41 protein-coding genes, 7 tRNA genes and 2 rRNA genes are annotated in these 53,351 nt (G+C 40.7%); 20 read left to right on the forward strand and 30 right to left on the reverse strand.

The window, feature by feature from the left end; all coding sequences use genetic code 11:
• On the forward strand, nt 1–1,025 hold a 1,025-nt coding region (locus CZ809_RS19895; protein WP_503121335.1), incomplete at its 5' end, for an Orn/Lys/Arg family decarboxylase.
• Between the two features lie 17 nt (nt 1,026–1,042).
• Nucleotides 1,043–1,219: a hypothetical protein gene (locus CZ809_RS21215; protein WP_210434305.1), complete on the forward strand. Its 177-nt coding sequence runs from the start codon at nt 1,043–1,045 to the stop codon at nt 1,217–1,219.
• Nucleotides 1,220–1,300: 81 nt separating this feature from the next.
• Here the strand turns inward: CZ809_RS21215 and cspE (CZ809_RS19900) are convergent, their stop codons facing one another.
• The 7 genes from cspE (CZ809_RS19900) to ftnA form a co-directional block, all read right to left on the reverse strand.
• Entirely contained in the window at nt 1,301–1,516 is a 216-nt protein-coding gene (gene cspE / locus CZ809_RS19900; RefSeq protein ID WP_080159262.1) for a transcription antiterminator/RNA stability regulator CspE, read from the reverse strand.
• Between the two features lie 212 nt (nt 1,517–1,728).
• Nucleotides 1,729–1,938: a hypothetical protein gene (locus tag CZ809_RS19905; protein WP_080159263.1), complete on the reverse strand. Its 210-nt coding sequence runs from the start codon at nt 1,936–1,938 to the stop codon at nt 1,729–1,731.
• A 349-nt stretch (nt 1,939–2,287) separates the two neighbouring features.
• Complete coding sequence (gene cspE / locus CZ809_RS19910) at nt 2,288–2,491, reverse strand: transcription antiterminator/RNA stability regulator CspE (protein WP_005372118.1); 204 nt, start codon at nt 2,489–2,491, stop codon at nt 2,288–2,290.
• Between the two features lie 382 nt (nt 2,492–2,873).
• Nucleotides 2,874–4,061, reverse strand: coding sequence for a BaiN/RdsA family NAD(P)/FAD-dependent oxidoreductase (locus tag CZ809_RS19915; RefSeq protein WP_080159264.1), 1,188 nt, complete (start codon nt 4,059–4,061; stop codon nt 2,874–2,876).
• Nucleotides 4,062–4,207: 146 nt separating this feature from the next.
• Nucleotides 4,208–5,317: a mechanosensitive ion channel family protein gene (locus CZ809_RS19920; RefSeq protein ID WP_080159265.1), complete on the reverse strand. Its 1,110-nt coding sequence runs from the start codon at nt 5,315–5,317 to the stop codon at nt 4,208–4,210.
• Between the two features lie 145 nt (nt 5,318–5,462).
• Nucleotides 5,463–5,801 (reverse strand): universal stress protein UspB, encoded by a 339-nt coding sequence (uspB, locus tag CZ809_RS19925; RefSeq protein ID WP_210434306.1) that lies wholly within the window; start codon nt 5,799–5,801, stop codon nt 5,463–5,465.
• A 71-nt stretch (nt 5,802–5,872) separates the two neighbouring features.
• Nucleotides 5,873–6,403, reverse strand: a complete 531-nt coding sequence (gene ftnA, locus CZ809_RS19930; RefSeq protein ID WP_080159266.1) for a non-heme ferritin — start codon at nt 6,401–6,403, stop codon at nt 5,873–5,875.
• A 254-nt stretch (nt 6,404–6,657) separates the two neighbouring features.
• Here ftnA and CZ809_RS19935 point away from each other — a divergent pair, with 254 nt between their 5' ends.
• Together CZ809_RS19935 and CZ809_RS19940 are read left to right on the forward strand one after the other, a co-directional pair.
• Nucleotides 6,658–7,080 (forward strand): universal stress protein, encoded by a 423-nt coding sequence (locus CZ809_RS19935; RefSeq protein ID WP_080159267.1) that lies wholly within the window; start codon nt 6,658–6,660, stop codon nt 7,078–7,080.
• 136 nt (nt 7,081–7,216) lie between these two features.
• Nucleotides 7,217–8,104, forward strand: coding sequence for a carboxylate/amino acid/amine transporter (locus CZ809_RS19940; protein ID WP_080159268.1), 888 nt, complete (start codon nt 7,217–7,219; stop codon nt 8,102–8,104).
• Nucleotides 8,105–8,151: 47 nt separating this feature from the next.
• On the opposite strand, the gene fre is transcribed toward CZ809_RS19940, so the two are convergent.
• From fre to trxA, 5 genes are all read right to left on the reverse strand, one after another.
• A complete protein-coding gene (fre, locus tag CZ809_RS19945) occupies nt 8,152–8,862 on the reverse strand; it encodes an NAD(P)H-flavin reductase (RefSeq protein ID WP_080159269.1) in 711 nt (236 codons plus the stop codon).
• A 9-nt stretch (nt 8,863–8,871) separates the two neighbouring features.
• Complete coding sequence (locus CZ809_RS19950) at nt 8,872–9,135, reverse strand: 2Fe-2S iron-sulfur cluster-binding protein (RefSeq protein ID WP_080159270.1); 264 nt, start codon at nt 9,133–9,135, stop codon at nt 8,872–8,874.
• Between the two features lie 87 nt (nt 9,136–9,222).
• Entirely contained in the window at nt 9,223–11,088 is a 1,866-nt protein-coding gene (gene ubiD, locus CZ809_RS19955) for a 4-hydroxy-3-polyprenylbenzoate decarboxylase (RefSeq protein WP_080159271.1), read from the reverse strand.
• A gap of 237 nt (nt 11,089–11,325) precedes the next feature.
• A complete protein-coding gene (gene rho, locus CZ809_RS19960) occupies nt 11,326–12,591 on the reverse strand; it encodes a transcription termination factor Rho (protein ID WP_080159272.1) in 1,266 nt (421 codons plus the stop codon).
• Nucleotides 12,592–12,789: 198 nt separating this feature from the next.
• Entirely contained in the window at nt 12,790–13,116 is a 327-nt protein-coding gene (gene trxA, locus CZ809_RS19965) for a thioredoxin TrxA (RefSeq protein ID WP_036789189.1), read from the reverse strand.
• 112 nt (nt 13,117–13,228) lie between these two features.
• Here trxA and rhlB point away from each other — a divergent pair, with 112 nt between their 5' ends.
• Complete coding sequence (gene rhlB, locus CZ809_RS19970) at nt 13,229–14,533, forward strand: ATP-dependent RNA helicase RhlB (RefSeq protein WP_080159273.1); 1,305 nt, start codon at nt 13,229–13,231, stop codon at nt 14,531–14,533.
• A 19-nt stretch (nt 14,534–14,552) separates the two neighbouring features.
• On the forward strand, nt 14,553–16,043 hold the full coding sequence (gene gppA / locus CZ809_RS19975; protein ID WP_080159274.1) for a guanosine-5'-triphosphate,3'-diphosphate diphosphatase: 1,491 nt from the start codon (nt 14,553–14,555) through the stop codon (nt 16,041–16,043).
• 106 nt (nt 16,044–16,149) lie between these two features.
• On the opposite strand, the gene prlC is transcribed toward gppA, so the two are convergent.
• Entirely contained in the window at nt 16,150–18,192 is a 2,043-nt protein-coding gene (gene prlC, locus CZ809_RS19980; protein ID WP_080159275.1) for an oligopeptidase A, read from the reverse strand.
• Between the two features lie 213 nt (nt 18,193–18,405).
• On the opposite strand from prlC, the gene CZ809_RS19985 reads away from it, so the two are divergent.
• The 3 genes from CZ809_RS19985 to CZ809_RS19995 all read left to right on the forward strand — a co-directional run bounded on the left by CZ809_RS19985 (nt 18,406) and on the right by CZ809_RS19995 (nt 22,516).
• Nucleotides 18,406–19,245 carry a 23S rRNA (adenine(2030)-N(6))-methyltransferase RlmJ gene (locus CZ809_RS19985; RefSeq protein ID WP_080159276.1) on the forward strand — a complete coding sequence of 280 codons (840 nt, stop codon included), beginning with the start codon at nt 18,406–18,408 and terminating at the stop codon, nt 19,243–19,245.
• 196 nt (nt 19,246–19,441) lie between these two features.
• Nucleotides 19,442–20,797: a glutathione-disulfide reductase gene (gorA, locus tag CZ809_RS19990; protein WP_080159277.1), complete on the forward strand. Its 1,356-nt coding sequence runs from the start codon at nt 19,442–19,444 to the stop codon at nt 20,795–20,797.
• A 273-nt stretch (nt 20,798–21,070) separates the two neighbouring features.
• Nucleotides 21,071–22,516, forward strand: a complete 1,446-nt coding sequence (locus tag CZ809_RS19995) for an EAL domain-containing protein (protein ID WP_080159278.1) — start codon at nt 21,071–21,073, stop codon at nt 22,514–22,516.
• 93 nt (nt 22,517–22,609) lie between these two features.
• On the opposite strand, the gene CZ809_RS20000 is transcribed toward CZ809_RS19995, so the two are convergent.
• Entirely contained in the window at nt 22,610–23,200 is a 591-nt protein-coding gene (locus CZ809_RS20000; RefSeq protein WP_080159279.1) for a hypothetical protein, read from the reverse strand.
• Between the two features lie 206 nt (nt 23,201–23,406).
• Complete coding sequence (locus tag CZ809_RS20005; protein ID WP_080159280.1) at nt 23,407–23,799, reverse strand: hypothetical protein; 393 nt, start codon at nt 23,797–23,799, stop codon at nt 23,407–23,409.
• A 531-nt stretch (nt 23,800–24,330) separates the two neighbouring features.
• Between CZ809_RS20005 and CZ809_RS20010 the strand changes: the two genes are divergently transcribed.
• Both CZ809_RS20010 and CZ809_RS20015 read left to right on the forward strand, forming a co-directional pair.
• A complete protein-coding gene (locus CZ809_RS20010) occupies nt 24,331–25,695 on the forward strand; it encodes a YjiH family protein (protein WP_080159281.1) in 1,365 nt (454 codons plus the stop codon).
• 246 nt (nt 25,696–25,941) lie between these two features.
• A complete protein-coding gene (locus tag CZ809_RS20015) occupies nt 25,942–27,348 on the forward strand; it encodes a hypothetical protein (RefSeq protein WP_080159282.1) in 1,407 nt (468 codons plus the stop codon).
• A gap of 66 nt (nt 27,349–27,414) precedes the next feature.
• On the opposite strand, the gene CZ809_RS20020 is transcribed toward CZ809_RS20015, so the two are convergent.
• The 9 genes from CZ809_RS20020 to CZ809_RS20060 form a co-directional block, all read right to left on the reverse strand.
• Nucleotides 27,415–28,356: an ABC transporter permease gene (locus CZ809_RS20020; RefSeq protein WP_080159283.1), complete on the reverse strand. Its 942-nt coding sequence runs from the start codon at nt 28,354–28,356 to the stop codon at nt 27,415–27,417.
• A 3-nt stretch (nt 28,357–28,359) separates the two neighbouring features.
• Nucleotides 28,360–29,337, reverse strand: a complete 978-nt coding sequence (locus CZ809_RS20025; RefSeq protein WP_080159284.1) for an ABC transporter permease — start codon at nt 29,335–29,337, stop codon at nt 28,360–28,362.
• Between the two features lie 91 nt (nt 29,338–29,428).
• Nucleotides 29,429–30,988 (reverse strand): ABC transporter substrate-binding protein, encoded by a 1,560-nt coding sequence (locus CZ809_RS20030; protein ID WP_080159285.1) that lies wholly within the window; start codon nt 30,986–30,988, stop codon nt 29,429–29,431.
• 68 nt (nt 30,989–31,056) lie between these two features.
• Nucleotides 31,057–32,775, reverse strand: a complete 1,719-nt coding sequence (locus tag CZ809_RS20035) for a dipeptide ABC transporter ATP-binding protein (RefSeq protein WP_080159286.1) — start codon at nt 32,773–32,775, stop codon at nt 31,057–31,059.
• Nucleotides 32,776–34,155: 1,380 nt separating this feature from the next.
• Nucleotides 34,156–34,232: transfer RNA gene (locus tag CZ809_RS20040), tRNA-Pro, on the reverse strand.
• A 52-nt stretch (nt 34,233–34,284) separates the two neighbouring features.
• Nucleotides 34,285–34,360 (reverse strand) — tRNA-His (locus CZ809_RS20045).
• 9 nt (nt 34,361–34,369) lie between these two features.
• Nucleotides 34,370–34,446 (reverse strand) — tRNA-Pro (locus CZ809_RS20050).
• Nucleotides 34,447–34,607: 161 nt separating this feature from the next.
• A tRNA-His gene (locus CZ809_RS20055) sits at nt 34,608–34,683 on the reverse strand.
• A 36-nt stretch (nt 34,684–34,719) separates the two neighbouring features.
• A tRNA-Arg gene (locus CZ809_RS20060) sits at nt 34,720–34,796 on the reverse strand.
• A gap of 270 nt (nt 34,797–35,066) precedes the next feature.
• On the opposite strand from CZ809_RS20060, the gene CZ809_RS20065 reads away from it, so the two are divergent.
• A complete protein-coding gene (locus CZ809_RS20065; protein WP_080159287.1) occupies nt 35,067–35,477 on the forward strand; it encodes a c-type cytochrome in 411 nt (136 codons plus the stop codon).
• Nucleotides 35,478–35,601: 124 nt separating this feature from the next.
• Here CZ809_RS20065 and rep read toward each other — a convergent pair whose 3' ends face one another.
• Nucleotides 35,602–37,617 carry a DNA helicase Rep gene (gene rep, locus CZ809_RS20070; RefSeq protein ID WP_080159288.1) on the reverse strand — a complete coding sequence of 672 codons (2,016 nt, stop codon included), beginning with the start codon at nt 37,615–37,617 and terminating at the stop codon, nt 35,602–35,604.
• 309 nt (nt 37,618–37,926) lie between these two features.
• Between rep and CZ809_RS20075 the strand changes: the two genes are divergently transcribed.
• From CZ809_RS20075 to ubiK, 6 genes are all read left to right on the forward strand, one after another.
• On the forward strand, nt 37,927–39,072 hold the full coding sequence (locus CZ809_RS20075; RefSeq protein ID WP_080159289.1) for an efflux RND transporter periplasmic adaptor subunit: 1,146 nt from the start codon (nt 37,927–37,929) through the stop codon (nt 39,070–39,072).
• A gap of 14 nt (nt 39,073–39,086) precedes the next feature.
• Nucleotides 39,087–42,227 carry an efflux RND transporter permease subunit gene (locus tag CZ809_RS20080; protein ID WP_080159290.1) on the forward strand — a complete coding sequence of 1,047 codons (3,141 nt, stop codon included), beginning with the start codon at nt 39,087–39,089 and terminating at the stop codon, nt 42,225–42,227.
• Between the two features lie 232 nt (nt 42,228–42,459).
• The gene (locus CZ809_RS20085) at nt 42,460–43,026 is read left to right on the forward strand and encodes a TetR/AcrR family transcriptional regulator (RefSeq protein WP_107277225.1); all 567 of its coding nucleotides are present in this window, start codon (nt 42,460–42,462) and stop codon (nt 43,024–43,026) included.
• A gap of 28 nt (nt 43,027–43,054) precedes the next feature.
• Nucleotides 43,055–44,158, forward strand: coding sequence for an efflux RND transporter periplasmic adaptor subunit (locus tag CZ809_RS20090; protein WP_080159291.1), 1,104 nt, complete (start codon nt 43,055–43,057; stop codon nt 44,156–44,158).
• A 16-nt stretch (nt 44,159–44,174) separates the two neighbouring features.
• Complete coding sequence (locus tag CZ809_RS20095) at nt 44,175–47,252, forward strand: multidrug efflux RND transporter permease subunit (protein WP_080159292.1); 3,078 nt, start codon at nt 44,175–44,177, stop codon at nt 47,250–47,252.
• Nucleotides 47,253–47,357: 105 nt separating this feature from the next.
• The gene (ubiK, locus tag CZ809_RS20100; protein WP_080159293.1) at nt 47,358–47,627 is read left to right on the forward strand and encodes a ubiquinone biosynthesis accessory factor UbiK; all 270 of its coding nucleotides are present in this window, start codon (nt 47,358–47,360) and stop codon (nt 47,625–47,627) included.
• A 76-nt stretch (nt 47,628–47,703) separates the two neighbouring features.
• Here ubiK and ilvC read toward each other — a convergent pair whose 3' ends face one another.
• On the reverse strand, nt 47,704–49,188 hold the full coding sequence (gene ilvC, locus CZ809_RS20105) for a ketol-acid reductoisomerase (RefSeq protein WP_080159294.1): 1,485 nt from the start codon (nt 49,186–49,188) through the stop codon (nt 47,704–47,706).
• Between the two features lie 136 nt (nt 49,189–49,324).
• Here ilvC and ilvY point away from each other — a divergent pair, with 136 nt between their 5' ends.
• Both ilvY and CZ809_RS20115 read left to right on the forward strand, forming a co-directional pair.
• Nucleotides 49,325–50,194, forward strand: a complete 870-nt coding sequence (gene ilvY, locus CZ809_RS20110; RefSeq protein WP_080159297.1) for an HTH-type transcriptional activator IlvY — start codon at nt 49,325–49,327, stop codon at nt 50,192–50,194.
• Between the two features lie 56 nt (nt 50,195–50,250).
• Nucleotides 50,251–51,456 carry an NAD(P)-binding domain-containing protein gene (locus tag CZ809_RS20115; protein ID WP_080159295.1) on the forward strand — a complete coding sequence of 402 codons (1,206 nt, stop codon included), beginning with the start codon at nt 50,251–50,253 and terminating at the stop codon, nt 51,454–51,456.
• A 681-nt stretch (nt 51,457–52,137) separates the two neighbouring features.
• On the opposite strand, the gene CZ809_RS20120 is transcribed toward CZ809_RS20115, so the two are convergent.
• The 4 genes from CZ809_RS20120 to CZ809_RS20135 all read right to left on the reverse strand — a co-directional run.
• Nucleotides 52,138–52,214, reverse strand: a tRNA-Trp gene (locus CZ809_RS20120).
• A 37-nt stretch (nt 52,215–52,251) separates the two neighbouring features.
• Nucleotides 52,252–52,328 (reverse strand) — tRNA-Asp (locus tag CZ809_RS20125).
• Between the two features lie 69 nt (nt 52,329–52,397).
• A 5S ribosomal RNA gene (gene rrf / locus CZ809_RS20130) occupies nt 52,398–52,513 on the reverse strand.
• A gap of 137 nt (nt 52,514–52,650) precedes the next feature.
• Nucleotides 52,651–53,351, reverse strand: a 23S ribosomal RNA gene (locus CZ809_RS20135); the annotation flags it as partial.

A 53,351-nucleotide genomic window follows, 5' to 3' on the forward strand; every position in this document is an offset into this window, starting at 1 on the left:
TGCACACATCAACATCGCCACTATACGCAATCTGTGCGTCTAACGATGTTGCTGCAAACATGATGAAAGGCGAAAGTGGTCTATCGCTAACTAACGAAGTTAACCGCGAAGCGATCATCTTCCGTCAAAACATGCGTCAACTATTCAACGATTACACCGCTGAAAACGATTGGTTCTTCAAGCCTTGGAACGCTGAAACTGTTACTGAAATGAATGGTGACAAGGTTAATTTCGAGAATGCTTCTGTTGAGTCTCTAATGACTATCCAACAGAACTGGAAATTGACTCCTGGCGACAAGTGGCACGGCTTTGACGAAATCGACAATGACTGGTGTATGCTTGATCCAATCAAAGTTAGCTTGCTAACTCCGGGTCTTGATGACAACGGTAACTTCCTAGAAACAGGTGTTCCAGCAGCACTTGTAACTGCATACCTAGGTCGTTTCGGTATCGTACCAACACGTACTACTGACTTCCAAGTAATGTTCCTATTCTCAATGGGTATTACTAAAGGTAAGCGTGACACCTTGATCAACACATTGTTGTCATTCAAGCGTCACTACGATGCCAACGCAGATATCGAAACATTACTGCCTGAGCTAGTTGCTTCTGCTCCTGAAGTTTACCGCGGTCTAGGTCTTAAAGATCTTGGTAACAGAATGTTTGAATACCTAGTACGTCACAACCCAAGCCAAGTACTGAACCACGCGTACTCAAGCCTTCCAGAAATGGAAGTGAAACCACGTACTGCTTACCAGTTCGTAGTGTCTGATGACGTTGAGTTAGTAGCTTCGGATAAACTTGTTGGCCGCGTTGCAGCGAACTCTGTTATTCCTTACCCACCAGGCATTCCAATGCTTATGGGTGGCGAAAACTTCGGTGACGATACAAGTCCTCAAATCCAGTACTTGAAAGCACTAGAAGCATGGGACGCTGAGTTCCCTGGTTTCGAACACGAAACTGAAGGCGCAGAAATCGAAGACGGTAAATACCACGTTCTTTGTATCAAAAAAGAAGCACTATAATCGCCTAATACGATAATGTGACTACCCTATCAAATCCCTCACTGGCAACAGCGGGGGATTTTTTTACGACTATCAAATGCGCAGGAAGTGCAGGAAGTGCAGGAAGTGCAGGAAGTGCAGGAAGTGCAGGAAGTGCAGGAAGTGCAGGAAGTGCAGGAAGTGCAGGAAGTGCAGGAAGTGCAGGATATTATTAGAAAAAACTTGAGTACTAGCAATGTATAGATATAAAAAATGCCGGCCTTAGCCAGCATTTTATTAGCGAGTAGCGTATCGAATTATAACGCGATAACGTTCGCTGCTTGTAGACCTTTTTGGCCTTGCTCAACGTCAAATGATACTTTCTGACCTTCAGCTAATGTTTTAAAGCCTTCAGAAACGATAGCACGAAAGTGAACGAATACGTCAGCGCCGCCATTGTCTTGAGTAATGAAACCAAAACCTTTCTCTTCGTTAAACCACTTAACAGTACCGATTGTTTTTGATAATGACATTGAATGTCCCTTAATTTGAATCTGAGTAAATTATCGCACACTGCAATAATCTGAAATGATAATATTCATATAAATCACTGTACTACCCTTATACTCATAACCATACCGAATTGTTATGAAGGTGTACCATACTTATATTGTTATTAAATAATGTCATTTGGCGAGATAAGACATTTAATTAAAATCATTTCTTAATTAAATCCCCTGGGGTATTAATAAGAAATGTAGAAATTACCAATTACTTTATTGCTACTATTTGTAATGTTACCTGCCGCTGTTTTTTCACAGTAACTAAATGATATATCAAGATTATCAACATTACCGTTAATAAGAACATGACGCTTTAATACATCACTGTTTAACTGATGGATATTGGCACTCCAAGTGCGTTGGTTTTTTACTAAATTAAAGTTTACTATCATTATTAACCTCTTGATTTTCATTTGTATTTACAGGGTTTTCTTGACGATTCTGTTGGAACCAAAATCGCTTACGGCCTAATGAACGAGACATAAGTATCCTTAGTTTTTTTACTAGCAGAAAAATATTCAGATGATAAAAGGCATCTAACATTATTCATGCTAATTAAGTATTTAAATTTTTATTTATAATAAAGTAACGAAGTAAATATGAACGTAACGACAAATACAGAAGCAGATGTTGGAAGTGTTTTATATTTCGATGATATTGTATAAATAATTTTTAAGTTAAAATGGGTGTTATTAAAAGTGACGCAAACGGTACTGCGACCATTTGCGTCGACTTAAAATATTATAAAGCTACAACGTTTGCAGCTTGAAGACCTTTTTGGCCTTGCTCTACTTCAAAAGACACTTTTTGGCCTTCAGCAAGAGTTTTGAAACCTTCAGATGCGATTGCACGGAAGTGAACGAATACGTCAGCGCCGCCATTATCTTGAGTAATGAAGCCGAAACCTTTCTCTTCGTTGAACCACTTAACGATACCAGTAGACATAATGTGTCCCTTAATTTTGATTAAAATTCATAAAAAATTAAACGCGAATAAATCACGATGCGCTGAAAGCTTGAATTATTGAATGTGACGATGAAGCTAAGGGAAACACTAAGGAATGCAACAATAACGAAGATATTCTGAGGGTTTTTCTTTTACTTGATGTTTTCATTAATAACTCTGAACAACAGAGCACCGACATTATTATGTGGTTAGCAATTATTGTAAAGATTTATTTTTTGATAATTATTGAAATAACAATTAACCACATGATATTACTTGGTAAATATTTAATCACTACCAAGCAATATCAATAAAAAAACACCACTTTGGATAAAATTTGAATCTTTTTCAGAACTCAACAGATAACATTGTCGCTTAAAAATTATGCATTTTGACCAGCAACATAACCTGAACTCCATGCCCATTGGAAGTTGTAACCACCCAACCAACCACTAACATCCATCACTTCACCAGCAAAAAACAGCCCTTTAATCCGCTTCGATTCCATGGTTTTTGATGATAATTCATCTGTATCAACGCCACCAAGGGTCACTTCAGCAGTGCGATAGCCTTCGGTGCCATTAGGTGCAATATTCCAGTGATGGAAATAGGTGGCTAACTGCTCAAACTCTTTATGATCAAGCTGCTTTAGCGGTTTATCTATAATGTCGCCACGAGTGATCAATACTTCAATTAAACGCTTAGGCAACAGACGAGATAACGTATTTTTTATACTTTGATTTGGATGCTGATCTCGTAATTGAAGTAACGTTTCAGCCAGATTAAGCGTTGGTAATAAATCAATACTTACCTTTTGTCCTGGCAACCAATACGAAGATATTTGTAGGACCACAGGGCCAGATAAGCCACGGTGAGTAAACAGTAAATTCTCTTTAAAGCTAGTTCCGTCTTCGGTCGTAATCACTGCAGGCACTGCGATACCCGATAGCTCTTCAAAAGCGTCTTTATCTTGCTTATGCAGTGTAAATGGCACTAATCCTGCTGTGGTTGGCACCATTTTTAAACCAAACTGTGCTGCAATTTGATAGCCAAATGGGGTCGCACCTAATTTAGGCATCGACAAGCCCCCTGTCGCCACCACCAGCGATTCACAGCTGATCGTTTCACCGTTAACATTCAAACTAAACCCAGTCTCTAATTGGGTAATCGCACTGATGTCAGTTTGGTAACGTAAACTGATATTAGGCATATCACATTCAGCCACCAACATTTTGACAATGTCTTTTGCGGAATCTAAGCAAAATAATTGCCCATGATCACGCTCTTCATAATCAATTTCATGCTGACAAACTAACCCAATAAAGTCCCATTGGCTGTATTGTGACAATGCTGATTTAACAAAATGGGGATTACGGCAAACATAATTATTAGCAGCAACATCATTATTGGTAAAATTACAGCGACCACCACCTGAAATTAAAATTTTACGACCAGGTTTTTTACCGTGATCTAGCACAAGCACTGAGCGTCCGCGCTTGCCTGCTGTAGCTGCGCACATTAAGCCGGCAGCACCTGCACCAATAATTACTACATCATATTTGTTCGCCATGGATTTCAATCAGCCTTTAATGTCACTAAATAAACGCAAAAAGGATGCTAACAGTTAGCATCCTTTTTCTATTGTTACGGCTATTTTACCTGCCTCTTAGCCCAATACCAACAGCTATCCCACCACAACGATTTATTCGATTAAAATCAAGCTTGTTGATGACAATCTATCGACGTTAATGCCGTCACCGCAGCGGTTGGCATATCTAAGGTCGTGGTTGGGAACGCAAAATCAGCCCCATGAGCATGAACAATCTCAACAATTTTAAGCATCACATCTTGCTGAACCGCTTTGTATTTGACCCAATCAACGGTTTTAGTAAAGGTGTACACCAAAATATTCAGTGACGATGGTCCGTAAGTGTCAAAACTCACAATCAAGGTTTGGCGTGTTTCAATATCGGCATGGTTTTGGAGCATTTTTTTTATATCATCAACCACCAGCCCCACAACCGCCGCATCGCAATAACGTAAACCAACACTTTGTTTAATACGACGGTTCTGCATTCGTGAGGCGTTTTCTACCACTACCGAGCTAAAAACTGAATTAGGGACGTACAACGGCCGTTTATCAAAAGTGCGAATCACCGTCATACGAAACCCTATTCGCTCAATCGTTCCTTCAATTTGGCGATCAGGACTGCGAATCCAATCGCCCACTTTAAAGGGACGATCAAAATAAATCATCATGCCACCAAAGAAATTCGCCAATAAATCTTTGGCTGCCATACCGACCACTAAACCACCGACACCACCAAAGGTCAGCAAACCCGACAAACTTAAACCGAAGTTTTGCATCACAATTAAGCTACTCAATACCATTACAATTAAGCGTAATATTTTTGAAATAGCGGTGACGGTAGTAGCATCTCGATGTGGGCGATTATCTAAAATGGTTTGTTCAATATTGGTGATCAATCGCATCAGAATCCAAATAAAGACCCCGACCAATAGTAAGTGGCGTAATAAAGCCAAGAAGCCACTTGAATAAGAAGTGATGTTATCAACCATAATGCCTAATGACATTAACCCAGGCCACACCCAAATACACAATGAAACAGGGGCTCGAACGGCATCAATTAACGCATCATCCCAAATAAAATGGGTTTTACTCGCTATGGTTGCTAATCGACGTGAAAGTAATAACCACCCGCACCATAATAATGTGCTTAACAGCAGCAACAAGCCGATGTTATACATCCAATTAACAGAGGCACCTTTTTCAAGTGATGACCACCAAACGACAAATTGATCCATAGCGACATTGTTCCGATACTAAATAGTAATAAGTGAAGTGACATTGATAAGCTATAACTATATCAAATGAATGATATAACACTGAATAAGGGTATCGCAAAGAAAGTGTCACTAGGAAAGTGACACCTAGGCAGAGAGCGCTCTTTTAAAGCCCGAGAAAGGCCACGGCAAAAATAGCCACAAAAAAGGTAATCATAAAGGTACTCGCCAAGATAAATAATTTACGAACTTTCATGCACTTAGCCATAAATAGCGGATCGTGATGTTTTTTATACTGTTGGCTACGAATGTAATGAAATAAGCGAATTTGTTTACTGACATTACCTTGTGACGAAAAAAAACCACGCCCGTCAACTTGCTGATATAACAACGGATCGCAGTCTCGCATCACGACTAACAAAGAACGTAATGTACTGATATATCGACAAGTGTTAACGGTTGCTACCAAAAAAATCGCAACCAAAAGTGCATCACCACTGATCATAGTTATCCCCTCTTAATGTCACGCACTTATAGGGATAAAAGGGGCGGTATTATCACGCCCCCTGAACCACTTTAAGCTTGTGAGTCCATGACTGATGTTGGTGCTGACTCGCCTTTAGCCATTGCAGCTAAATCTTTATCAATAAAGAATAGCGCTTTACCATCTTCACCAACTAATTCAATTTTATCTAAAATGCCTTTGAATAATTTCTCTTCTTCGTGCTGCTCTGACACATACCACTGTAAGAAATTAAACGTTGAATAATCTTGAGTAGAAAATGCAACGTGAGCTAATTCATTAATTTTTTTTGTGATAAGTTGTTCATGCTCATAAGTTTCACGAAATACATTACCAAGAGAAGCAAACTCATGCTTTGGTGCTTCAATGGTACCTAGAATCGGTAACGCACCGGTTTCACTCACATAAGTAAACAAACGTTGCATATGCTCCATCTCTTCAGCAGCATGTACACGTAAGAACGCAGCGGCACCTTCAAAACCTTTATCTTCACACCACGCACTCATTTGTAGGTATAAATTTGAAGAAAAGAACTCTAAATTAATTTGCTCGTTAAGATTTTCAACCATTGCCTTGGCTAACATTGCACTACTCCTGTTTGTTTAAGTGTAATCAAGACATTGTCACTGTGCATTGTTAAGAATGCAACAAATGAACAAAACGTCCTTAATAAAGGAACGACTATTAGTATAAACCACTAAAATAACAATAAAAACGGCTCAACGTTTACGAAAAATAATTAACCATTTCGTAATCTATAGATGCGATCTAATCGATATTTTTAAGTGTAGACCAGTGCTAACATAGACCATTATTATATGGTTATGGAAGATAAGTGATGGTTTATAAACATATTATCGCTGCTATCGATCTTTCTGAAGATAGCGTCTATCTCGTCAATAAAGCAGCTAAATTAGCGCAATCATTGAATGCTAAACTATCACTGGTTCACATCGATGTTGATTATGCTGATCTCTACACTGGCTTGATTGATATTAACTTAGCAGAAATGCACGAACGTGCTGAAAGCGATGCTCAAACTCGATTACATGAGCTTGCAAATAATGCGGGTTACCCTGTTGCTCACACCTTAGTGGGTAGCGGTGATTTAAGTGAAGAAATTTGTAGCACTATCAAAGATCTTAACGTTGATTTAGTCATTTGTGGTCATCATCAAGATTTCTGGAGTAAAATTTTATCATCGACTCGTCAACTTATTAGCCGCACTCCGGTTGATTTATTGATCGTACCGCTAAAATAACTCATCATAAATATAGCAGTCGTTGTTATAACGACTGCTACTCGTCGTCACGATAGCATACTGTCATTATCATATTCTTCATCGCACAATTTAGTTACACTGCTGTTATCCCCTCTCAATACACCCAGTTGCAACAATGAAATACTTATCATTAATAACCCTATTATGGGCATTTTCGTTTAGCTTAATTGGCGTTTATCTTGCTGGTCAAGTTGATGCTTGGTTCTCAGTTTTAACCCGCGTTTGTCTCGCTACACTCGTTTTTATACCGTTTTTACGTACTAAACATCTACACTCGAAGCTTGCCATCAAATTAATGGTCGTCGGCGCGTTTCAACTTGGGCTAATGTATTGCTTTTATTACCAATCGTTCTTGTATTTAACCGTCCCAGAAGTGCTACTGTTTACAATTTTCACCCCCATTTATGTCACTCTGATTTATGACGCATTACATAAACAATTTTCACCATGGTATTTACTGAGTGCGGTGATCGCAGTGATTGGGGCGGCGGTGATTAAATTTGAAGGGATTAACCAACACTTCATTATTGGTTTTTTCATTGTTCAAGGCGCAAACCTGTGCTTTGCGATTGGCCAAGTTGGCTATAAACGCATAATTGAACAAGAACAAACGGATATACCACAACATACCGTGTTTGGCTGGTTTTATTTAGGCGCGGTATGTGTCGCTGTGCCAATGTATTTATTGTTTGGTAATAGTGCCAAATTACCCACAACATCATTACAGTGGGGAATTTTAACCTACCTCGGTGTGATTGCTTCTGGACTGGGATATTTCATTTGGAACAAAGGCGCGACAATGGTCAATGCTGGCGCATTAGCGATCATGAATAATGCTTTAGTGCCTGCCGGTTTAATCGTTAACTTGGTGATTTGGAACCATGATGTCGACTATCCACGACTCATTATTGGTGGCGGGATTATTCTATTATCACTGTGGTTTAATGAAACATGGGTTAAACAAAAAGTTGCTACCCAACGCGCATTAGCTCTCAAAAAATAGTCACAAAAAAGGCGCGATTATCGCGCCTTTCTCATACGATTGATGCGTTAAATAAATGCAAAAGCGTCGGCAAACATATGCTCCCGTAACGCACCTTTTTCTGTACAGAAACGTTCACGCGCGGCACCTGCCATTTCAAAACGACCACACACATAAATATCATAGGCAGATAAGCTTACAAAATCGTCGGCAACTGCGTCCAATACATTACCAATTTTACCCTGCCAACCTTCAGGCGCTGTTTCTACAACAGGTACATAGCTAATATTGGCATATTGCTTTGCCAGTGCTTGCATTTCATCATTAGCATACAGCTGACACACATCTCGCCCCCCCCAATAAACAAAGATTGGCTGAGTTAAACCACGGCTAATACAGTTATCCACCATACTGCGAATATAAGAAAAACCAGTGCCACCTGCGATCATCAACAATGGACGTTGACTTTCATGACGTAACCAAGCTTCGCCATGCGCTGCTTCAATCGTCACAGGTTGGTGAGCCGTTAATGCATTCTTCATCGTCTCAACCACTTCTAGTGCATAAGCATTATGTTCAGCAGCACCAATATGAAGCTCAAGCTCACCTTGACGACAAGGGCTACTAGCAATCGAGAACGGGCGTTTATCTTGTTCTCCCATTACTGCTAATAAGTATTGCCCTGCTTTGAAATCGAGGGCTTGTAATGGCGTTAATAAAATACGGTATGTATTACATGCCAACGGTTCAACTGACTTTACTTCACATTGGATAGACATGGTTTTCCTCTAGTCTAACGATAACACCAAGTCGCTTTCCACTCTCGCAAGACAAGCAAAGATCCAGCCTTGTGCCTGCTCTTGTGGCGTTAACATCGGCTCAAGCTCATAGCTTATTTGACCTTGTTGTTTACGACACATACACATAGCACAAGCACCCACTTGGCAGCGATTAGGAAAAGCGATGCCTGCGTTGAGCGCTGCTTGTAATACGGTTTGCTGCGCATCGGCAGTAAACGTAATGTTATTGGGCAACAGGCGTACTTGGTACATAAAAAATTCTCAATTCAATGACAGGTATTATCATTGAAACATAAAAACATCAGGCGCCTGATTGTTACTCAAGCCCATTGTTAGCGGTTAGTTATTGATCGCTAATTGCGCCCACATTGCATCGACTTGTGCCACAATTTGAGGATCCTTAATAATCGGAGTACCCCATTCTCGTTGGGTTTCAGCGCCAATTTTATTGGTAGCATCAAAACCGATCTTTGAACAACGCTCTGTGGTCGCAGCAGTTAATACCGTATCACGACTTGGATCCATACGGGTTGTAACCGCCCAAATAACATCATTCCAATCGCGCACATTGACATCACCATCACAGATAATCACAAATTTGGCATCGGTGAATTGATTCAAAAAGGCCGAGACTGCGCTCATAACCTGTAGACCTTCACCCACAACGGTTTTATTAATACTCACGATTGCCATGCTGTGATCAGCCGCTTGTGGCGGTAAATAACAATCGATGATCGCAGGAAATTGCTGACGTAAGGCGAGTAATCCAGCCTCAATATCATACTCAGCAGACTTTAATCCGACCGATGTTGCTGCGGTATTCGCTAACTCTGCAGGCCATTTAATGGTGGCATCAATCCCCATTTTTGAGCCTAAGCCCACCACTGGCGACGCAAAATCCAATGAATCAATTGGCGTATTATCAATCAGTAATGTATCTCGAACCGGATCCATACGCGTGGTCATCGCATTGATCACACTCTGCCAATCGCGCGCATTAACATCATCATCACACACAATCACAAATTTAGTGTACATAAACTGACGTAAAAACGACCACACTCCCATCATCACTCGTTTAGCGTGGCCAGGGTATTGCTTCTTCATTGTCACCACCGCCATGCGATAAGAACACCCTTCTGGCGGCAAATAGAAATCAACAATCTCAGGAAATTGTTTATGCAAAATAGGCACAAACACTTCGTTTAATGCTACGCCAAGCACCGCAGGTTCATCCGGTGGACGACCGGTATAGGTACTGTGATAAATCGGATCGTTACGCATCGTAATATGAGTAATAGTGAACACATGGTGGCGCTCAACCTCATTGTAATAACCGGTATGATCGCCGTAAGGTCCTTCATCGGCATATTCTTCAGGGTCGATATAGCCTTCCATCACGATTTCTGCACTGGCAGGTACTTGTAGATCATTACTGATACTTTTAACCACCTCAGTGCGACTACCGCGTAATAAACCGGCAAATGCGTACTCAGACAGTGTATCAGGCACAGGCGTTACAGCCCCTAATACCGTGGCGGGATCGGCGCCAAAAGCAACCGTTACTGGAAATTTCTCACCCGGATGGGCTTCGCACCACTCACGCATATCTAGTGCGCCACCACGGTGAGCAAGCCAGCGCATAATCACTTTATTTTTGGCTATTTTTTGTTGACGATAAATACCCAGATTTTGGCGTTTTTTATTAGGACCACGGGTAATGGTTAAACCCCATGTTAGTAACGGTGCAACATCACCAGCCCAGCAACTCATGACGGGGATTTTATCGAGATCAACCTCGTCATCTTGCCAAATAATTTGTTGGCAAGGCGCTTTACGAAGTACTTTGGTCGGCATATTAAGCACTTGCTTAAATACCGGAATTTTATTGATTGCATCCCGCAAGCCATGCGGTGGCTCAGGTTCTTTTAAATACGCCAGCCATTCTCCAACTTCGCGTAATTGCTTAACATTGTCACGCCCCATTCCCATTGCAACGCGTTCAGGCGTACCAAACAAGTTTGCCAGTACCGGCATGTCGTAACCTACAGGATTTTCAAACAACAATGCCGGACCACCAGCACGCAGAGTACGATCGCAAATCTCCGTCATTTCCTGATTAGGATCGACAGGATGTTGAATGCGTTGTAATTGCCCTTGTTGCTCTAAATAGGCAATAAAGTCACGTAGATCCTTGTATTTCATAGCGACTACCTGTAGCTAAACTAAGTCAAATGGACATTACTGCCATTGACCTAATGAGAATGATTTTTGCTAGTATAACCAGTTGTGCAGCGGAAAACACCCGCCGCTCCAAAAAAGAAAATACCCGTTTAAATTCTGTGGGTTAACCAAAACAAGCTAACCTTATAGTTTGAATTTTAGCCAAAAAAAAACGCCACATGAAAGTGACGTTTTTAATTCAATAACCGCTTAAATTACTTATGATTTTTGACGGCGCATTGCGTCAAAGAACTCTTCATTTGTTTTGGTCATTGATAGTTTGTCGATCAAGAATTCCATACTATCTGTTTCACTCATTGGGTGAACAATTTTACGCAGGATCCACATTTTCTGTAGTTCATCAGCTTTCGCCAATAATTCTTCACGACGGGTACCTGAACGATTGATATCAATCGCAGGGAAAACACGTTTCTCAGCAATCTTGCGAGAAAGGTGAAGTTCCATGTTACCTGTACCTTTAAATTCTTCGTAAATAACTTCATCCATCTTAGAGCCAGTATCCACTAGCGCTGTTGCGATGATAGTTAAGCTACCGCCTTCTTCTACGTTACGTGCCGCACCAAAGAAACGCTTAGGACGGTGAAGGGCGTTGGCATCTACACCACCAGTTAATACTTTACCTGAAGAAGGTATAACGGTGTTGTAAGCACGTGCTAGACGTGTAATTGAGTCAAGAAGGATAACCACATCTTTCTTATGCTCAACTAAGCGTTTTGCTTTTTCAATAACCATTTCTGCCACTTGTACGTGACGAGATGCTGGTTCATCAAATGTTGATGCAATAACTTCGCCTTTAACAAGACGTTGCATCTCAGTTACTTCTTCCGGACGCTCATCAATTAGTAATACCATCAACACACACTCAGGGTGGTTGTAAGAAATACTTTGAGCGATATTTTGCAGCAACATTGTTTTACCCGCTTTTGGCGGAGCAACAATCAGGCCTCGTTGGCCTTTACCGATAGGAGAAGCTAAATCTAGAACACGCGCTGTAATATCTTCTGTTGAGCCATTACCACGTTCCATACGCATACGATCGTTGGCATGAAGTGGAGTAAGGTTTTCAAAAAGGATTTTATTGCGGGCGTTGTCTGGTTTGTCGTAGTTTACTTCGTTTACTTTTAGTAGTGCGAAGTAACGTTCACCGTCTTTTGGTGGACGAATCTTTCCGGCAATGGTATCGCCAGTACGAAGGTTAAAACGACGAATTTGGCTTGGTGATACATAAATATCATCAGGGCCTGCAAGGTAAGAACTGTCTGCGCTACGCAGAAAGCCGAAGCCGTCTTGCAAAATCTCTAGAACACCGTCGCCAAAAATATCCTCACCACTTTTAGCATGTTGCTTAAGAATGGAGAAGATGATGTCCTGCTTACGTAGGCGGGCCAGGTTTTCCAATCCTAAACTTTCGCTAAGTGATACCAACTTAGGGATAGGTTGGCTCTTGAGTTCTGTAAGATTCATAGTGGTGGGTTTCTTGTCTGTCAAAATCGGGGTTCTATATTAGTTGAGATAAGGATGACCAATAGGGCCTGGTCAAGAAATGAACGGAAATGTAATTTCTGTGCGTTACGTTAACACTAAACGTTCTATCAGTCTAGCATAGTCGCTAGACAAACCATGCACAACTTAGAAATTGTGCATGGCTCGCAATTATGTCACTTATAAGTTCGCGTCTAGGAACTCTTTCAGCTGCGTTTTTGACAACGCGCCGACTTTAGTTGCAGCTACTGCACCATCTTTGAACAGTAATAACGTTGGAATACCGCGAATACCAAATTTTGGCGGTGTCGCCGCATTTTGGTCGATATTTAATTTACCAATCGTTAATTTACCTTCGTATTCATCAGCGATTTCGTCAAGAATAGGGGCAATCATTTTACAAGGTCCACACCATTCAGCCCAGAAATCAACCAGTACCGGGCCCGCAGCATTGACAACATCAGTATCAAAACTTTCATCGGTAAGCTGCACAATCTTATCGCTCATCTTCCACTCCAACAGTGATTTTGTTAGCTGATATTGAATTAACCAGCAAATCGTTATCCTATTTGAATGGAATACGTTTCGTATTGCAACCCTAAGCTGATATTCTATAGCAATGAAGACGACACATATCACAGAGCAGAAATTTGCCGAACTAGGGTTAAACCCCCTAGTACTAAAAGGATTGGAAGAGAAAGGGTTTCATAATTGTACCCCGATCCAGGCCTTGGCATTGCCAGTTGTGCTCACTGGCCATGATATCGCGGGACAGGCTCAAACAGGTACGGGTAAGACCCTTGCCTTTCTGACCGCTACTTTTAACCATCTATTGGAGACACCTGCACCAGCAGAGCGTAAAACCAACCAACCGCGAGCGATCATTATGGCGCCAACGCGAGAGTTGGCGATCCAAATTTTCAATGATGCTTCATCGTTACTAGCAAGTACTGGCCTTAAAGCTGGCCTTGCTTACGGTGGTGAACCTTATGAAAAACAAAAACAAGTGTTTGACGAAGGCGTTGATATTTTAATCGGTACTTGCGGCCGTATTATCGACTTCTATAAGCAACGCGTTATCGACCTTGCCAGCATTCAAGTGGTGGTATTGGATGAAGCCGATCGTATGTTCGATTTAGGTTTTATTAAAGATATCCGTTTCTTGTTCCGTCGTATGCCAGAGCCGAAAGCGCGTTTAAACATGTTGTTCTCAGCAACGTTATCATACCGTGTTAAAGAACTTGCATTTGAGCACATGAACAGCCCAGAAAGTGTTGTGGTTGAACCTGAACAAAAAACAGGTCACCGCATTAAAGAAGAGTTATTCTATCCATCAAACCAAGAAAAAATGCGTTTATTACAAACGTTAATTGAAGAAGAATGGCCTGATCGTGCGATTATTTTCGCCAACACTAAGCATCGTTGTGAAGATGTTTGGGGACATTTAGCGGCTGATGGTCATCGAGTAGGTCTACTTAATGGTGATGTACCACAGAAAAAACGTGAGCGTATTCTAGAAGAATTCACCAAAGGTGATATTGATATCCTCGTTGCAACGGATGTCGCTGCTCGTGGTCTACATATTCCGATGGTTACCCACGTATTTAACTTTGATCTTCCTGATGACGCAGAAGACTATGTTCACCGTATTGGTCGTACAGGTCGAGCGGGTGAAAGTGGTCATTCAATCAGCTTTGCCTGTGAAGAATACGCGATTAACCTACCTGCGATTGAGACTTACATTGAGCATGGTATTCCACAATCAAAGTATGACTCTGACGCGCTTTTAGATGATTTACCTGCGCCGATTCGTCTACAACGTACACCTCGTCAAGGTGGCCGTCGTAATAACCAGCGTCAAGGTCAAGGGCAACCTCGTCAGCGTAATAATCGCCGCCGTCCGCCACAAAACAAACCAGCATAAAATAAGTTAAAGTATCTCTATGGAAAGAAATTCAGTATCACCGCTTTATGCAGCAATTGATTTAGGCTCGAACAGCTTTCATATGTGGGTTGTTCGCGAAGTCAATGGCAGTGTTCAAACACTGGCTAAAATTAAACGAAAAGTACGTTTAGCTGCAGGTTTGAATAATCAAAACGAACTCAGCCAAGAAGCCATTCAACGGGGTCTTGACTGTTTGGCCATTTTTGCCGAACGTTTACAGGATATCAAACCTGATCATATTCGCATTGTCGGCACTGCCGCCTTGCGTACAGCGGTCAATGCTAACGAATTTCTTTCCCAAGCTCACAGTATACTTGGGTATCCTGTCAGTGTGATTGCTGGTGAAGAAGAAGCTCGTATTATCTATCAAGGGGTAGCACATACCTCTGGAGGCAGCGATAAACGCCTGGTGGTCGATATTGGCGGAGCCAGTACCGAAGTCATTATTGGTGAAGGTTTTGATGCCAGTGCACTCACAAGCTTAAAAATTGGTTGTGTTACTTGGCTAGAGCGCTACTTTAAAGATCGCTACCTAACCTCAGTTAACTTTGATGCTGCCATTAACGGCGCAAAAGAAGCGATTGAAACCATTATTGAGCGTTACACTCACCAAGGTTGGGAAACCTGTGTTGGCGCGAGTGGTACAGTGCAAGCACTGCAAGAAATAATGCTAGCACAAGGCATGGATGAAATTATTACCCTGCCTAAGCTGAAACGCCTTCAGCGCCAAGCAATGCAATATGAACGTTTAGAAGACCTTGATATTGAAGGTTTAACATTAGAACGCGCACTGGTTTTTCCAAGTGGACTATCAATCCTAATTGCGCTATTTGAATCATTACAAATTGAATCAATGACCCTTGCTGGCGGTGCGCTACGTGAAGGATTGGTTTATGAAATGATGGATCAAATGCGTCACCATGATGTGTGCTCACGTACAATTAGTAGCATGCAGCAACGGTTTCAATTAGATCATACCCATGCTGATAATGTTAGTAATATGGCATTGGCGTTATTAGCTCAATGTCCTGGCTGGCAATTAGAGCCACCTGCTGAAAATTTACTTCAGGCAGCGGCTAAATTACATGAGATTGGCGCAAGCATTGAATTTAAAAAAAGTGGGGAACATGCGGCTTACTTAATTAAGCACATGGATTTACCTGGCTTTACTCGTGCCCAAAAAAATCTCATAGCTGAACTATTGCGCCGCCATAACGGTCCATTAACCAGCTTACCAGAGCAACATGCGTTATCGGCACCCAGTGCAGCCCGTTTGCTACGCTTACTACGACTAGCGATTATTTTATGCCATCGCCGCGATCAAACTTGTTTACCTCCCTTTAGCTTACGCATGGAAGATAACAAATTGACGTTATTATTATCGGCGAAATGGTTGATCAATAATCCCTTAACCCGTAGTGAACTAACCCAAGAAGCCACCCGCCAAACTGATATGGGCTGGCCAATGGTGGTAACGGCGCAAGACTAATAACACCTAATAATTAAGTTAAGTGGACCATCCTCTTAACGCTATGATCAAAAAAGGCTCCCCAAGGAGCCTTTTTTATTAGCTATCGCTTCGTGATAAGCAAATCTTAGCCAGTAATACCACTGTGGCGTAACATTGCATCTAATTGTGGTTCACGGCCACGGAAGCGCTTAAATAGCTCCATCGGCTCTTCACTGCCACCTTTTTCTAAGATACAGGTGAGGAAATCACTGCCTGTTTGAGTATTAAAAATACCTTCTTCTTCAAAACGAGAAAACGCATCAGCCGACAATAACTCTGCCCATAAGTAACTGTAATAACCCGCACTATAGCCACCTGCAAAAATATGACTAAAACTATGAGGGAATCGACCCCATTCAGGGCTTGGCACAACAGACACTTTATCTTTAACTTCAAATAACGTTGCTAACACTTGAGCGCCAGTTTCAGGATCATAGTTAGTATACAAACTGAAATCGAACAGACCAAATTCAAGCTGACGTAAAATAAACATCGCTGATTGGAAGTTCTTCGCTGCTAACATTTTATCAAGCATTACTTTTGGTAATGGCTCACCCGTCTCATAATGACCTGAAATAAAGGCTAACGCTTCTTCCTGCCAGCACCAATTTTCAAGGAATTGACTTGGTAATTCAACTGCATCCCATGGCACACCATTAATACCTGACACCGCAGCCACATCAATTTGAGTCAGCATATGGTGAATACCGTGACCCGTTTCATGGAACAAGGTTGTGACTTCGTTATGAGTAAATAGTGCCGGTTGATCGCCCACAGGACGATTAAAGTTACACGTTAAATAAGCCACCGGTGTTTGCAAACTACCATCGATGCGAGTGCGACGGACCATGCACTCATCCATCCATGCACCACCACGTTTATGTTCACGGGCATATAAATCTAAATAGAAGCTACCACGCAACGTGCCTTGAGCATCAAAGATGTCATAGAAGGTCACCGATTCATGCCACACTTCTACCCCATGACGTTGTTTTATTTCAAGCCCAAACACACGGTTTAGCACTTCAAATAACCCTGCCACCACTTTTTGCTCAGGGAAATATGGGCGTAATTCTTCATCAGAAATACTGTAACGATGTTGTTTTAATTTTTCAGAATAAAAGGCAAAATCCCACGGTTCTAATTGCTCAATACCAAATTCATCACGCGCATAATCACGTAACTCAGCCACTTCACGCTCACCTTGTGGCTTAGCGCGATCAGCTAAATCGTTTAAAAAGCCCAGCACTTGATCCGTCGATTGTGCCATCTTGGTTGCCAATGATTTCTCACCGTAACTACTAAAGCCCAATAAACGTGCCATTTCATGACTTAATTTTAGTTTTTCAGCAATGATGTCAGTATTATCAAACTCACCTGCATTTGGACCTTGATCAGACGCGCGCGTACTAAATGCTTGATACATTTCAGCACGTAACTCACGATTATTACAGTACGTCATCACCGGTAAATATGACGGAATATCAAGCGTAAATAGATAGCCTTGCTCATCTTTCGCTTGTGCATTTGCTTGTGCTGCTTGCAATGCTGATGCTGGTAAACCTTGTAATTGATCAACATCAGTAATCACTTTGCTCCACGCCATAGTGGCATCGAGTACATTATTACTAAAGGTTGAGGCTAATTCAGACAAACGCTTACTGATCTCACCAAAGCGTTGTTGTTGCTCGGCAGGTAACCCAATACCTGACAGCTCAAAGGCTTTAAGGGCATCTGTCACTGCTTTTTGTTGAGCTTGACTTAAATTAGCGAAATCATCACTGGCTCGAATCATCTTATATGCATCATAAAGGCCTTTATGCTGTCCAACCCACGTCGCATAATCAGATAATAACGGCAGGCAACTTTCATATGCTTGGCGCAATTCAGGGCTATTTTTAACCCCATTAAGATGCCCTACTGGTGACCAAATACGCCCAAGGCGATCATCTAACTCAGCTAATGGGCGACAAATCGTTTCCCATGTTGGCATTTGAAATTGAGACAGTACGGCTTCAACGTTATTTCGACAATCAGTGATCGCTTGTTCAACCGCAGGTTTAATGTGCTCAGGTTTAATATGAGCAAATGGAGGCAAATCAGTCATCGTCAACAATGGGTTAGACATACGTTTTTCCTTTATTTTTATCTTATTATTAACATGCGCCCGCAATAGATAAATTTCAATCCTTTGCTTGGTTTAGGGTCTAAAAATGCAGAAATAGCGCATTTCCTTAATTTAGATAGTAGCAAAGGTTGGCACCATGGTTGGATATTGCTGAATAATTGACGATAATAGTCACTAGCATCCCTGCTTTAGATACCGATAGAGACTAATTTCATGCTGAGTTATCGCCACAGCTTTCACGCTGGCAACCACGCAGATGTGGTTAAACACATTGTTCAAAGCTTAATTCTGGATGCACTCAAGCAGAAAGATAAACCGTTCGTGTATCACGATACTCACTCAGGTGTTGGTCGCTATGATCTTCAAGATGAGCGCAGCGAAAAAACCGGTGAGTTTAAGCAAGGTATCGCTCGAATTTGGTCACGCAATGATATTCCTACTGAAATTGGCGCCTATATTGATGCCATTAAAGCCATTAATGACACTGACGAATTACGTTATTACCCTGGTTCCCCCAAAGTTGCTCGCGCTCAAATTCGCGACCAAGACCGCATGGTATTAACCGAGTTACACCCAAGCGATTTCCCATTATTGTTACAAGAATTTCGCGGTGATCGTCGCGTTAAAATGTATCAAGAAGATGCTTTTGCTCGTCTAAAAGCGAGTTTACCGCCTAAAGAACGTCGCGGGGTGGTGTTGATTGATCCCCCTTATGAGCTCAAGCATGAATACCAAGATGTGGTGAAAGCGATCAAACACAGCCACCAACGTTGGGCAACAGGCACCTATGCTATTTGGTACCCTGTGGTTTATCGTGAAACTATTGATCGCATGATTAATGGTTTGAAAGACTTAAATATTCGTAATATTCTTCAAATTGAGCTGGGTGTAGAACCTGACACAGAAGAACGCGGAATGACAGCTTCAGGCATGATTGTGATTAACCCGCCATGGAAATTAGCCAGTCAAATGGAGCAAATACTGCCATGGTTACAACAAGCCATTGCACCCAATCATGGTCATCATAAAATCGAATGGATCGTGCCTGAGTAAATTACACTGATAATACTTTGCCTAAAAAACAGCTGCATTGCGGTGTAGCTGTTACATTCCCCACGTGACAATCATCATTTTCGATGGTAAAACATTATACTAATCGATTTTTCCGATTTTAAATCCTCGTCACTCAGCCCAATCTTGATTACACTAGGTGACAGTGAATATTCATAACATCTATTGGAGTAAAGTCATGGCGAAGCATTTTGATTACATCTGTATCGGTGGTGGTAGCGGCGGTATTGCATCAGCAAACCGCGCTGCAATGTATGGTGCTAAGGTTGCAATAATTGAAGCAAAAGCCCTTGGTGGCACCTGCGTTAACGTCGGTTGTGTACCCAAAAAAGTAATGTGGCACGGCGCTCAAATCGCTGAAGCGATCCACCTTTACGCTAAAGACTATGGCTTTAATGTTGATGTGAAAGATTTCAACTGGGCTAAACTGGTTGAAAACCGCGAAGCTTACATCAGCCGCATTCATACTTCATATGACAATGTACTTGGTAATAATAACGTTGAAGTCATCAATGGCTTTGCGACCTTTGTTGATGCTAAAACTATTGCTGTTAACGGTGAACATTACACTGCCGATCATATTTTAATTGCGGTCGGTGGTGAACCAACAATTCCTAATGTACCTGGCGCAGAACACGGTATTGACTCAAACGGTTTCTTTGAACTAACAGCACAACCAAAACGTACTGCAATTGTAGGTGCGGGTTATATCGCAGTTGAGATCGCGGGCGTATTAAGTGCACTCGGCACAGATACCCATCTGTTCGTTCGTAAAGAATCACCACTACGTAGCTTTGATCCAATGATTGTTGATACTTTAGTGGAAGTAATGGCAGCTGAAGGTCCAACCCTTCACACCCATTCAATTCCTAAAGAAGTGGTAAAAGAGGCCGATGGTTCTATCACACTTCATTTTGAAGACGGTAAATCACATAACACCGATTTACTGATTTGGGCGATTGGTCGTCACCCAACCACAGACAAAATCAACCTTCAAGCTGCAGGTGTTGAAACCAACACTCGTGGTTACATCAAAGTTGATCAATACCAACAAACCAATATTGACGGTATTTACTGTGTTGGCGACATCATGGAAGGCGGTATCGAACTAACCCCAATTGCAGTTAAAGCAGGTCGTCAATTATCTGAGCGTTTGTTTAATAACAAGCCAGAAGCCAAGATGGACTACAAACTGGTACCAACAGTGGTATTTAGCCACCCACCAATTGGTACTATTGGTCTAACAACTCAAGAAGCAATTGATCAATACGGTGAAGACAACGTCAAAGTCTACCAATCAGGCTTTACTGCAATGTACACCGCGGTCACAACCCACCGTCAGCCATGTAAAATGAAATTAGTGTGTGCGGGTGATGATGAAAAAGTTGTTGGCCTACATGGTATTGGTTATACCGTTGATGAAATGATTCAAGGCTTTGGTGTTGCAATTAAGATGGGCGCAACTAAAGCTGATTTCGATAGTGTTGTTGCTATCCACCCAACAGGTTCGGAAGAATTTGTTACGATGAGATAGTCAGATCTCTGACAGTATTAAAAAGGTCGAATTATCGGCCTTTTTATTTTTTACTCATAATACAATTATGCTTATGTTAACTAAAATAAGCATAACAATTAATTTTATAGCATCACCATATTCTTTTTTAATTATTATCCGTCCTTAAAAAGGTCACACCGTTTAAAATATAATTAATTTATTGTTATTTAAAATTATTGATATATATAATGCATACACCCAACAATAGATGGCACTAATAAGCATCACGATGCATTACATAAAAAGATAACAATGAAAAAAATATATTCCTTTTTTATAATTATATTACTAAGCGCTTTATTATCATTATTAATTAGCCATATAACAATTAGATATATAGAACGGAAACAAATAAATAACATCATACAACTATTAGATAACGTTATCTATAAGCCTCAATTGCACATTGAACATGAAAGTAACTTAGAGTTAAATAGCAAAGAACAAAACCAACGTTTTCTAGAAGAAATTGAAATAAAATATCCAGAGATAATGGATATTGCCTACATTTATAATGACAAATATCATTATAATAATAGTGGCATTAATAACCCAGTTCCTGAATATATAAAAAAAATGATCCATAATAATGTTGGGGTTAAGTTATTTGATGACCCTTATAATAAAACCAAAACTAATTATATTTTTAAGTTTGGTTCTGGGTATTATATAATAAACTTCTATTCTAAATTATTAAAAAATTTAAGCCATAATATATTAACTAATTTTTTAGTTATTGACTCAAACTCAATAATACCTAACGGACTTTTATATTATAGTTTGACACATAATGCCAAACATCTACACTCTATTATTATTAGTGGCTTAACCATTAAAAAACTATTAATGGTTTTATCTTTCAATTTCATTATATCTTTATTATTAGTAAATATTATATCATCCCTATTATTATCATATTTTGATAGTAACAAAGTGTTATATCGAAGACTAAAAAAAGCAGCTAACAACAGTGAATTTATACCTTACTTTCAATCTATCTATTCAACCAAGCAACAAAAATTCGTTTCAGCTGAAATCCTATGCCGTTGGAATTATAATGGCATAATTGTTCCGCCCGCTGAGTTCATCACTAATTTAGAAAAAACCAATGATATAAAGAACATTACGTTAAATTTAATAAGAGAAGCATTTAACACACTAAATAAAGCCAATATAAATAAAGATTTCATGCTAAGCTTTAATTTTACTGTATCAATGCTTCTTGATGACAAATTTATGCGAAAAGTTATTACTTTAATTAAAAAGAACCCAAATATAAAAAATAAAATAATAATAGAACTAACAGAAAGCGAAAATAGTTTTATTTATTTGGATGAAATTAATATTGTAATGAAAAAATTAAAAAAAGAATCCATATTATTATCAATTGATGACGTTGGCACTGGATATTCAAATTTACTTACCATTCAAGAATTACCTTTTGACATAATGAAAATAGACAAATATTTCATTTCAGATAAATTTGCAGTATCAAAAAGTAATATGCTTGAGACACTAGCAACATTAGGTAATTCGTTGAATCTTACTATCGTTGCTGAAGGTATTGAAACAGAATCAGAATTAAATAAAATAAAAAAATTCAATATTCACTTATGCCAAGGATTTTATTTTTCTACTCCATGTGATTCAAAAACATTTATATCAAGAACAAAGTCTGAGCCACATTTATACCAATAGTGAGATTGTATTAAATTAACCTTTTCAAAAAACACCTTTTTATAAAAACACCGCTCAAAAGCGGTGTTTTTTATCTATACTAAGGATTGCATCTTAATGATGATGATGTCCATCATTATGGCTATGACCACAACTACAGCTTGGTGCGATAACAGTTTGAATAGGGGTTAAGGTGATTTGTTGTAGTAATTCTTCTGTGCTAACCGTATTCAATAAATGCATATTTTCAGCATTGACAGCCATTGGATCTTCAATCTCACGTTGAATGCTCATCACTTCAATTATTTGTTGAGTAACCGCTTCAGGTAATAATAATTCACGGATCACTTTAAGCTCATTATTACTAGTATCTAACGCCATCATCGATAAGGCTAATGTTGATGTGGTTGGCTGTTGAAAATATTCATTTGGAATCGCTGCAGCATTAAATTGAATATCAAACGCAAGTTCAGCCAACTTAAATACCACCAAGCAACCACCATTTTCAGTTTTCATTAAACCAAATTCTGCGGTAGCTTCTGCCATCATTTGTTGCTCTTCAGCTGTAATGCCAGTTAAACCAATAAAAACGATATTACTCATATCATTACGGAACATCTCAATCACTGCGCCATCACCAGCAACAAACGGGTGTTCATCAATGATCTGACCTACATGAAATTGCTGATTTGAATGTGCTGCCATGGTGTACCTCATCGTTATTTTAGCTCAATCATTTCAGTCTATACGAAATTAACAAGCCGTTATAATATGATCTTATTTTAACCATTACCTTCTGATTAACAATACTATGAAAATCAAAAACACTGTTACCAAATAGTAATGGTTAAACATCGATGTCCATCTAAACAACCCCTAACAACATATCAGGGGTTAAATTTATACTGTTTTTATTGTGCCGGAGCAAAATCAGCTGCTGCAGGACGATGTGCAGTATAAATAGCTTCACCGTCACTTTCAGCATCAAAGATAACCGTAACATCAGGGCTAAATAAAATAACATCGCCAACTTCAGCAACATATTTAGTACCAACTTCATCACGAACCACAATCTTACCTTTGGTGATCACCTTGTACTCAACAGAATCGTAAAAGTATTCAAATTCAACCCCTGGAGACATGGTGAAATGACCCATCGTTAATGCGTTGCTGTTCGTGGTTACAGCAACCTCTGCCATATCACTTTTTAAGCCTTCAACTTCAAGTAACTTACTGAGATAATTTAATTTAAAAGAGCCTGATTTAATCAGTGTAATACCGGGCTTCGTTGTTAATGTTGTCATGGGTAGTGCCTTATTTTTATAGTAAGACCAAAGTCAATGCAGTGATCTTATTGAGTACAGGTAGTCGATTTATTATTGGATTTGAGTGTCACAAAAATGAATGGCGTCGAGTCTGAAATTATTAGCTAAATTCAACCGACTATTTATTTAACTGAGCATCATCTTTAGTAATGCTTTCTGATGGAATGAAGTCTAACTGAACACTTAAAATCAACAATAGCTTAAAAATATAAAGACTATTACCACATGGTAACAATTAACTTAAAATTACATTCAAATGTGACAAATAAATCTTTTGTAGATAGTAAACCTGTATTACATACATAACGTCTTAAAATTGCCACCTCGAATAAAAAACCCAAATAATCGCATAAATAACCAATTTTTTAGTTGCTGACTATTCCATCTATTAAATAAAAACGGTAATCTTCGAATTCTTATTTATGGGATAACAATGAATAGTTATTCTCACAAGACCTCGGGGATACCCCCATTAATTCGGCCGTTTCTACCAGTAGGTTATAGACAAATATGCATCAACAAGCAGTAGCACCACCTAAAAGTATCAATAATTGGTTAATGTTTATCATTCCATCATTAATTGGCGTGTTTTTATTTATGGCACCGATCAACTTTGATGGTGACATTACGATCCCAATCGCCGTATTAGCCAAAACTATTCAAAGCCATTTTGAAAATTCACTGACATCGATTGTGACAGGCGTGATCAGTTTTACTGCCATCATGTCTATTATTACCAAGCTCTTTAAGCCTGGATTTGTAATTCGCAACAGCTTCATCAATGGCTTATTGAACCCGTCTTTAATGTGGTTTATCGTGCAACAGCTTGGCGCTATCTTTGCAGTAATGACTTACTTTAATATTGGCCCGGTGATGTTTCGTAACGATGCCACTGGTGGCTTAGTACTCAATAATTTACTGCCCGTATTATTTTCAGTGTTTATTTTTGCTGGTTTACTGCTACCGCTACTGCTTAATTTTGGCTTATTAGAATTCTTTGGCACTCTATTTACCCGTATCATGCGCCCTATTTTTGGTTTACCAGGTCGCTCATCCGTTAACTGTATTGCTTCGTGGTTAGGTGATGGTTCTGTTGGCGTATTACTGACCAGCAAGCAATATGAATCAGGTATGTACACTCAGCGTGAAGCTGCTGTTATTGGTACTACATTCTCAGCGGTATCCATCACTTTCAGCTTAGTTGTTATCGCTCAAGTTAATTTAGAACATATGTTTGCCCCGTTCTACTTAACCGTATGTTTGGCTGGACTAGTGGCTGCTATTATTGTGCCGCGCTTACCACCATTATCACGTAAGAAAAATGTCTATATTAATGGCACCACTGAATCATCACATGATGAAACCGTACCTGAAGGTCATAACATTTTCTCTTATGGGATTGAGCAAGCACTAAAAAAAGCCGCGGAAGTAAAAAGCTTACCTGTAATTGTTGTTGATGGACTTAAAAACGCCGTTGATATGGTATTTGGTGTACTGCCTGTTGTTATGGCAATAGGTACGATGGCGTTAGTGATCGCTGAAAATACCCCTATTTTTGATTACCTCGGCATGCCATTTATTCCATTCCTTGAATTGCTGCATATTCCAGAAGCAGAAGCGGCATCAAAAACCATCGTGGTCGGGTTTGCCGATATGTTCTTGCCATCAATTTTGGCATCGACCATTCAAAGTGACATGACCCGCTTTATCATTGCCGCGATGTCAGTGACGCAATTGATTTATATGTCAGAGATTGGCGCATTACTTATTGGTAGCAAAGTTCCCGTTAAAGCATGGGAATTATTTGTGATCTTTATTCTACGTACTTTAGTCACTCTGCCAGTAATTGCGCTAATGGCACATTTGATTTTCTAAATATAATAGTTAAATATCTAAAAAAGCGACCTTATGGTCGCTTTTTTTTGTTCATTTTCACACACAACATCCCACCAAGGAATAACTAAAACGCCAATTATATAAGTGTGATCACAGTTCCATAAATATTATATTCACCACAAGGATGAAAGCTATTTTTTGCGTTGTTTTTTGTGTAATTTCCAATAAAATCCGCACGTTATAAATTTATAAAAATTAATTACTATTTTATTCAAGGGTTTATCAATGCAATTCAAGCTTTCTCTTCTAACTGGTTCTTTATTAGCAGCACTAACCTTAACGGGTTGTGGCAGTGACTCCTCTTCTGATTCAAATGAATCTATAATTCCAAATGAAAAAACGAAAACCATCACAGTAATTGATGGTTACCTAACAAACGCTGAAGTCTGCGCCGATAAAAACAACAATAAGCAATGTGATAGCGGTGAGAGCATTGGCTTTACCAATGAAAAAGGACAACTAACCATATCAAAAGAACTCGCAGCTTACCCTCTACTTGCTAAAGCTATTGTAGGTAAAACTCAAGACAGTGATAGTATTGGCTATGTTACTAGCAGTTACACCATGGGCGCATCAAAAAATCTGGATGTTATTACTCCATTTACAACAATAGCTCACAATGACAATATTTCTTTTGATGAACTAGCAAGCCAACTAAATCTTGATAGCAAAACAATTAGCGGTGATTACGTCGTAGATAAAGTGGTAAATCCAGAAGCAATTAAAGCTCACCTAATCGCTCGTTCTCTAACATCTGCTTTACCTGAAGACTTAACTCTACTTAATAAAGAGCAAATCACTAAGGTTGTTACTGCAGCTCAAAAAACAATCGAAAAGCATGAAAATAGCGGCACTCTAAATGAGTTAAACGATGTACGCGTAGTGATTGATGAAGCAGGTAATATTGAAGAGCAACAGCTAGTCAGCGATTTACATTCATACCTAATCTCAAAAGATGCATGGTTCCTAGGTAGTATGAATCAAGGTTATATGAGTGATGAAGGTATTCAAAAAGCAACATATAAAGTAGATGGTAGTTCTGAGTGGTTCGATAAGGATGGGAATTCATCAGGTACAGAACCATTCAAAGTACAAGGCAACCATTTCATTGAAATAGATGGCTCAAAAGGTGATGAGTTCATTTTCACCTCTCCCAACCTAGCACTAACGGTTGCTTCTGGTGATGGTAATGACCTGCTATTTTGGACTTCTGAAAAACTAGACGACTCATTCACACCAAAGCAACTGACCTCGAAGCAATTTGAAAATAAAACATGGTTCTACGTTGGTGATGATTCAGCCACCCATAACCCAGATCCAATGATGGCTGAAATGAAGTTCTCACCATTAGCTGAAAACGGAATCGGTACGGTTACCATTTCAGAAAACGGTGAGTCTTTTGATATCACTTGGCAACTACAAGATGTAACGACTGATTTTGGTTCACACAACATCCTATTCCTAGATTTCCCTAAAGGCGATAAAGATATGGCTGTTATGCCTATCACCAACGGTAATGGTTTGATGTTAGTTTCAGATTTAAATCGTGATTCTGAACTATTTAACCTCTTTATTGATAGCAAAGAACAAGCAGAAACTATCATTCAAAAATGGGTTAACGCACAAGAATAATCGGTAAATAAAAAGGCGACCACTCGGTCGCCTTTATTCATTGATTCTCAAGATAGCAAACCCAAGCTAGCCTTTATAAATCTTAGGATTAAACACATCCCGTAGCCAATCACCCAGCAAATTAATCACTAATACTAAAGTAATTAATACAATGCCAGGGAAGGCGGTGATCCACCATGAACCAGAGAAAATATAGTTAAAGCCAATACTGATCAGTGAGCCTAACGATGGCTGATCCACCGGTAAACCTAAGCCTAAAAATGATAGCGCCGCTTCCGACATAATAGCGTTAGCAACCTGTACCGTTGAAATTACTAAAATCGGCGATAAACAATTAGGCAAAATATGACGGAACATGATCCGTGGTGCTCGAAAGCCCATCACCTTAGCTGCTTCAACATACTCTTTTCTTTTCTCTGCCAAAACAGAGGCGCGTACCGTTCGTGCATACTGTGGCCATTCCGCAAAACCGATAATCACCACTAACATAATCACCGCATATTGGGCGTATGTTTCAGCCCCTAATGCAGTACGAAAAATAGCAGATACAATAATCGCTACCATCATGGTGGAAAACGATAATTGCACATCAGCAACACGCATTAATAAACTATCAATTCGTCCACCAAAATAACCCGCAGTTAAACCAACAATCACCCCTAGCACGAGCTGTAACGCTACTGCTAATAAGCCGATCGTCAGTGATAAACGCATCCCATATAAAATAGTCGAATAGATATCACGACCTTGATTATCAGTACCAAGGCTAAAATTAGCATCCCCATCTGCCATCCATGCTGGCGGTAATTCAGAATCCATAATATCAATGGTCGATAAATCATAAGGATTTGTCGGTGCAATAAACGGCGCAAATAACGCTGCAGTAGCAAAGCTCAAAAAAATGGCAAAACACACCATCGCCACTTTATCTTTAAGAAAATAATACACAATATCGGAATCTTTAAAGCGCTGCCAACGACTTGGTGCAACGGTGCTAATACTCTCCATGACTTACGCTCCCTTGCCCGTCAAATCTACTGTTGGATTAACCAACCCATAAAGAAGATCAACAATAGTATTGGTGACCACAAAAATAAGTCCTACAAAAATCACATACGCGGTAATCAGTGGAGTATCGACTCGATTAATAGCATCTAAAAATAACAGCCCGGTTCCCGGCCACTGAAATACACTTTCAGTCAAAATGGTGTAAGCGATCATGGTTCCAATCTGCACGCCACCCACGGTCAATACTGGCAACATGGTATTTTTAAGTGCATGTTGGTAATAAACCTTGTTCATCGGCAATCCCTTTGCCTTCGCAAATTTGATGTATTCTGAACTTAAAACTTCCAGCATTTCCGAACGCACTAAGCGAATAAACAACGGCAACATAATTGATGCTAACGCCACACATGGCAGCACTAAGTGTTTTAAACCATCAATAGTAAAGAAACCTGATTCCCAACCCAGATAATTCGCGGTTTCGCCACGACCAAATGAGGGTAACCAGCCTAATTCAATCGAAAAAACATACATCAACATAATGGCAGTTAAGAACACCGGTATTGAAATACCAATACTACTGAATGCCATAACAGCTTTAGTAAACACACTCCGCGGATGAATTGCGGAATACACGCCAAGTGGAATCGAAACTAAAATAATGATCACCGTCGCACCAAATACGAGTTCAAAAGTTGCGACTAATTTATCTAAAATCACCTCAATCGCAGGGCGCTTAAAAGTATATGAAGTACCTAAATCACCTTGAACGGCATTCCCCAGAAAGCGACTATATTTAGTAACAAACGGATCGTTAAGCCCTAAATCATCACGTAATTGTTGCCGTTCAGCTTCTGATACCGACTGCCCGACGAGCTCTCGTAACGGATCGCCAAGGTTATCCTGAATGGCAAATGCCACCAGACTGATCACAAACATCACTATCAGTGCCTGAAACAGGCGTTTGACCAGAAACGAAAACATTCCCTGCCCCTTTTAATTTCATCCTGAAAAAAATGCCGAAGCAAACCCGCCTCGGCACTCATGCTTAGCTTTATTTACTGCTCATTAATTATTATTTTTCATCGACGACAAGGTCACCAAAATATGGCATTTCCATTGAGTTAACGATCGCACCTGCATGAACATTATTACGTGCTCCCCAAGCGGTACTCTGCCAATGCAGTGGTACAAATGCCGCATCGTTATAAAGCGTAACCTCAATTTGTTTAAGCATCGCAATTCGCTTAGCAGGATCAGTTTCTACATTGGCTGCTGTCACTAACTTATCCACTTCCGGATTAGAATAGAAACCACAGTTATATTGACCTTTACCTGTTTTCTCATTTCGCGTCATGGTCAAAAATTCGGTTAAATTAGCAGAATCTTCAGTATCAGCATGCCAACCAATCATCATCATATCGGCAGCACACTTATCAAACTCCGGCCAATATTGTGCTTTAGGCAGTGTTTTCAAATCCACCTTAATGCCAATTTTTGACAGCATTGCCGCCGCTGCTTGAGCGATTTTAGCATCATTCACATAACGGTTATTCGGCGCTAGCATGGTGAGCGTAAAGCCTTTTTCATATCCTGCTTGTTTCATTAATTGCTTGGCTTTTTTAACATCATAACGAGGCACTAATTCACTATCGTAACCCTGATAACCCGCTGGACTTTGTTGTCCTGCTGCGGTCGCAAATCCCTTCATGATTTTTTTAACAATGCCTTCATTATTAATCGCATGCACAATGGCTTGACGAACACGAACATCTTTTAGGGCTTCATTGCTGGTTTGATTCATTTGAAATGAGATCAAACGGGTGCCAGGAAGTGTCACTAAATCAACCCCCTCAGCACTTTTAAGACGTTGATGGTCATTTGGCGCTACATGGTCAATCATATCAACCCCACCAGAAAGTAACGCGGCAACACGGGTCGCATCTTCTTTAATAGGTAACAATGAAATAGTGTCAACATTACCTTTTGAGGCCGTATCCCAATAGCCAGCAAAACGAGTAAATTCAACTTTTACCCCTTGTTCACGATCACTAACAATAAATGGACCCGTGCCCGACATATGGGTTGAAGCAAATGAATTACCGTGTTTAGCCACTTCCGCTTTATCTTTACCGTCTGCGGTCTTACCGCTATAAAACTTACTGTCCATTGGGAAAATGTAGGTTGCAGTTTGAAGTACCAATGGATAAGCGCCTTTAGAGATAATATCGACGGTATAGTCATCGACTTTTTTCATCTCAGAATAAGGTTCAAAAATAGCTTTAAAATCAGGTGAGGCTTGCAGGCGATTAAAGGTCCAAATCACATCATCTGCGGTAAGTGAATTACCTGAGTGAAATTTTACCCCTTGGCGTAAGGTGAATCGAAACGTATTAGCATCAATACGTTGCCAACTTTGTGCTAGACGAGGTTCAAAATCCATTTTCTGAGTAAAACGAACCAAAGGATCAAACACCATGTGTGACAACTGTAATGTGCCGCCAGACAGTTGCTCATGAGGATCAAGTGAGACCGGATCTGATGCGTAACCGAGCTTTAGATCTGCGGCTGTCACACTAAAACTTAACCCTGCTGCAATCAATGCTAGCGCTAATTTATTCTTGATGGTTTTCATTGCATAACTCCTTTATGCCCAAGCGCCGTCGCTCAGTATTTATTTTATTTATCTCTCATAACAACAAATTAAGCGCGTTGCTGAGGTTTGATTTCTAGTCCTTTAAACTCAGGCATTAATGAAATCAAATGCTGACTATATTGATGTTGTGGTGCAGTAAATAATTGTTCTGTTGGTGCAACTTCTAATAAGGTTCCTTGTTGCATCACGCCAATACGATCACACATTTGACGGATCACGGGTAAATCGTGACTGATAAATAACATCGTCAAATTAAGCTCATCTTGAAGATCTTTTAAGAGGTTTAGAATTTGTGCTTGTACTGAAACATCCAGTGCTGATGTTGGTTCATCACAAATTAATAATCGAGGTCGAGTAGCTAGGGCGCGTGCAATTGAGATCCGCTGCCGCTGACCACCGGAAAATTCATGGGGATATTTAATGCCAGCAGCTCGGCCAAGGCCAACATAATCTAAAAGGTCATTCACAATTTGTCGTGTTTGCGATTCATTTTTAGTTAACTTATGGAATCGAATTGGCTCTGCAATAATGTCAAAAATACGCATTCTAGGATTCATTGATGTATAAGGGTTTTGGAATACCATTTGCATTTGACGACGCAGAGGACGACGTTCAGATTCACTTTTTAATGCGGTAAGATCAATACCTTCAAACCGTACCGTGCCACTATTTGGTGGGTATAAACCGGCAATAACACGCGCAATAGTGGATTTACCCGAACCAGACTCTCCCACTAAACCAAAGGTCTCACCTTCTGCAATATGAAAGCTGACATCATTATTGGCTTGTACATATTCACGTCGGCTTTCAAATAATGAATCTTTAGTAATAAAGCGTAAGTTAACATTTTCAACCTCAAGCAACGCGCCTTGATAGGTGCGTTGATCTTGGCTTTGCCCGAGCCAGTGCTGTTTAACATCCAGCGTCGGCGTCTGCTTAACATCTTCGATATACGTCACTAGCGGAAACCGCTTCAACTTAATATCAGAACGCGGTACAGCTGAAATTAAACTTTGGGTATAAGGATGTTGTGGCCGCTGCAATACTTGTTCAGTGGTCCCCATTTCAACTAAGTCACCACGATACATAACAGCAACGCGATCGGTAACATTAGAAACCACTCCCATATCATGGGTCACCAACATACAGCCGACATTTTTCTGCACACATAAGTCACGAATCAAGGTTAATATTTGATCTTGAATTGATACATCAAGTGCAGTGGTCGGCTCATCAGCAATAATTAAGTCGGGTTCACCGGCTAACGCGATAGCAATCACGACGCGCTGTCGCATACCACCAGAAAATTGATGAGGATATTGCTTAATTCGCAGCTGAGGCTCAGGAATACCTACCTGTTCCATCAACACTAAAGCTCGCTTGAGTGCATCAGATTGTGACACTTTTAAATTAGTCACAATGGTTTCAGTTAATTGCTGCTCAACCGTGAATAAAGGATTTAATGAGGTCATTGGATCTTGAAATATAAAACCAATTTTTGATCCACGAACTTGGCGCATTTTATCCGCGCTTAAACCTGATATTTTAGTGCCATCTAAAAACACCTCACCGCTAGCAATTTGCCCGGGAGGGCTTAATAAATCAATAACAGCATTTCCCACCGTCGATTTACCCGCACCAGACTCACCAACAACACCCACAATTTCACCACGATCAATGGTGAATGACAGTGATTTCACCGCTGCATGTACGCCATATCGTGAGGGGTATTCTATACGGAGATTTTTTACTTCTAATAATGCCATTATCAGACTCCACTACTGGCAGCATCCTGCCTATCTGAATAATTGATTCCTTTCCATGCCAATACTATTGTCTGATTGCATGCCTTACTTCAATTTGTCAAAAATATTACAAAAAAGCAACAACACAAAGTAAAAAACTATCACCATTTATATATTTCGCATATTTACCCTATATGAACGCATATATAAACAATAGAGCACTAAACAATAAATTAACCACAACCCACTGAATAGCAACTAATATAGCTCTATCATCAACATAATAATCCAAACAATCATAACCATTAAAAAATACATTTATGAATAAATTTTCAAGAACAACAAAAAACTAAATTAACATTAATTAAACAAAGTATCGCTTTCATTAGAATAACTAGCGACAATAACCATTAAAAATATAAATATCAGTGGATATATCCATTACAACGAACGGTTGCAAAATTTACGCCACCCACCTACGTAGCATATTCGCCCTGTTTTCTCATCATTTGATAAAATGGGCAGTACACAATTCAAATAGCTACTATTCAAATCCTGCTAACCTCACTGAGTTGTTGGTCATTTTGAGCTAATAAAAACACAAACATTCCGATTTTTTAATGATACTCAAATCCAATATCAGGAGCCCTCACCCTCTGACCAACTATTTTCTCAAAACTCAGAGATGCGCTACCAAATTGCATTCTTTACCATTTTCTACAGATGAAAAAAACCTTGAATCTTTCGATTCAGGTTTCTTAATGGTGGTCGGTGAAGAGCTAGATTCTAATATCAGTGAATCCCCGACCCTCGGCATTTCTACACAAAGATTAACGATACTTTTATACCGACGAAAAAAAACCTGAATCTTTCAATTCAGGTTTTCTTAATGGTGGTCGGTGAAGAGCCAAGATTCTAATATCGGGAACCCCCGCCCCTCTAGCTTTAAACCAATGATACAGATTTACTTTTCTACAGATGAAAAAAAACCTGAATCTTTCGATTCAGGTTTCTTAATGGTGGTCGGTGAAGAGCTAGGTTCTAATATCAGTGAACCCCCGACCCTCTGCATTTCTACACGAAAATCAGCAATACTTTTCTGCAGACGAAAAAAAACCGTATCTTTCGATACGGTTTTCTTAATGGTGGTCGGTGAAGAGCCAAGATTCTAATATCAGTGAACCCCCGCCCCTCTAGCTTTAAACCAATGATACAGATTTACTTTTCTACAGATGAAAAAAAACCTGAATCTTTCGATTCAGGTTTCTTAATGGTGGTCGGTGAAGAGCTAGATTCTAATATCAGTGAACCCCCGACCCTCTGCATTTCTACACGAAAATCAGCAATACTTTTCTGCAGACGAAAAAAAACCTGAATCTTTCGATTCAGGTTTCTTAATGGTGGTCGGTGAAGAGGGATTCGAACCCCCGACCCTCTGGTCCCAAACCAGATGCGCTACCAAACTGCGCTATTCACCGACAATGTTTAGGCTTACAAGGCCAAGGTCTCTAATAAAAGATAACCTAAAAATGGGGTGGCTAACGAGGCTTGAACTCGCGACAACCGGAATCACAATCCGGGACTCTACCAACTGAGCTATAGCCACCATTGTAAGTGGTCGGTGAAGAGGGATTCGAACCCCCGACCCTCTGGTCCCAAACCAGATGCGCTACCAAACTGCGCTATTCACCGACTAAATCGTTACTAAGAAAACAAACCCTCTGGTCCGCTAATCCTAGAAGCCTGAGATACGCTATAAAACTACGTTATCACTGACTAAATTCTGTGTGCTTGTAAAACAAGCGGGCTTTAAAAAGCCAACATGCTGACTGGGTGATCAACACATTATAATATGGGGTGGCTAACGAGGCTTGAACTCGCGACAACCGGAATCACAATCCGGGACTCTACCAACTGAGCTATAGCCACCAATGTTTTTTTACCATTGCCAATACGACCGGATGATGGTGCGCCCGAAAGGATTCGAACCTTCGGCCTTTGGCTCCGGAGGCCAACGCTCTATCCAGCTGAGCTACGGGCGCCTTGCCCTATCGACGGAGGTGAATATTACGGATCAGAACGCAACTCGGCAAGTGTTTTTTTTTATTTTTCTTCCGCTCGCTGATTTTATCAGCAAATCGATGCTGATTCGTATCATGGTTAGCGCTAGATTAGACTTTATTACTGCTTATAGTTGCTATACTTACAAATGAGTAACATCTATATGTATCCACAATTGCACATAAAAAATAACACATCGTCATCATGAATGACCTTTCCTTAAATAACAGGACGTAGCAAAAGGTGAAAAAATGGATTTATCGTTACGACTATGGCTAATCGCTCTTTGTACTCTGCTCTTTTTCTCAACCACCACCATTGCTGCTGACATGTCAGTTTCAGCAATCAATGATCGAACCAAGCCTGTTGGCAATGTACACCTAGAAGGAACGGCTCCCGTAGTCGTTGTAACGACAACCCCCGCACGAACAGGCCAAGCAGTTTACGACCAATACTGTGCTTCTTGTCATAATTCAGGGTTGATGGGCGCACCGAAAAAAGGCAATGCTGATGATTGGGCGGCTCGTGTAAGCCAAGGTGATGCCGTACTCGCTAAGCATGCTATTGAAGGTTTCAATGCCATGCCAGCAAAAGGTACCTGTATGGATTGTAGTGATGATGAAATTATTGCAGCCATCAACTATATGATTAAACCTAACTAAAACGACATCGCCTTATTCGGTTTTATCTAGTCAATGTATTAGAAAATAAAAGAGAAGGGAATCGCTCCCTCTCTCTTTTATATAAACAACCGGTATCCGGTATAAAGTAAGCCTGTATTAGAGGTTATTTCTTAAATAGATTTCGAATATTCGCAATGTGGGCTTGGCCTTTTTGCATGCGTTCTTCTGCCGTAACGGGTTTACGTTCACTTTCCCACTCTAAGTCATCTTGGGGTAACTCGTATAAGAAACGACTTGGCTCTGGTTTGATTAGTTCACCATACTGACGACGTTCTTTACATAACGTGAAAGTAAGTTCCCGCTGCGCACGCGTGATCCCAACATATGCCAATCGACGTTCTTCATCAACGTTGTCTTCATCAATACTGGTTTGATGTGGCAAAATACCTTCTTCAGTACCGATTAAGAACACATACGGAAATTCTAATCCTTTTGAAGCATGTAGCGTCATTAATTGCACTTGATCTGCGTCGTCATTATCTTCACCGCGCTCCATCATGTCGCGCAAAGTTAATCGTTGCACCACCTCTTTAAGGGTTTTGATCTCTTTATCATAGTTATCACCTTCTAAATCAGCGGTGATCCAACTGTATAAATCAGAGACGTTTTTCATGCGCATTTCAGCAGCTTTAGGACTGGCTGATGTTTCGTATAACCAATCTTCATAATGAATATCACGCACTAATTGACGTACAGCAGCAACGGTATCGCCACGTTCTGCATTATCGGCTAACTGATTAACCCAATGCGTAAAACGTTGCAAAGCTTCTAAACCTCGTCCTGATAAATGTTGTTCTAATCCCATTTCAAAACTGGCTTCAAATAAACTTTTACCACGCATATTGGCGTATGTTCCCAGCTTCTCAAGCGTAACCGGACCAATTTCACGGCGAGGTGTATTCACTATTCGTAGAAAAGCATTATCGTCATCGGGGTTAGTTAGTACTCGCAAATATGCCATCATATCTTTAATTTCAACCCGCGAGAAAAACGATGTTCCACCAGAAATTTTATATGGTATACGGTTTTGCATCAGTGCTTTTTCAAATAACCGTGACTGATGATTACCGCGATATAAAATCGCATAATCTTTATAAGCGGTGTTATTCATAAATCGATGTGCGATCAATTCACCAACGACTTTTTCAGCTTCATGCTCTTCATTTTTAGCCGTGAGCACTTTCAGCATTGCCCCATCCGGGATCGCAGAAAAAAGTGCTTTTTCAAATAAGTGCGGATTATTTGCAATAAGAATATTGGCAGTTCGCAGAATACGACTGGTCGAACGGTAATTTTGCTCAAGCTTGACTACTTTCAGATTGGGAAAATCTTTATTAAGTAAGGCTAAATTTTCAGGCTGAGCGCCACGCCACGAATAGATAGACTGATCATCATCACCGACCACAGTAAATCGCGCTCGTTCGCCAACCAATAACTTCACAAATAGATATTGGCTGGTATTGGTATCTTGATACTCATCCACCAGCAAATAACGAATACGATTTTGCCACCGCTGACGTACGTCTTGATTATCACGAAGCAACAACACTGGCATTAAAATAAGATCATCAAAATCAAGGGCGTTATAAGCTTTCATTTGACGTTGATACATTTCATAGCAATGGGCAAACAATTGATCACGTTCAGATTGTGCTCGGCCAGCGGCATCAACTGGCGATAACATGTCATTTTTCCAATTAGAAATCGTTGACTGTAATTGCTTTAATAAATCTTTATCGCCATCGAGCTCTTCTTCGGTCAATTCTTTCAATAATGCCATCTGATCCTGATCGTCAAACAATGAAAAATTGGCCTTTAAACCCAAATATTTACACTCACGACGCACAATATTAAGTCCCAAGGTATGGAAAGTTGACACCATCAACCCTTTGGACTCTTGACGACCTAATGTTTGACCAACACGTTCTTTCATTTCACGGGCGGCTTTATTGGTAAACGTTAACGCAGCGATATTCCGTGCTTTATAGTCACACTTCTGAACTAAGTAAGCGATTTTATTGGTAATAACACGTGTTTTGCCAGAGCCGGCACCAGCCAAGACTAAGCACGGCCCGGAAACGTATTTTACTGCTTCTGTTTGCCTTGGGTTCAGTTTCATTCGTTATCCTGACGTCATTAAAAATTGGGCGCATGTTGACGCGCTTTAATTACAAATCTATTCACTTTACATGGAATAGTGCTTTCACCATTCATCAACATTTGTTGCAATTTCATTATTTAACACAACTTAAATAGTAGATTTAGAATAAATTTATTAAATAAGGTCTAAAATAAATCAGAGCAAATAGAACTCAATTCTAAATCAGATTAAATGTTGATTACAAAACAGCAAATAACCGTTACATTACTGTTAAATAATTAAATATATATTTAACAGTAATTATATTGCTTAAATTTAGGAGATTTCATGCGGAAAATCGCAGCTATTGCTACTATTATCAGCTTAACGCTAGGGATATCAGCTTGTGACCAAAACACATCCAAAGACCAACAGCAACAAGCTGCAAAAAGTGTACCTGTAGATACAATTATTGTCAGTTCTCATCCACAAGCTATCCATATCGAACTCCCTGGTCGTAGTAAAGCTTATCTTGAAGCAGAGGTTCGTCCGCAAGTATCAGGTATTATTACTGAGCGTAGCTTTACCGAAGGCGGCGATGTACGTAAAGGAGAATCATTGTATAGCATTGACTCTGCCCCTTATAACGCCGCTTACCTCAGCGCTAAAGCAAGTTTAGCTCAGGCACAAGCAAACCTAGATTCAGCTCAAGCACTTGCTAAACGTAGCCAAACATTGGTTAACCGTGGCGCGATCAGTAAACAAACCTATGATGATAACAAAGCAAAATACAAAGTCGCTCTTGCTGGCATTGAAGTTGCGAAAGCCAGTGTTAACAAAGCGAAGATAGATCTTAATTATACCAAAGTTAGAGCACCAATTGCGGGTCGTATTGGTCAATCATCAGTAACACCAGGTGCATTAGTCAGTGCTGGCCAAGCGCAAGTATTAGCCACTATTCAACAACTCGATCCCATCAATGTTGATATCGCGCAATCAAGTACTCAGCTATTACGCTTGAAGTCTGCGTTAAAGCAAGGCGAACTAAAAGCCAGTGATAATGCTGACGTCGAGTTAATCCTTGAAGATGGTACCGTTTACTCTCATCACGGCAAGCTACAGTTTGCTGAAGTGAATGTCGACCCTAACACAGGCTCAGTTACGCTACGTGCTGAATTCCCCAATCCAGATGGCGTGTTATTGCCAGGAATGTATGTTCGTGCAGTCCTAAACACAGGAACCGACCCTAAAGCAATTTTGGTCCCACAAAAAGCCATTACACGTAACAGTAAAGGCCAAGCCACTACTATGGTTGTTGGTGCAGAAAATAAAGTTGAATCACGCATGGTGACCACAGCAGAAGCAATTGATCATCAATGGCGTATTACTAGCGGGCTTAAAGATGGCGACCAAGTTATTGTGGATGGCTTACAGAAAATCCGCCCGGGGGCTGTAGTTGAACCAACACCAATAACAGTCAATCAGTCACAATAAATAGGGAATAAACTATGGCTCGTTTCTTTATCGATCGCCCTATTTTTGCATGGGTGATCGCTATAATTGTAATGCTAGCTGGTGTGTTATCCATTTTAAAACTGCCAGTATCTCAATATCCTAGCATTGCGCCACCAACGGTTGTAATCAGTGCAAACTACCCAGGTGCTAACGCCAAAACCATGGAAGATACGGTAACGCAGGTTATCGAACAACGTATGACAGGTATCGATCACCTGCGCTACTTGTCATCAACCAGTGACAGTTTTGGTAACACTCAGATAACCCTAACCTTTAATGCTGAAGCTGACCCTGATATCGCTCAGGTACAAGTGCAAAATAAATTGCAATCAGCGTTGCCACTACTACCGATGGAAGTACAGCAACAAGGTGTTAAGGTTAACAAATCAAGCTCAAGCTTTCTGATGGTGGTCGGATTCTATTCAGAAGATGGTTCAATGGATAAAAATGACATTTCGGACTACATCAGTTCCAATGTGTCAGATCCAATGAGTCGTGTTGCCGGTGTAGGTGAAATCCAAGCTTTTGGTGCGCAATATGCAATGCGTATTTGGCTCGATCCGCTTAAACTAACAAAATACAACCTCACAAGTATTGATGTCATTGCGGCAATCAAAGAGCAAAATGCGCAGATCTCTGCTGGTCAACTTGGTGCATCGCCATCACTACCAGGTCAAGAGCTTAACGCAACCGTATCCGCACAAAGTCGTTTAAAAACCCCTGAACAGTTTAAGAACATTATTGTTAAATCGGATTCTTCCGGTGCAAAAGTACATTTAAGTGATGTTGCACGGGTTGAGCTTGGCGCTGAAGATTATTCAGTACAGGTATTTTATAACGGCAAACAAGCCAGTGGTCTAGGTATTAAACTAGCTACAGGCGCAAACGCACTTGCAACAGCTGAAGCCGTAAAAGCCAAAGTTGAAGAATTAAAACCTTTCTTCCCTGAAGGGTTAACTGCCGTTTACCCTTACGACACCACACCATTTGTTGAGAAATCAATTGAAGGTGTAGTACATACGTTATTTGAAGCAGTAGCATTGGTGTTTATCATCATGTACCTCTTCTTACAGAACTTCAGAGCAACCTTGATTCCAACCATCGCCGTACCAGTAGTATTACTTGGTACTTTTGCGGTGCTGTCATTGGCAGGCTTTTCCATCAACACCCTCACCATGTTTGCTATGGTACTGGCCATTGGCTTGCTGGTTGATGATGCGATAGTGGTGGTGGAAAACGTCGAACGTGTTATGCATGAAGAAGGCTTAAATGCCGTTGAAGCTACACGAAAATCGATGGATCAAATTACTGGCGCTTTGGTTGGTATTGCATTAACCCTTTCAGCAGTATTTGTACCAATGGCATTTATGTCTGGTTCTACGGGTGTTATTTATCGTCAATTCTCGATAACCATTGTAACGGCAATGGCACTATCAGTATTGGTGGCAATGATCCTTACCCCTGCACTATGTGCCACTATGCTTAAACCTGTTGAGCATGGCAGTAATGAAAAAGGCTTCTTTGGTTGGTTCAACCGCACTTTTGATAAGTTAACTAGCCGCTATGAATCTAGCGTTGCAGCAATGATCAAGCGCTCAATTCGTGTGATGCTGATTTTCCTTGGCCTAACCGTTGCGGTTGGCTGGATGTTCACCCGTATGCCAACATCATTCTTACCTGATGAAGATCAGGGTATTTTGTTCAGTCAGGCAATATTGCCCGTTAACTCAACTCAAGAACAAACCCAAGAAGTGATGGATAAAGTTTCTGACTTCTACCTAAATCAAGAAAAAGACGCCGTAGCCAGTGTGTTTAGTGTCTCTGGATTTAGTTTTGCGGGTAGTGGCCAAAACATGGGTATGGCATTTATCAGTCTCAAAGATTGGTCAGATCGTCAACTACCCGGCATGGATGTAAAGTCGATAGCAAATCGCTCAATGGCCTACTTCCAACATATCAAAAATGCAATGGTATTCTCATTCGCGCCACCAGCAGTAGTTGAATTAGGTACTGCCAGCGGCTTTGATTTTTATCTTCAAGATCGTAGTGGTCAAGGGCATGACAAACTGATTGCAGCCCGTAACCAATTACTTAAATTAGCGTCTGAAAACCCGAATTTAGTCGGGGTTCGTCCTAATGGTCAAGAAGATGCACCGATGTACCAAATCTCTATCGACCAAGCTAAGATCCGTGCTTTGGGTATTGATATTCAATCAGTAAACCAAGTACTGAGTACCGCATGGGGTAGTTCATACGTTAACGACTTCATCGACCGCGGACGAGTGAAAAAAGTCTTCGTTCAAGGTGATGCAGACTTCCGTATGAAGCCTGGTGATCTTGATACTTGGTATGTCCGAAATAACCAAGGTGAAATGGTACCATTCTCAGCCTTTGCAACAGGTGACTGGCAATATGCTTCACCACGTTTAGAGCGTTTTAATGCCACTCCTGCAGTTAACATTCAAGGTGGTGTTGTTAAGGGCTACAGTACTGGTCAAGCAATGCTCGACATTGAAGCGATGGTGAAGAAATTACCACCAGGCTTTGGTGTTGAGTGGAATGGCTTGTCCTATGAAGAACGCCTATCGGGTAACCAAGCACCAATGCTATATACGTTATCTATCTTGGTGGTGTTCTTAGTTCTGGCAGCGCTTTATGAAAGTTGGTCAGTACCTTTTGCGGTGGTATTAGTCGTGCCGCTCGGCATTATCGGTGCACTATTAGCGATGAATGGTCGTGGTATGCCGAACGATGTTTTCTTCCAAGTGGGACTCTTAACAACGGTAGGTCTGGCGACTAAAAACGCCATCCTGATCGTAGAATTTGCCAAAGAATATTACGAAAAAGGGGCTGGATTGGTGGAGGCAACATTGCACGCCGTACGTGTTCGTCTGCGTCCAATTATTATGACATCACTGGCCTTTGGTCTTGGTGTTGTACCTCTAGCAATCAGTACTGGTGTAGGTTCAGGTGGTAAGAATGCCATTGGTACCGCGGTACTTGGTGGTATGTTAAGCTCGACATTCTTAGGTATTTTCTTTATTCCGATTTTCTTCGTGGTAGTAGAACGTATCTTTAGTCGTGGCAAAGACAAATCAACTACTGATGATACGCCACCGACAAAGCAGCACTAATAATCTAAGCAACAACTAACATTAAAGCCCATGTCTATTTTGATATGGGCTTTTTTTCGTTTTTTCATTGTTACTCTTCATCATACTCCACCAAATAAACCTCACCTCAAATACCTAGCCATTAAAATTAATAATATAAAACCGTAAATAAGGCTTGCGAATCAATAATCAAATTCTACAATAGCGCTGAATGAACATTCATTCATACTAACTGTATTGAATATAAACCACGATGACCGACAAAAAAGAGCGAATATTAGTCGCAACTGAAAAGCTATTAGCAACCCATGGTTTTCATGGACTATCCATGCAAATGGTTGCCAAAGAAGCCCAAGTTGCAACCGGCACTATTTATCGCTATTTCAATGATAAAAATGACTTACTGCATCAACTCCACGAGCATATTTTAGGTTATATCGCGAAAAGAATTAGCCGTAATATTAACGATAGCATGTCACTCAAACAGCGCTACCGTACGATGTGGCTAAACCTGTGGCATATGTCTGTTAATGGTGAGGCACCATTGATTAATCAAGGGCAATTTCAACACCTGCCTCGAGACAATTCTTACGAAAAAAAAGCGCTAAAAAAACAACTATTTAGCTGTGTCAATCAAATGTTTGATGAAGGTAAAGCCTGTCTGTTATTTAAACCGCTTAAGAATGAAATTTTAAGTACACTTAGCTTAGAAACGAGTTGTTATTTAGCTCGTCAAAAAATCAATGGTGGATTAGAGATCACCGATAGCGAGCTTAATGCTGCTATTGAGGCCTCTTGGGACGCCATTATTCAGCATTAATATTGTATATTCCGGAGCACTCCTTACAATGAAAAAATGGATCGTGATGTTACTTATTGCCCTTCTGTTATTTGGAAGCGTAATTGGTTTCAATCTTTTTAAAGAACACAAAATAGCTGAGTATATGGCAAATATGCCTGAAGCCAACTATCCGGTTACGGCTACCACAACCAAAGCTGAAGACTGGCACCCTTCACTGCAAGCCATTGGTTTTATTGAACCTATGCAAGGTGTTACTTTAACATCGGAAGCCGCGGGTGTGATCAGCAAGATTAATTTTGAATCAGGCCAAAAGGTAAAAGCGGGCCAACTACTGGTTTCAATTAATTCAAACGTTGAACAATCTAGCTTACAAAGTACAGAAGCAAAACTACCGGCGGTACAAGCATCGTACCAACGCTATAAAGATCTTTATCGTAAAGGCTCTGTATCAAAATCTAGCCTTGATGAAGCAAAAGCTAACTACCTTGCGTTAGTCGCTCAAATCAAATCATTACAAGAATCAATTCAACGTCGTAATATCAGCGCACCTTTTGCGGGTGAAATTGGTTTACGTAATGTGTACTTAGGCCAATACATTCAGCCCGGCACAAAAATCATTCGTTTAGAAGACACAACCACCATGCGTTTCCGCTTCACTGTGCCACAAACGGATATTTCTAAAATTAAAATCGGTCAAGCTGTTGATATCAACATTGATGCTTACAAAAACACTGATTTTAAAGGCCAAATTACTGCGATTGAACCGGCTGTTAATGCTCAGACAGGCTTAATTCAGGTACAAGCTGATATTCCTAACAGCGGCGGCATGTTACGTAGTGGTATGTTTGCACGTGCACGTGTGATCCAACCTATCATTGCCGATCAAATTGTTGTGCCTCAAACAGCAATAACTTACACCCTTTACGGCGACACCGTGTATGTACTACGTACCGTTGATGGCAAATTACGCGCCATGCAAACTGTTGTAACAACAGGTTTAAACAAAGGTAACCAAGTACGAATTCTTTCAGGCTTAAAAGCTGGAGAGCAGATCGTGACTAGCGGTCAAATTCGTCTTAGCAACAAGTCATTAGTGCATATCGTTGAAAATGACGCACTGAAGGCTCCTGCTGAAATCCCATTGCTGTAACTGGAGAACACTCAGGATGCGCTTTACTGATATATTCATCAGACGCCCGGTACTAGCAATTTCGATCAGTTTAATGATCGCATTGCTAGGCCTACAGGCGATTTTCAAAATGCAGGTTCGGCAGTATCCGGACATGACGAATACTGTAGTAACCATTAGTACGGCTTATTACGGTGCCAGTGCTGACCTTATTCAAGGTTTTATCACCCAGCCTCTGGAACAAGCAATTGCTCAAGCGGATAACATCGACTACATCACTGCTCAAAGTATTATGGGTATGTCGACGATCACCGTACAGATGAAATTGAACACCAATCCGAACGCAGCCTTGGCGGATATTCTCGCCAAAGTAAACTCGGTGCGAGCTCAATTACCACAAGATACACAAGATCCAACCATTTCACTCTCTACGGGTGGTGGTACCGGGGTACTTTATCTTGGCTTTACCAGTAAAACATTAAGCTCAAGCCAAATCACCGACTACATTGAACGTGTAGTAAAACCGCAATTATTTACGGTAGGTGGTGTGGCAAAAGTAGATATGTACGGCGGTGTACCGTTTGCATTACGTGTATGGCTTGATCCACAAAAAATGGCAGCGTTTAACTTATCTGCTAGTGATGTGACTCATGTATTACAAGCAAACAACTACCAATCTGCAGTTGGTCAAGCCAACAATGATTTCGTGTTGTATAACGGCAGTGCTAACACACAATCAAATAGCCCTGAAACATTAGAAAAACTTGTTGTTTCAAGTAATAACGGTCAAGTGATTCGTTTAGGGGATATTGCAAAAGTAACATTATCACGCAGCAGTGATAGCTACCGTGCAACCGCAAATGGTCAAGAAGCCGTTGTAGGTGCGATTGAAGCGGCACCAAGTGCTAACCCAATCAATATCGCTAAAGACGTGCGTGAGCTGTTACCAACGATTGAACGTAACATGCCAAGTACCATCAAAATGACGGTAATGTATGACTCAACGATTGCGATTAATGACTCGATTCATGAAGTGATTAAAACCATTCTTGAAGCAGCATTAATTGTATTAGTGGTTATTGCCCTGTTTATCGGTTCTCTACGCTCAGTAATTATTCCGATCATCACCATTCCACTATCACTGATTGGTGTTGCACTAGTCATGCAATTATTTGGTTTCTCATGGAACCTAATGACACTGCTGGCTCTGGTACTGGCAATCGGCTTGGTGGTCGATGATGCTATCGTGGTCTTGGAAAACGTTGAACGTCATATCAAACTTGGCCAAACGCCATTTAGAGCCGCCATTATTGGTACTCGTGAAATCGCAATTCCCGTAATTTCAATGACCATTGCTTTAGGTGCGGTATACGCGCCAATAGCATTAATGGGTGGCCTTACAGGTTCATTATTTAAAGAGTTTGCATTAACGCTGGCGGGTGCGGTATTTATATCAGGTATTATTGCCTTAACATTATCACCAGTAATGTGTGCAACCTTCCTTAAAGAAAATGAAGCGCCAAATAAATTTGAGTTAATGGTACATGGCTTTCTTGACCGACTAACGTTACGTTATGAAAAAATGCTAAATGGCATCATGCATATGCGTTCAGTTGTGATCGTATTTGCTCTATGTGCTTGTGCCAGTTTGCCGTTCTTATTTAAATTTATTCCAAGTGAATTAGCACCTGCTGAAGATAATGGTGTAGTGGTATTTATGGGTACAGCACCTGCAAACGCCAACCTTGATTTCATTCAAGACACCATGGATCAAGTTAATAAAGTATTAACAGCAGAAAAAAGTGTTGAGTATGCACAGATCTTCTCAGGTATTCCATCAGCTAACCAAGCGTTTGGTCTGGCAACATTAAAACCATGGAGTCAGCGCGATCAAAGCCAAACTGAAGTGGCAAATGACGTAACTGAAAAAATCAAAAATATTCCCCAAATGGCAATTACTGCTTTCCAAATGCCAAGCCTTCCAGGTGCAGGTTCTGGTTTGCCAGTACAATTTGTAATTACCACACCGAACAACTTTAAGAGCCTCTACCAAGTGGCTGCAGAAATGTTGACTAAGGTGAAAAATAACCCAATGTTCGTTTACTCAGATTTAGACTTAAAGTATGACTCTGCAACGATGAACATTAATATCGACAAAGATAAAGCTGGTGCTTATGGTGTTACCATGCAAGCCATTGGTAATACATTAAGCACAATGTTAGCCGGCGGTGATATTAACCGTGTTGATATTCTGGGTCGTTCTTATAAGGTTATTCCACAAGTTGAGCGTAAAAATCGTTTTAATCCGAAAGATTTAAATAATTATTACGTTAAGACCAGCAGCGGTGATTTGATTCCATTAGGTAGCTTAGTCACCATTACAGTGACACCAGCGCCACCAACCTTACCAAGCTTTAACCAACAAAATGCGGCAACCATTGGTGCGGTATTAGCCCCTGGTACCTCAATTGGTGAAGCGGTAAACTGGTTAAATACCGAGTCAGCTAAAGTATTACCAAAAGGCTATGGCCATGACTACTTAGGCGAAAGCCGTCAGTATGTTACTGAAGGTAATGCACTATATGCGACCTTTGGTCTAGCACTAGCGATTATTTTCTTGGTTCTTGCGATTCAATTTGAATCACTACGCGATCCATTAGTTATCCTAGTTTCGGTGCCATTAGCAATTTGTGGTGCACTGATTGCCCTCGCGTGGGGTGCGACAACATTGAATATTTACTCGCAAATAGGTTTGATAACCCTCATAGGCTTGATAACCAAACACGGTATATTAATTTGTGAAGTCGCCAAAGAAGAACAACTCTACCACGGTAAAAACCGCATGGATGCTGTTATGGAAGCCGCAAAGATCCGTCTTCGCCCTATCCTAATGACAACATGTGCAATGATTGCAGGTTTAGTACCACTACTATATGCATCGGGTGCTGGTGCAGCATCACGTTTCAGTATTGGTATTGTTATCGTTGCTGGTTTATCTATCGGTACCTTATTTACCTTGTTCGTATTACCCGTTATTTATACGTTCTTGGCAAGTGAGCATAAACCGTTACCGGTGTTTGTTGAAGAAGACGATGGTTTAGACAACCACTTCTAATTCACCGAAATAAAAAAGGGCGCTGAATCATCAGCGCCCTTTTCTTTTCACCGCAACCGCAATTACAATAGTTAATAACGATTTTCGCAACGGAGTAAGCGGATCATGTTCGATTCAAAGAAACTTGAGCAAGTAGCTAAACAAATTCAAGACGCAATGCCTAAACCAGTTAAAGATCTAGGCAACGACGTTGAACAAAAAGTACGTCAGGTAATCCAATCACAATTAGGAAAGCTTGATGTTGTCACTCGTGAAGAATTTGATGTGCAAACACAAGTGCTATTACGCACTCGCCAAAAATTGACAGAGCTTGAGCAAAAGATGGCAACATTTGAAGCAAAGCTTAATGCCGAAAATAGCAGTACTGACGCTTAATTCGCGCTGACCCCAATAAAAAAGCCCAGTTCTTATCAAACTGGGCTTTTTTTTTAATTACTATGTTAAATGAAGATTAACCACCAACAGCAATATGCTTCATATCTTTCATGTAACCTCGTAGCTGTTTACCGATCACTTCAACAGGGTGATTACGTAATGCTTCATTTACTTCAATTAGCTTTTGATTATCAACAAAATTTGTTGTTGTCGCCAAACCTTTACCAATAACATCCGTGGTTACTGTTGCCATAAAATGATCACGTAATAACGGTGTCGCAACATTAGCAAACAAATAGTTACCATATTCAGCAGTATCAGAGATCACTACATTCATCTCATACAAACGCTTACGTGCAACCGTATTGGCAATCAGTGGTAACTCATGCAATGATTCATAATAGGCCGACTCATCAATAATACCTGAGGCTGTCATCGCCTCAAAAGCAAGCTCAACCCCTGCACGCACCATTGCAACCATCAAAATACCGTTATCAAAGTATTCTTGCTCTGAAATATGAAGGTTTGACACTGGGTAGTTTTCAAATTGTGTTTCAGCGGTCTCGCCACGCCAACCTAATAGCTCTGCGTCATCGTTAGCCCAGTCAGCCATCATCGTACTAGAGAAGTGACCTGAGATAATATCATCCATATGTTTGTTATATAGCGGACGCATCAATTCTTTTAATTGCTCTGATAGATCAAAAGCTTTTACTTTTGCTGGATTTGAAAGGCGATCCATCATATGTGTCACACCACCAAACTTCAGTGCTTCAGTGATCGTTTCCCAACCAAATTGCAGCAACTTACCGGCATAATCAGGTGCAATACCATCAGCCAGCATTTTCTCATAACACACAATCGAGCCCGCTTGTAGCATGCCACAAAGAATAGTTTGTTCACCCATCAAATCTGATTTCACTTCAGCAACAAATGATGACTCCAGTACTCCAGCACGATGCCCTCCCGTTGCAGCAGCCCATGCTTTAGCAATTTCAAGACCATCAGCTTGGGGATCATTTTCAGGATGCACAGCAATCAAGGTTGGTACACCAAAGCCACGCTTATATTCTTCACGCACTTCCGTGCCTGGACATTTAGGTGCAACCATAACAACCGTTAAGTCTTTACGAATTTGCATCCCTTCTTCAACGATATTAAAACCATGCGAATACCCCAATGCTGCACCATGCTTCATTAATGGCATCACTGTTTCAACAACGTTTGTGTGTTGCTTATCCGGTGTTAGATTAACGACTAAATCGGCCTCTGGAATCAGTTGCTCATAACTTCCTACTTCAAAACCATTATCACGCGCATTTTTAAATGATGGACGTTGCTCATCAATCGCAACTTGGCGTAAAGCGTAAGCCACATTCAACCCAGAATCTCGCATGTTAAGACCTTGGTTTAAACCTTGCGCACCACATCCGACAATAACCACCTTTTTACCTTTAAGGTAATCAGCTTCAGTAGCAAATTCTGCACGATCCATAAAACGACAACGACCCAGTTGATCTAACTGCTGGCGCAAATTTAAGGTATTGAAATAATTAGCCATAACAACAAACTCCGTGAAATATATTTATCCCTAGTTCGATATTTATTTATCGAATAGATTGATAGTAGATCAGGAAAATTGTTGCGCAAAGTGATATATTCACAACAATCAATTGCAAACAATGCAACATAAGCCAATGAACATTAAAAACTTGCAACTTTTTCTTCACTTAAGTGATTCGCTGAGTTTTCATCAAACCGCGCAGGCGATGCACATTAGTCCCTCAGCCTTGAGCCGTGTCATTCAGCGCCTTGAACAAGAATTAGGGCAGAGTTTATTTTGTCGTGATAATCGTAGCGTTGAAATAACAATGGCAGGAAAAAAACTCATTCCTGTCGCCTCTGCTATTATTTCCAATTGGTTATCACTCAAAACAGAATTAAACAGTGATAGTTCATTACTACAAGGGAAGCTGAAAATATTTTGTTCCGTCACCGCAAGTTATAGCCACCTACCGTCAATATTGACCGCATTTCGCCAACGTTACCCACAAATAGAAATTCAATTATTAACAGGAGACTCAGCTCTTGCGATTGATAAAGTGCTTAACGATGAAGTTGATGTCGCTATTACCGCCAAGCCAGAACAACTTTCAGCAAAATTAAGCTATATCGAATTAGATCATATTCCAATGTCAGTGATTTCACCCGCAATTCCCCCTCCTGCTATTCAACAACAACTCAATAACGGGCCTAATTGGCAAGCATTACCTTTCATTCTCGCAGAGTCGGGACCCGCAAGATCTCGCGCGAATACATGGTTTAAAGACAAGAAAATCACCCCTCCTATTTATGCTCAAATTTCTGGCCATGAAGCCATCGTTAGTATGGTTGCGTTAGGCTGTGGAATAGGTATCGCACCGGATGTCGTTATCAATAACAGCCCTATGAATGATAAAGTACAGCGTTTTCCAGCAGAATTTATTGCACCATTAAGTTTAGGACTGTGCTGTAAACAATCACGCCATCAAGAAAACGTATTAAAAGCACTACTGCAATTATTTTAACATTATTATGTCTATGCCTTGCTTTCACTAATCAATTGCATTGAAAGGATATCCTTATGACTAACGCAATTTTAACGCATTCATATTGTTCTGATTTTTATGCTAAACGTGGTTATCAGTTTTTAAACAACGTTGCGCAAGATTCTGCCGTTCCATCGAACCTTGTTATATTTTCTGTCATGCATTGCTATGAAGGCTCTCTGCCGTACATTAATGTATTAGCACAATTAGCTCACCCTCTGGTTTTTATTCCCAAAAATGCAACCGCAGATGCTAATCCTGCGTTATTACAAACCATAAACCAAATAGCTAACTGTAAAGTGGTAAACCCACGTTATAATAAAGAATCGTTACGTGATCCGCTCTATTGTGAAACTCTCATTCGCCAATATATCACCCAAGATAGCCCTTTTTTAATACTTGATCACGGTGGCTACTTTGCCAATGCCAGTGAACATTTATGTCATGTCTTTCAACAACAATTAATAGGTATTACAGAGCTAACCGCAAATGGATTATATAAATATTGTAATAAAAATATAAAAAAACCATTAGTTACCGTTTCTCATTTAAGTATTAAAACCCCTGCAGATACGGAAGCCTCGGAATGTATCGTTCATTACTCAGATCAAATTTTACGTGAAGAATTTGGGCTTAAAATAAATAATGCCGGATTTTTAAGGATGGGGGTCATCGGGGCTGGTAATCTCGGTAGAGGAATAATAAAACATTTACAAAACAAAGATATTTCTAATATTCACGTCTTTGATCAAGATCCTCGCCGACTCACTCAATTTCCACGCGATGGCGTACAAGTTTGTACACTTAAACATCTAATACAACAATGTAATATGATCTTCTGTTGTACGGGAAATGGGGCATTAACGGCCGAAATATTTGATCATCTAACTCAACCAATTTTCATTACAACAGTAACATCCGCCGATGATGAGCTCAGACTTCCAGATCTCATTACTCAAGGAGTATTAACTCAAGTAAATAGCAATCAACTTGTAAAAGAATATCAAACTCGTCATGGCGTTAGTGTTTACCTGCTTGCTGGTGGTGAATCAGCTAATACTCCTTTCAAAACAGGGATGGGAGACCCAACACTGTATTTATTTGAGGCTGCACACATGTTGGCAGGATTACGGTTATTAAATCAGCCACAACTGTTTACAGATGGAATTCAAGCATTGCCAGATGATGATGAAAAAATGATCGCCCAACAATGGTTAACCCATTTCTATAATTACCAATAAGATAACAAACAACCCCCACTACCTCACACTACAGATTAGAACGTTTCATATAGTAAAGCTTAACGTACAAAGCCCCGATATTACTGTCGAGGCTTTCTTGAATATAACAGGAGTTACGAGGTTCAAACTCCCTACACGCGCTGATTTTCGGTATAGCGAATCCGTTGCTCTACCAGTTAACACTACACCCACTCGAGCATAATAATACAAACGTAAAAAAGCCCCGACATTACTGTCGAGGCTTTCTTGAAGATGGCAGGGGTTACGAGGTTCAAACGCCCAACACGCGCTGATTTTCGGTATAGCGAACCCGTTACTCTACCAGTTAACACTGCACCCACTTGAGCTAATAATACAAACGTAAAAAAGCCCCGACATTACTGTCGAGGCTTTCTTGAAGATGGCAGGGATTACGAGGTTCAAACGCCCAACACGCGCTGATTTTCGGTATGGCGAATCCGCTGCTCTGCCAGTTGGAGCTACACCTAAATTATATTGACGTAAAAAAGCCCCGACATTACTGTCGAGGCTTTCTTGAAGATGGCAGGGATTACGAGGTTCAAACGCCCAACACGCGCTGATTTTCGGTATGGCGAATCCGCTGCTCTGCCAGTTGGAGCTACACCTAAATTATATTGACGTAAAAAAGCCCCGACATTGCTGTCGAGGCTTTCTTGAAGATGGCAGGGGTGGAGAGATTCGAACTCCCAACACGCGGATTTGGAATCCGCTGCTCTGCCAGTTGGAGCTACACCCCTGTAGTTATTTTAAAGACTTAACTGTGTCTTAAATAAATGGCGGAGTGGACGGGACTCGAACCCGCGACCCCCGGCGTGACAGGCCGGTATTCTAACCAACTGAACTACCACTCCGCAGTGTCTATTCAGCATAAATGCAACTTGTTGTCTCTACCTTTATAAAAAGATAAAAACGAAATTGAAGCCTGGCGATGTCCTACTCTCACATGGGGAGACCCCACACTACCATCGGCGCTATTACGTTTCACTACTGAGTTCGGCATGGGATCAGGTGGGTCCATAACGCTATGGTCGCCAAGCAAATTCTGGTTTATTTATTGTCTTATGACAATAAATAGCAATCTGGGAAAATCTAACTAGTTGTTCTCAACACGCATTCAAGCGTTTGTAGAGTCCGTCTCTTCTCTTATGAGAAGGAAAACCCCTTGGGTGTTGTATGGTTAAGCCTCACGGGCAATTAGTATCAGTTAGCTCAATGCCTCGCAGCACTTACACACCTGACCTATCAACGTTGTAGTCTTCAACAACCCTTTAGAGACCTTAAAGGTCTAGGGATGACTCATCTTGAGGCTCGCTTCCCGCTTAGATGCTTTCAGCGGTTATCGATTCCGAACTTAGCTACCGGGCAATGCATCTGGCGATACAACCCGAACACCAGCGGTTCGTCCACTCCGGTCCTCTCGTACTAGGAGCAGCCCCTCTCAATCATCCAACGCCCACGGCAGATAGGGACCGAACTGTCTCACGACGTTCTAAACCCAGCTCGCGTACCACTTTAAATGGCGAACAGCCATACCCTTGGGACCGACTTCAGCCCCAGGATGTGATGAGCCGACATCGAGGTGCCAAACACCGCCGTCGATATGAACTCTTGGGCGGTATCAGCCTGTTATCCCCGGAGTACCTTTTATCCGTTGAGCGATGGCCCTTCCATTCAGAACCACCGGATCACTATGACCTGCTTTCGCACCTGCTCGAATTGTCATTCTCGCAGTCAAGCGGGCTTATGCCATTGCACTAACCTCACGATGTCCGACCGTGATTAGCCCACCTTCGTGCTCCTCCGTTACTCTTTGGGAGGAGACCGCCCCAGTCAAACTACCCACCAGGCACTGTCCGTAACCCCGATAAGGGGTC

This window comes from Photobacterium piscicola, from assembly GCF_900166965.1.
GTDB lineage: Bacteria > Pseudomonadota > Gammaproteobacteria > Enterobacterales > Vibrionaceae > Photobacterium > Photobacterium piscicola.

Excerpts from the sequence above, each read along its gene's own strand:
- cspE (WP_080159262.1), bottom strand. The coding sequence starts at position 1,516 with ATGTCATTATCAAAAACAATCGGTACTGTTAAGTGGTTTAACGAAGAG.
- CZ809_RS19905 (WP_080159263.1), bottom strand. The coding sequence starts at position 1,938 with ATGATAGTAAACTTTAATTTAGTAAAAAACCAACGCACTTGGAGTGCC.
- cspE (WP_005372118.1), bottom strand. The coding sequence starts at position 2,491 with ATGTCTACTGGTATCGTTAAGTGGTTCAACGAAGAGAAAGGTTTCGGC.
- CZ809_RS19915 (WP_080159264.1), bottom strand. The coding sequence starts at position 4,061 with ATGGCGAACAAATATGATGTAGTAATTATTGGTGCAGGTGCTGCCGGC.
- CZ809_RS19920 (WP_080159265.1), bottom strand. The coding sequence starts at position 5,317 with ATGGATCAATTTGTCGTTTGGTGGTCATCACTTGAAAAAGGTGCCTCT.
- uspB (WP_210434306.1), bottom strand. The coding sequence starts at position 5,801 with ATGATCAGTGGTGATGCACTTTTGGTTGCGATTTTTTTGGTAGCAACC.
- ftnA (WP_080159266.1), bottom strand. The coding sequence starts at position 6,403 with ATGTTAGCCAAGGCAATGGTTGAAAATCTTAACGAGCAAATTAATTTA.
- CZ809_RS19935 (WP_080159267.1), top strand. The coding sequence starts at position 6,658 with ATGGTTTATAAACATATTATCGCTGCTATCGATCTTTCTGAAGATAGC.
- CZ809_RS19940 (WP_080159268.1), top strand. The coding sequence starts at position 7,217 with ATGAAATACTTATCATTAATAACCCTATTATGGGCATTTTCGTTTAGC.
- fre (WP_080159269.1), bottom strand. The coding sequence starts at position 8,862 with ATGTCTATCCAATGTGAAGTAAAGTCAGTTGAACCGTTGGCATGTAAT.
- CZ809_RS19950 (WP_080159270.1), bottom strand. The coding sequence starts at position 9,135 with ATGTACCAAGTACGCCTGTTGCCCAATAACATTACGTTTACTGCCGAT.
- ubiD (WP_080159271.1), bottom strand. The coding sequence starts at position 11,088 with ATGAAATACAAGGATCTACGTGACTTTATTGCCTATTTAGAGCAACAA.
- rho (WP_080159272.1), bottom strand. The coding sequence starts at position 12,591 with ATGAATCTTACAGAACTCAAGAGCCAACCTATCCCTAAGTTGGTATCA.
- trxA (WP_036789189.1), bottom strand. The coding sequence starts at position 13,116 with ATGAGCGATAAGATTGTGCAGCTTACCGATGAAAGTTTTGATACTGAT.
- rhlB (WP_080159273.1), top strand. The coding sequence starts at position 13,229 with ATGAAGACGACACATATCACAGAGCAGAAATTTGCCGAACTAGGGTTA.
- gppA (WP_080159274.1), top strand. The coding sequence starts at position 14,553 with ATGGAAAGAAATTCAGTATCACCGCTTTATGCAGCAATTGATTTAGGC.
- prlC (WP_080159275.1), bottom strand. The coding sequence starts at position 18,192 with ATGTCTAACCCATTGTTGACGATGACTGATTTGCCTCCATTTGCTCAT.
- CZ809_RS19985 (WP_080159276.1), top strand. The coding sequence starts at position 18,406 with ATGCTGAGTTATCGCCACAGCTTTCACGCTGGCAACCACGCAGATGTG.
- gorA (WP_080159277.1), top strand. The coding sequence starts at position 19,442 with ATGGCGAAGCATTTTGATTACATCTGTATCGGTGGTGGTAGCGGCGGT.
- CZ809_RS19995 (WP_080159278.1), top strand. The coding sequence starts at position 21,071 with ATGAAAAAAATATATTCCTTTTTTATAATTATATTACTAAGCGCTTTA.
- CZ809_RS20000 (WP_080159279.1), bottom strand. The coding sequence starts at position 23,200 with ATGGCAGCACATTCAAATCAGCAATTTCATGTAGGTCAGATCATTGAT.
- CZ809_RS20005 (WP_080159280.1), bottom strand. The coding sequence starts at position 23,799 with ATGACAACATTAACAACGAAGCCCGGTATTACACTGATTAAATCAGGC.
- CZ809_RS20010 (WP_080159281.1), top strand. The coding sequence starts at position 24,331 with ATGCATCAACAAGCAGTAGCACCACCTAAAAGTATCAATAATTGGTTA.
- CZ809_RS20015 (WP_080159282.1), top strand. The coding sequence starts at position 25,942 with ATGCAATTCAAGCTTTCTCTTCTAACTGGTTCTTTATTAGCAGCACTA.
- CZ809_RS20020 (WP_080159283.1), bottom strand. The coding sequence starts at position 28,356 with ATGGAGAGTATTAGCACCGTTGCACCAAGTCGTTGGCAGCGCTTTAAA.
- CZ809_RS20025 (WP_080159284.1), bottom strand. The coding sequence starts at position 29,337 with ATGTTTTCGTTTCTGGTCAAACGCCTGTTTCAGGCACTGATAGTGATG.
- CZ809_RS20030 (WP_080159285.1), bottom strand. The coding sequence starts at position 30,988 with ATGAAAACCATCAAGAATAAATTAGCGCTAGCATTGATTGCAGCAGGG.
- CZ809_RS20035 (WP_080159286.1), bottom strand. The coding sequence starts at position 32,775 with ATGGCATTATTAGAAGTAAAAAATCTCCGTATAGAATACCCCTCACGA.
- CZ809_RS20065 (WP_080159287.1), top strand. The coding sequence starts at position 35,067 with ATGGATTTATCGTTACGACTATGGCTAATCGCTCTTTGTACTCTGCTC.
- rep (WP_080159288.1), bottom strand. The coding sequence starts at position 37,617 with ATGAAACTGAACCCAAGGCAAACAGAAGCAGTAAAATACGTTTCCGGG.
- CZ809_RS20075 (WP_080159289.1), top strand. The coding sequence starts at position 37,927 with ATGCGGAAAATCGCAGCTATTGCTACTATTATCAGCTTAACGCTAGGG.
- CZ809_RS20080 (WP_080159290.1), top strand. The coding sequence starts at position 39,087 with ATGGCTCGTTTCTTTATCGATCGCCCTATTTTTGCATGGGTGATCGCT.
- CZ809_RS20085 (WP_107277225.1), top strand. The coding sequence starts at position 42,460 with ATGACCGACAAAAAAGAGCGAATATTAGTCGCAACTGAAAAGCTATTA.
- CZ809_RS20090 (WP_080159291.1), top strand. The coding sequence starts at position 43,055 with ATGAAAAAATGGATCGTGATGTTACTTATTGCCCTTCTGTTATTTGGA.
- CZ809_RS20095 (WP_080159292.1), top strand. The coding sequence starts at position 44,175 with ATGCGCTTTACTGATATATTCATCAGACGCCCGGTACTAGCAATTTCG.
- ubiK (WP_080159293.1), top strand. The coding sequence starts at position 47,358 with ATGTTCGATTCAAAGAAACTTGAGCAAGTAGCTAAACAAATTCAAGAC.
- ilvC (WP_080159294.1), bottom strand. The coding sequence starts at position 49,188 with ATGGCTAATTATTTCAATACCTTAAATTTGCGCCAGCAGTTAGATCAA.
- ilvY (WP_080159297.1), top strand. The coding sequence starts at position 49,325 with ATGAACATTAAAAACTTGCAACTTTTTCTTCACTTAAGTGATTCGCTG.
- CZ809_RS20115 (WP_080159295.1), top strand. The coding sequence starts at position 50,251 with ATGACTAACGCAATTTTAACGCATTCATATTGTTCTGATTTTTATGCT.